This window comes from Photorhabdus sp. RW14-46 (assembly GCF_963887965.1).
Classification (GTDB): domain Bacteria; phylum Pseudomonadota; class Gammaproteobacteria; order Enterobacterales; family Enterobacteriaceae; genus Photorhabdus; species Photorhabdus laumondii.
In genome coordinates this window covers 57,672-100,823 of sequence record NZ_CAWPHH010000015.1, presented here as the reverse complement: position 1 = coordinate 100,823, position 43,152 = coordinate 57,672, and the positions used below count along the sequence as shown (strand labels likewise).

Annotated in this window: 28 protein-coding genes and 1 pseudogene; 5 read left to right on the top strand and 24 right to left on the bottom strand. The window is 46.8% G+C overall.

The genetic code is table 11. From position 1 onward, the window contains the following. Positions 1-312 precede the first annotated feature (312 nt). The 10 genes from AACQ38_RS13840 to prtA form a co-directional block, all read right to left on the bottom strand. A complete protein-coding gene (locus AACQ38_RS13840) occupies positions 313-804 on the bottom strand; it encodes an Hcp family type VI secretion system effector (protein WP_011147458.1) in 492 nt (163 codons plus the stop codon). A 20-nt stretch (positions 805-824) separates the two neighbouring features. Continuing rightward, entirely contained in the window at positions 825-2,552 is a 1,728-nt protein-coding gene (locus AACQ38_RS13835; RefSeq protein WP_165578376.1) for an OmpA family protein, read from the bottom strand. After that, positions 2,549-3,223, bottom strand: a complete 675-nt coding sequence (gene tssL / locus AACQ38_RS13830) for a type VI secretion system protein TssL, short form (RefSeq protein WP_165578375.1) — start codon at positions 3,221-3,223, stop codon at positions 2,549-2,551. The genes AACQ38_RS13835 and tssL overlap by 4 nt, the downstream gene beginning before the upstream one ends. Further along, complete coding sequence (gene tssK, locus AACQ38_RS13825; protein WP_011147460.1) at positions 3,220-4,569, bottom strand: type VI secretion system baseplate subunit TssK; 1,350 nt, start codon at positions 4,567-4,569, stop codon at positions 3,220-3,222. Before tssK ends, tssL begins: the two co-directional genes overlap by 4 nt. 15 nt (positions 4,570-4,584) lie before the next feature. Further along, positions 4,585-6,111: a type VI secretion system contractile sheath large subunit gene (gene tssC, locus AACQ38_RS13820; protein WP_165578374.1), complete on the bottom strand. Its 1,527-nt coding sequence runs from the start codon at positions 6,109-6,111 to the stop codon at positions 4,585-4,587. Positions 6,112-6,142: 31 nt separating this feature from the next. After that, entirely contained in the window at positions 6,143-6,640 is a 498-nt protein-coding gene (tssB, locus tag AACQ38_RS13815; protein ID WP_011147462.1) for a type VI secretion system contractile sheath small subunit, read from the bottom strand. Positions 6,641-7,650: 1,010 nt separating this feature from the next. After that, positions 7,651-23,286, bottom strand: coding sequence for a non-ribosomal peptide synthetase (locus tag AACQ38_RS13810; RefSeq protein ID WP_165578373.1), 15,636 nt, complete (start codon positions 23,284-23,286; stop codon positions 7,651-7,653). A 119-nt stretch (positions 23,287-23,405) separates the two neighbouring features. Next, complete coding sequence (locus AACQ38_RS13805; RefSeq protein ID WP_011147464.1) at positions 23,406-23,552, bottom strand: hypothetical protein; 147 nt, start codon at positions 23,550-23,552, stop codon at positions 23,406-23,408. Between the two features lie 72 nt (positions 23,553-23,624). Continuing rightward, positions 23,625-23,819 (bottom strand): hypothetical protein, encoded by a 195-nt coding sequence (locus AACQ38_RS13800; protein ID WP_165578372.1) that lies wholly within the window; start codon positions 23,817-23,819, stop codon positions 23,625-23,627. A gap of 648 nt (positions 23,820-24,467) precedes the next feature. Further along, positions 24,468-25,910: a serralysin gene (gene prtA / locus AACQ38_RS13795; RefSeq protein ID WP_165578371.1), complete on the bottom strand. Its 1,443-nt coding sequence runs from the start codon at positions 25,908-25,910 to the stop codon at positions 24,468-24,470. Positions 25,911-26,879: 969 nt separating this feature from the next. On the opposite strand from prtA, the gene AACQ38_RS13790 reads away from it, so the two are divergent. From AACQ38_RS13790 to AACQ38_RS13775, 4 genes are all read left to right on the top strand, one after another. After that, positions 26,880-27,089 carry a helix-turn-helix domain-containing transcriptional regulator gene (locus AACQ38_RS13790; RefSeq protein WP_011147465.1) on the top strand — a complete coding sequence of 70 codons (210 nt, stop codon included), beginning with the start codon at positions 26,880-26,882 and terminating at the stop codon, positions 27,087-27,089. An 82-nt stretch (positions 27,090-27,171) separates the two neighbouring features. Beyond that, positions 27,172-28,134 (top strand): ABC-three component system protein, encoded by a 963-nt coding sequence (locus AACQ38_RS13785; protein WP_165578370.1) that lies wholly within the window; start codon positions 27,172-27,174, stop codon positions 28,132-28,134. Positions 28,135-28,205: 71 nt separating this feature from the next. Next, entirely contained in the window at positions 28,206-28,376 is a 171-nt protein-coding gene (locus tag AACQ38_RS13780; protein WP_339367050.1) for an ABC-three component system middle component 8, read from the top strand. Then, the gene (locus tag AACQ38_RS13775) at positions 28,363-30,159 is read left to right on the top strand and encodes a DUF2326 domain-containing protein (protein ID WP_165578369.1); all 1,797 of its coding nucleotides are present in this window, start codon (positions 28,363-28,365) and stop codon (positions 30,157-30,159) included. Before AACQ38_RS13780 ends, AACQ38_RS13775 begins: the two co-directional genes overlap by 14 nt. Positions 30,160-30,250: 91 nt before the next feature. Here AACQ38_RS13775 and AACQ38_RS13770 read toward each other — a convergent pair. The 12 genes and pseudogenes from AACQ38_RS13770 to trmJ all read right to left on the bottom strand — a co-directional run. Beyond that, positions 30,251-30,643 (bottom strand): annotated as a pseudogene (locus tag AACQ38_RS13770) (enhanced serine sensitivity protein SseB C-terminal domain-containing protein); the annotation flags it as partial. Between the two features lie 65 nt (positions 30,644-30,708). Next, the gene (gene pepB / locus AACQ38_RS13765) at positions 30,709-32,004 is read right to left on the bottom strand and encodes an aminopeptidase PepB (protein ID WP_165578367.1); all 1,296 of its coding nucleotides are present in this window, start codon (positions 32,002-32,004) and stop codon (positions 30,709-30,711) included. A 20-nt stretch (positions 32,005-32,024) separates the two neighbouring features. After that, positions 32,025-32,195 (bottom strand): hypothetical protein, encoded by a 171-nt coding sequence (locus AACQ38_RS13760; protein WP_207631863.1) that lies wholly within the window; start codon positions 32,193-32,195, stop codon positions 32,025-32,027. Positions 32,196-32,312: 117 nt separating this feature from the next. Beyond that, positions 32,313-32,513, bottom strand: coding sequence for a Fe-S cluster assembly protein IscX (gene iscX / locus AACQ38_RS13755; protein ID WP_011147472.1), 201 nt, complete (start codon positions 32,511-32,513; stop codon positions 32,313-32,315). Between the two features lie 18 nt (positions 32,514-32,531). Next, a complete protein-coding gene (gene fdx, locus AACQ38_RS13750) occupies positions 32,532-32,867 on the bottom strand; it encodes an ISC system 2Fe-2S type ferredoxin (protein ID WP_011147473.1) in 336 nt (111 codons plus the stop codon). A gap of 2 nt (positions 32,868-32,869) precedes the next feature. Then, entirely contained in the window at positions 32,870-34,720 is a 1,851-nt protein-coding gene (hscA, locus tag AACQ38_RS13745) for a Fe-S protein assembly chaperone HscA (RefSeq protein ID WP_165578365.1), read from the bottom strand. 11 nt (positions 34,721-34,731) lie between these two features. Further along, entirely contained in the window at positions 34,732-35,253 is a 522-nt protein-coding gene (gene hscB / locus AACQ38_RS13740) for a co-chaperone HscB (protein WP_165578364.1), read from the bottom strand. A gap of 37 nt (positions 35,254-35,290) precedes the next feature. Further along, positions 35,291-35,614 carry an iron-sulfur cluster assembly protein IscA gene (gene iscA, locus AACQ38_RS13735; RefSeq protein WP_011147476.1) on the bottom strand — a complete coding sequence of 108 codons (324 nt, stop codon included), beginning with the start codon at positions 35,612-35,614 and terminating at the stop codon, positions 35,291-35,293. Positions 35,615-35,716: 102 nt separating this feature from the next. Beyond that, positions 35,717-36,103, bottom strand: a complete 387-nt coding sequence (gene iscU / locus AACQ38_RS13730; RefSeq protein ID WP_011147477.1) for a Fe-S cluster assembly scaffold IscU — start codon at positions 36,101-36,103, stop codon at positions 35,717-35,719. 24 nt (positions 36,104-36,127) lie between these two features. Beyond that, the gene (locus AACQ38_RS13725; protein ID WP_058589113.1) at positions 36,128-37,342 is read right to left on the bottom strand and encodes an IscS subfamily cysteine desulfurase; all 1,215 of its coding nucleotides are present in this window, start codon (positions 37,340-37,342) and stop codon (positions 36,128-36,130) included. A 49-nt stretch (positions 37,343-37,391) separates the two neighbouring features. Then, on the bottom strand, positions 37,392-37,886 hold the full coding sequence (gene iscR / locus AACQ38_RS13720) for a Fe-S cluster assembly transcriptional regulator IscR (protein ID WP_011147479.1): 495 nt from the start codon (positions 37,884-37,886) through the stop codon (positions 37,392-37,394). A gap of 86 nt (positions 37,887-37,972) precedes the next feature. Beyond that, positions 37,973-38,698, bottom strand: coding sequence for a tRNA (cytosine(32)/uridine(32)-2'-O)-methyltransferase TrmJ (trmJ, locus tag AACQ38_RS13715; protein ID WP_011147480.1), 726 nt, complete (start codon positions 38,696-38,698; stop codon positions 37,973-37,975). Positions 38,699-38,831: 133 nt separating this feature from the next. Here trmJ and suhB point away from each other — a divergent pair, with 133 nt between their 5' ends. Then, positions 38,832-39,635, top strand: a complete 804-nt coding sequence (gene suhB, locus AACQ38_RS13710) for an inositol-1-monophosphatase (protein ID WP_011147481.1) — start codon at positions 38,832-38,834, stop codon at positions 39,633-39,635. Positions 39,636-39,737: 102 nt separating this feature from the next. On the opposite strand, the gene treC is transcribed toward suhB, so the two are convergent. Next, a complete protein-coding gene (gene treC / locus AACQ38_RS13705; protein ID WP_165578363.1) occupies positions 39,738-41,399 on the bottom strand; it encodes an alpha,alpha-phosphotrehalase in 1,662 nt (553 codons plus the stop codon). 224 nt (positions 41,400-41,623) lie between these two features. After that, positions 41,624-43,045, bottom strand: a complete 1,422-nt coding sequence (treB, locus tag AACQ38_RS13700) for a PTS trehalose transporter subunit IIBC (protein WP_165578362.1) — start codon at positions 43,043-43,045, stop codon at positions 41,624-41,626. Between the last annotated feature and the right edge of the window lie 107 nt (positions 43,046-43,152).

The window sequence follows — 43,152 nt, the reverse complement described above, 5'->3', positions numbered from 1 at the left end:
CAATGGCATAGCGAAACGGCTGGCTTAAGGCTTCCTGCCCGGTAAAGGCCAGCACATCCAGCGGTGCTTTATTGCGCCACACTTTTAGTCTGTAACGGCTGTGATCAAAGATGATCATCGGTGTTAGGTTCGTCATATTTTCTCCCGATTATTCCTCAGTCGTGCGGGTACGCTACCGCCCATAGCCGTATACCGAGGCCCATAAGGTCATGATTTATCTGGTTTTCAGTTTTTTATCGCGGGGCCTCCCGCCCCCGCGATTACGCAAAAAATGAAACAACAGCAGACGGATTAATCCGTCTGCCAAGCTTGTTACGCCGTCGTGCGCTCATTCCACGCATCAGCGTGAATGATGTTGCCGTCTTTGTAGGTCCAGGTGATTTTTTCGTAACGCAACTCAATGCGTTCCAGATGGTTGTGCTTCTCTTTGGTAGGGTCTTTGATGTCATGCATCAGCGGTGCCACTTTCACCACCTTCACGTTGTCCAGTTGGGTGATGAAGTACTCTTTCTCCTGACCTGCGTCGTCAATGTTGTACCATTTGATTTCAGCAGATTTCAGGGTCTGGCCGGTGGTGACCGCTTTATACAAATAGGGACTTGATGCATCCACCTCTTTGGTGAATACCAATGGGGCATGCACACGGGTCCCCGTCAGTTTGCCGGTATTGTTGTCCGTCGGGATGTGCAACATATGTTCCAACGCCACAATTTCAATACTACCTTCCCGGCCCCGTACCTCGACAGAGCCCTTGATGTCAGCACCGCCGTCATCTTTCAGCCATAAATAAGCGGGAATCGCCATAATGATTACTCCTATAATTGTTACTTAAGTGATGTCGCCGGTAGCGGCGACGTTGTTGATAAGGTGTCCGGTACTTTCTGCGGTCGCGCACAGGCGGCCACATGCGGTATCAGACGGATTTCAACCCTGCGATTGGCAGCTCGCCCCGCAGCGGTTGTGTTAGTCGCAATTGGATTCGTTGCTCCCTTGCCTTGTACAGTGAAGCAAGCCGGCGATATGTCGCTGGTTTGTAACATCCAATCGCGTACTGCTTCGGCGCGTGCCAGTGACAGCGCCTGATTTTTCGTGGCATCACCAGTGGAATCAGTATGTCCGGCGATGAGGATCATCCAGCCCGGTTTGGCACGGATGTTGATTAGTGCGTTGACTAATACTTTGGTCGAACCCGCTTTCAGTTTCGCCTGTCCCACATCAAACAGCGCCAGACTGTTAAGGCTGATGGTCTGTGGTTCCCCCGGCGTTACCGGCGTTTTCTCCCTCGGTTTAGCGTGGTAGCCGGCAATGGCCGCATGCAATGGCGGAGGTAATCGTGCTCCTTGATATAGCCCCAATCCCAGACGCCACGGCACGCCATCCCGGTGATACTTCTCAAGCCGATCGGCATCATCCCTCAGTACCGCCACCGCCTGTGCCTTGCGGCTCTCATCCGTCGCGGCAATAGACCGGTAATGCAGCAGGTCACTCTCCACCTGACGCAATAACTGTCGGTTATGCCAGGCCGAGCAACCTAGCGCTGTTATGCCCGCCAGCAGAAACAGCCCCAGAGCTATCCCCACGGCCCGCTGTAGCGCTGTTTGTAGCGCACTGGTGGGCAGCAGGCGCACTACACTGTCCGGGAATGGCAATGTAGCGGTAGCCGATGTGGCTATCGGATCGCCCGCCCTGTTCAGCGCCGTTTTGGTTTGTAACCACTGTTGCCAGACATGGCCGGTTACCCAATGCGGTAATGCCGGTACAAACTTCAATACCATCGCCAGCGGCGGACAAGGAGATAAGCCATCTTCCGGGGTCAGGCAGACGGGCAATACATGCGCCTTCATCCAATCAGCCCAGCCAGTCAACTCAACCCCACACTGAAAACGTGCCATCTGTTCTGCCAGCGTGCCCTGTTCCAACCAATCCGCGAGTGGTTGAAAAGAGGCACCTTCGCGCCAAGCCGTTACCGTGGTTCGTCCTGATTGCCACTCAAACCACGGTGAATCGTCAGGTTGTCGGGACGGCCCGGCTACGTAACCCGCTAGCAGTAAAGGCAGCGGGATAGCATGTCGTTGACGCGCTTGAGATAACTGCCAGCGTAGTTCTCGCACCCAACCAGCCAGTACGGCGGCGTCACGGTATTGCTGCGGGTTTATCACCGCCATCACACTTAACTGACCGCCCCAAGAGGGCCGGGCGGCCAGCAAGCTAACTATCGCGTCAGACAGAGAAGTCCCTGTCGGTAAGCACAACCAATAGCCTTGTGGCGTCTGACGCAACAGTTCATTACCAAACAAGCTGTCCTGAATGTCGCTATATACCAACACCACCGGCAGGCGATTACTTTCAGGCGGCAGTACCGCTGACAGGCTGTTAAGGCGCTCTCGCCGTTGAGAACGCCCGCGATAAAACAGCCCCATCAGCGTACAGAGCAGGATAATGACTGCCCCCACCCACCGGCCCACCGGCGATAAGGGCAACCAGACCAGACAGAGCAGCAGCGCCAGCCCAGCCCCCCATCCCCATAACACCCGTCGCAACATGACACTCATCTCGCCAACCCCGGAAATAGCGTTGCCAGATAGTGACCTAACCCCCACCAGACACCGAACAACACGATGACCATCCCAGAGATCGCCACGGCTAGTTGGCCGACGATGGAGCGTAGCCTGAGATGGGACAATGGCACATTGGTTAACACCGGTGATTGCTGAGCCGTGCCGAAAGGTACGACCTGTTGACTCAAGCGAGTCACCAGTTGTTCACGTATCAATGAGGTATCCTCCTGACACTTTCCCTGAAATCCCAACAGCAACACGCGGTGAAAACAGGTCAGTACTGCCCGATCGGGGGCCGGTTCATTCAGTACAGTACGCATCCGTTCATACAACTGGTTACCGGCCTCGGCGGTATCAAAGAAATGCTCCTGTAATGATGTTGCCCGCCAGGCTGCATATCCCTGTTCCGGCGCTCGCTCCAGCACGGTTTCATCCAGCAGGGCGCACTGGGCGTAGCTGATATGATTTATCGCGGATTCGCTAACATCCGCATCTCTCAGCGCTTGCCGTGTCTGTTCTATCTCGCGGGTGCAGTGCTGCCACACCACCTCCGCCTGTTCCACCGATGCGCCCTGACAGAGCTCTGCCACCAACAGGTAGCTGTTCTGTAACAAGGCATCGATATCCGGTGGCGATTTTTTAGTTGATAAAGGTGATTTATTCATGTCCTCAATACCGCAAACAGTTCAAGCTGAATATCGCCCAGTACTCCGGGCACGTAGAAAGCACAGCTCCCTGCCGCCAGCATGGCTTTGCCCGCCGGATGGGTGAGATCAAGGGCAAAGTACTGGTTCTCCAGCCGCAACGGGATCGCGGCCGGGACATGGCTAAGTGCGACTAAGGGGATGCCGGTTAATGACCGGCTAATCATCCGATCAACCTCATCCGGCGCACCGGCTTTACATAACAGCGGGAACCGGGTGTACAACTGGTGTGCCGGTATGGAAGAGCGGACAGAGAGATAAAAATCCGCCGCTTCACATAAACGGGCATCGTGGAGAGTGGCTATCCACTGCTGTTCCGATGGTTTCTTCAACTCAATCGTCACCATCCGCGACGGCAAGCTGATCTCCAGCAATTGTCTCAGCAAGTCAAATAGCGGCGGGAATACCGCCGTCAAATTATCGTGCTGATAACGCGGGATCACGCTGGCGTTATGGTCCAGTGAAAAGGTCAACAGACTGCCCGCCAGCCTTACCGCTTCACGGTAGAACAGTTCTGGATGCACATCTGGATGGGCCTTAAAATCACTCAATATCGGTTCATAACTGTTAAGCGCATTAAGCAGCCAGAACAACGACACATCCGCCACCGCAAAATCCGCCATCCGCTCATTGCTCTCTCGGCGCATTGCCATCAATCGAGCCTGTTTAGCGCGTAACTGCGTCAACAACTGATCGAGCCGAGCTATCGAACCGGCATGTGCGCTAAGACGCAGTAATGGCGGCACAAATTGCTCATCAAAAATCCATTTTCCTTGAGCATCGCGCAACAGACGCGCCACCGGGCAGGTGAGATATTGACCGTTTTCCATGCTGTCAAAACGCAGCGATATCGCATAACGAGCAACCGCCATCGATTCACTGCGATCACTGAATTCATCCTGTACCGGTACCCACTCCTGCTGGTAACGCACCGGACGATCGGCGCGTTCATCGGGTTTAAGACAGTTACCACCATTGGCGTAAGTGTACGGCAATGCCAGTAAGACCGTGACCTGCTGCGCATCTGTCGGCAAAACGGCGGCCAATTCCAGCACCGGCGGTAAGCGATCCGCCTGATCGGTGTCAATCAGCGATCCATCGGCAAAACGCACGCACAGGTGATCCGCTTTCAACTGCCCCAACGCTAAGGTGTGTTGATCAAACACCGCGGTCAGCACGCCCCAAGGATGCGCCAGTCCCAGACGAGCAATCGACTCATTGGCATATGCCTCCCAACGAGCCTGCTGCTGAAACTGTTGGGGAGACAAGATGGTTCCTGTTACCCATAGCGGGCGCTCAATTTTCATGATGCTCCCCTATTGTTAACCTTTGGATTTCGGCATTTGAGAAACCAGCGACAGATTGACGTCGAGCCCCTCTACCTGAAAATGCGGCACCGCATACAACTTGACCCGGAAGAAACCGGGGTTGTCGTCAATATCTTCGACAATGACGTGCGCTTCACGCAGCGGATGAGATGCCTGCAAATCATCGGAAGGATCGGTCATCTCAGTTACCAAGGTGTTGATCCAGTTGTTCAGTTCGATTTCAAGCAGACGTCGATCTTTCGTGGTGCCGATGTTCTCCCGTTGAATCAGTTTCAAATAATGGGAAATACGTGACAGCAGGAAGATATAGGGCAGACGCGCATTGATACGGCTGTTAGCCGTCGCTTCATCGGTGTCATACAATGCCGGTTTTTGCGCCGAGTTAGCGGAAAAGAAGCAGGCATAATCCCGGTTTTTGTAGTAAGAGAGCGGAATGAAGCCCAGATTCGCAAATTCAAATTCGCGGGTTTCTGGAATCATCACTTCTGATGGAATTTTGACCTGATTACCGGTCCCCAAATCGTAGAGGTGGATCGGCAAATCAGTCACCGCTCCCCCCGCTTTTGGACCGCGGATCTGGACACACCAGCCATTACTGACAAAGCTCTTGATCATGTTTGCACCAAAAGCAAAGGCGGCGTTGGCCCATAAATATTTATCGTGATCCGGACCGGTGACCTCTTCAACATAGTTAAAAGTCCGCACCGGTACGGTGTCCGGGCCATAGGGCAAACGCCCTAGCACGCGGGGTAAAGTCAAGCCGATATAGCGTGCATCGTCGCTGTCGCGGAACACTTGCCACTTGATGTATTCGGCGCGGTCAAAGTAGTTACCGATATCTTTAATCGCGGCCACTTCATCCATCGTTTGTTTGCCAAAAAAAGCCGGACCAGCAGCGGCAATGAATGGCATATGCGCCGCCGCCGAAACTTTGGCGATATTACGCAACAGCGCAATATCCTGCGTGCCGGCATCAAATTCATAATTGGCAATCACCGATCCGATAGGTTCACCGCCCGGTGTATCGTATTCTTGAATGTAAGTGTGGTGATAGAAACCGCTCTGAACAATTTCCGGCGCATCGTCAAAATCTTGCCGCAAATCCTCTTTGGTGACGTCCAACACTTCAATCCTGACGTTCTGACGAAAATCAGTACGATCAACCAAGAATTTCAGGCCGCGCCAGGCAGATTCCACCTGCTGAAACTCAGGGTGATGCATGACCACATCCAATTGACGGCTGATTTGCTCGTCCAACTCGCGGATATGGTTATCCAATAATGCCTTATCCAGCCGTTTAACCCTTTGCGCCGAGGTTTTCAGCACAGAGAGAAAAACGCTGACAGCCGCCGTGACCCGCTCGTCTACCGTCACATCAGCCAGCGCATCACTGCTCTGAAAGCGATCAATATCGCTTAACTGCTCCACCGGCTGTAAATTGATTTTCTTAAATAACGATTGATAAACACTGCCTTCGGCGTGAGTCGTTATCGCCGCCGCAGCGGTTTGTTGTTCAGTCATTAATCCTATCTCCTGATATATACCGTAATAATCAAATCGTTTTTGGTGCCAGTGCGGCCAGTTCAGCCCGTAACTCATCGCTTAACGCTTGATCCTGGAGGATATGTTCCAGTTCCCGGCGAAAGGTGGTGTTATCGAGCAGGTTAGATCTCAGATCGCGCAATAGATGGCGCATAGAAAGCAGGGCCCGCAGTTGCGGGATTTGACGAGCAATTTGTTCAGGCTCGAAGTCTTTTATTTGCCGAAAAATAAGGGCGATATTCTCCTCGCTGCCATCTCCAGCCAAGGTATTTTTGACCGTCAAGTTAATCGCGGGACTGAATTCAGCCAGTACGCTATCAAAATTGTTTTTATTGATAGCCACTTTTTTTCTTTCCCCAAGAGGGAGATGTTCCTGCCCGTTGCTATAATCCCCCATGACCAATAATTTCAGCGGCAGCTCAACTTTTTTCTGCGCACCTCCTGTATGTAAATCTAACTTGATATTAATACGCGATTTAGGGATCTCGTTTTGAAAACTATGGGTCATAAGTGACTCCTCAACAATAAAATAGAATGAGTGACATGATGTTCATGCCACAACGCATTTCAGAAACAAAACCGGATTCAGATATTTCAAAGCAGGCACTAACCAAGCGGAAAATAAGAGAAAACCGACAACACCCACTGCAATAGATAAATGGATTTATCAGGCAGGCTATTTTTCTGGGTAAAGGGATTCTCTAAACAGATTTATATAAAATCAAGTCATTTTTTATCTAAAAGCATTTTTTGCTTCATCTCAATCAGAGATAAAACATCTTAATCAAGAGATTGAATAAACAATATATCAACGAAATATAAACGAAATTGAATTTATTTTCATAAAAATTGAACTTGTTTTAAAAATATTAATCGGCCGGTGAATCATATCATCCATATAGGTCAAACAAATGTTTTAAATATTAAATTATCTTTTATTTTCAATTAATTAATAAGATAATCAACAGCCAAAATAATTTTCACCCCCACGGCACAACAGGTAAAATATTTAGTGGAACAAGTAAAATAGGCATGATTATCAGCTTAAGTTAATGCGAATGAGAATAAATTCAGTCATACAGATGAGAATAATCGAGCACGATGAATTAATAAGAACTCCTATTACTCACATTTTCACAGAGCATCTTCTGCTTTAAAGGATAGAAACATAATCATCATTATTTTAAACCTCATAGGATTATAAGTGTGTAAATGACAGCAAATAACTCCCATTATATTCGACATTGAAGCATTAAGAGTGTTTAAATTAATTTAAAAGTGTAAGAATTGTTTAAAAGTGTAAACATTGTTTACAAGCGTAGACAATGCTGAAAAATAGGGTTTCTCCACTAGCATCAGGTGTAGGATTTGATAAAAAAATAAGGCACCGAAGTGATTAACATTCGGTGCCTATATTCAGTAAGATTGTCCGGCTATTATAAAAACTTTTAACCGGACAAATTGATTTTTAACTATCTTTGTTTAAATATAGCTTTTCATCCCACAATATCACTGACATTACAGCGCCTCCGCTTCACAATTCATTGCCAGCGCCATGCTTAAGGTCTTAGCTAAAATAGTTTTATTTTCACTATCTTCCATCAGACTAAAATGATCCCCCGGCACCGAGGTTAACTGTAGCGAAGAGTCAGGAACTATCTGTTCCCAACCTAACGACGGTTCCATTGTGACGGACTGTAGCGCAACATCGGTAACAAACGGGATCTGTGGATAAGATTCCATTGCATAGAATTGATGCAGTGTTATCGCCAGTGCTTTCGGCTGATAATCCTTGACCATCTGGACATAATTTCCCATCTGTAGCCAACGTTTGGCAATTAAGTCAGGACGCAGATTTGATGGGTATAATTCCAGCTCCTGCGCTGCGGCAATAAATTGCACTAAATTCAGTTCATCCATTTTCTGATGCAATGCGGCAATCTCTTGAGGATGTTCATCCACTGACTGCCTTGCCAATTCAGCAAGGAACTGAAGTTTAGGTTGATCGACTCGTGTCTTGAAACAGTGCGGAGCCGGTGTATCAATTAGCCCCAAGAAATTAACTGTCTCTCCGGCATGCAGCAGTTGCTGAGCAATGGCATAAGCCAGTATACCGCCAGAAGAGTAGCCGTATATCCGATACGGGCCTTCTGATTGCACGGCCTTCACAAAGGTGATCATTCTGGTCGCCAGAGCTTCAATGGTCGACGTCTGCTCCTCATTGATAGACGGCCAAGGTAGCGCATAAATCGGGTAATCCGCCTGAATATGCTGAGCCAGCCCAAAAACATAGGAATAGTCATCCATGCCACTCGGCACGAAGAAGAGCGGCGGTTCGGTTCCATCCGGTCGCACCGGTATGGCGCTGCTTTGCGATTGAGACAGCGAATCTGAGGTGATCTCTGCCACCAGTTCCGCTAGCACCGGGAATTGGAACAGATTATTCAATGAGCAAATCAACCCTCGTTCTGCAGCCAGATTGATCATCCGCATAGCGAGCAGCGAATGTCCACCCAAGGTAAAGAAGTTGTCATGCCGGCCAATTCGCTCAACCCCCAGTAATTCACGCCAGACAGCCGCCAAGGCGATCTCTGTTTCTCCTTGTGGCGCTTCATAGATCTGACGAGCAAAGGCGTTCTGATCAGGCACCGGCAATGCCCGGTGATCCAATTTGCCGTTTGGCGTCAACGGAAAGGCGTCCAGACGCACAAAGGCTGACGGTACCATATAGTCAGGCAACAAGGCTCTCAAATGACGATGTAATTGGCTTGCCAGCTCGTTATCCTCTGGCACCGCGACATAAGCCACCAGCCGTTTATCCTGACCATCTCCCAGTGCCAATACAATCGCCTCACGCACATCAGAGTACTCCATCAACCGCGCTTCGATTTCACCCGGCTCAATGCGGAAACCCCGGATTTTAATCTGTTGATCATTACGCCCAACGAACAGCAGATTGCCATCTGGCAGGTAGCGGGCTAAATCCCCGGTTCGGTACATACGAGCATCCGGTTGATCGCTGAACAGATCCGTCAGAAAACGTTCAGTCGTCAAATCAGAGCGGTTGAGATAGCCACGCGCGACACCAGTACCACCAATGTACAGTTCCCCCACGGCTCCAAATGGCACTGGCTGGCCATGATTATCCAAGAGATAAATAGAGGTATTCGCTGTCGGACGCCCGATAGGGATCAGCATGTCAGTATAGTCTGGCGGGCAACACCAACAGGTTGCACAGACGGTGATTTCTGTCGGGCCATAAGCATTAAACAGCGTTGCCCGACCACGTAATGCTTGCAACAACGCCGCACTGGGTGCTTCTCCACCCAGTATCAAGGTGGGCTTTATCGTTATCGCCGGTAAATCGGCCCCATCCCGTAATAGAGCCGGGGTCAAACAGGCGTGTGTTACCCGCCGTTCTTCCAGATAACGCCACAGACGCAGCGGGTCTTGACGAACGCTATCAACCGGAATGTCTAGGGTAGCTCCCCCACACAGTGCCATCATGATTTCCCAGACACTGGCATCGAAACCAAATGAAGCAAATTGCAACATCCGGCTATCCGAGTGAATGTCAAATTGGGTGATTTTCTCCCAAATTAAATTGACCAAGCCATGATGTTCGACCATCACCCCTTTTGGTGTACCGGTGGAACCAGAAGTGTAAATCACATACGCCAGATGTCGTGAGGTCAGCGCCGGGATGTACGGATTGTTATCCGGTTGATCAGGCAGAACATTCGGATCAAGTACCGTTAACGCGGTAAGCGCCTGTTCACCTAGCGCAGTACGACCCACATTATCTGCCAGTACCACTGACGGTGCCGCATCCGTGAGCATATAAGCTAACCGGTCACCCGGGTAGGCTGGATCTAAGGGAACATAAGCCCCACCCGCTTTGAGTACCGCCAGTAGCGCCACTACTCTTGACGGTGAACGCGTGACACAAATCGCCACCCGTTGATCGGGCTCCACTCCGAGTTCAATTAACTGATGAGCCAGCCGGTTAGCACATGCATTCAATTCTGCGTAGCTGAGAGCCTGTTCTTCATAGACCAGTGCCGTAGCCTCAGGATTTTTCGCCACTTGCTGTTCAAACAGATGATGAATACACAACGAGCCGGGATAGGCCGTTTGCGGGCCATTGCCGACTTTCAGTAACAGTTTCCTTTCTACTGCCGGTAAAATTTCCAACCGCTGAACCGGGGTTTCCGGGGCGTGTTCCAGTGCGCCCACCAGACTTTCCAGCGCCTGTTGCATATAACCACACACCCGCTCGGCATCAAACGGCTGGGCGATTTGCGCTGTCAGCCCCAGTGCATCACCAAAATCTTCTACTGACAGCGTAAACGGATAGTTAGTCCGCTCCTGTGCACCGAGAAATTCAACACCACTCATGATTTCATTCGATTCCACCGAAGCTATATTGTGTCGGTAGTTCAGCAAGGTACTAAACAGCGGCGTTCCTCCCTGCACCCCGCTACAACGTTGAGCCAGTGCCAACGAGGCATATTCGTGTTCCAACAATCCCGCCAACCGGTGATGCGCTACCTGTACGCTGTCTCGTACCGGGGTATCATCCATATCCAACCGTAGCGGCAAGGTATTGATAAACAGCCCCATGCCATTTTCAGCCCCTTCACCCGCCGCCATGCGTCCAAACAACACGGTACCAAATACCACTTGCTGCTGTCCGCTGGTACGCGATAACACCTGTGCCCAAGCCAGATGACATAGGGCAGCCAGGCTCACTCCCAATCGCCGCGCCTGACCACGTAAACTGCTATTTAACTCAGGGGTCAACATCCGGTGCGATTCAGTCATCTGCGAGCCATCATGGCGAACTTCCGCCAGCCCAAACGGTAACGTCGGTTCATCAACCTCAGCCAACATTTCAGTAAAGAAACGGGTATGTTCAGCCTGACTCATCCCTAACCGGGACTGCGCTACCAGATTGCGGAAGGGTGCCGGCGCTGGCAGGTTGCCGCCCTGTCCGTCAAGGTATGTCTGAACTTCATTACTCATCACGTCTAGCGCGGTATGGTCACCAATTAAATGGTGCATCAGTTGCAACACAATCCAACGGCTATCACTTTCCTGTGCCACCACAAAGCGCAGCAACGGCGCTTGGCCCAAATCGAGGCGATATTGACGTGGGTTAAAACGTTGCGCTAATTGGTCGCTGATCGGCCCGTCAGCCACATCTAATGTCAATTCCGTCACCGACAACGGTGCCTGACGACAAACGACCTGAGCCGGTACAGACAATCCTTGCCAGATAAAGGCGGTCCGCAGGATGTCATGACGGTTAATTACCTGCTGAACCGCCGCCAGATAACGATCCAGCAAAGGCCGATCAGCAAAGGCCATTTGACCCGCTAGCAGGTAAGGATCACCTTCGTCTGCCAGTAAATGGTGGAACAGAATCCCATCCTGCAACGGCGATAAGGCATAGATATCCTGAATATTGGCTATCCCGCCCGGTACCTGTTCGACGATGCGATCAATCTCAAGCTGAGTGAGATCAATCAGCGGTAACATTTCTGGCGTTAACACCGTGGTGGCCGGTGTAATCACGTTGGCCGGCACTTTTTCGGTCTGATTCAGCCTTAATGTTTGCGCCAGTTCAGACAATATCGGGGATTGGAACAGATCACGTACTGCCAGCGTTAAACCCAAATGACGCAAACGTTCAACCATCCGTACCGCAAGCAACGAATGGCCCCCCAAGGCAAAGAAGCTGTCGTACCGGCTGATCTGCTCAACGCCGAGTAATTCACGCCAGATAGCAGCCAGTGCGGTTTCGGTTTCTCCTTGCGGTGCAGCGTAAATCTGGCGGGCAAAAGCATCCTCCCCCGGTGCGGGTAATGCCCGGCGATCCAGCTTGCCGTTAGGCGTCAACGGAAAAGCATCCAGCCGCACAAAGGCCGCCGGTACCATGTAATCAGGTAACAATCCACTCAGATGTTCACGCAGACGGTTAACCAACCCGTCATCCGCTTCCGCCGCCACATAAGCCACCAGCCGTTTATCCTGTCCGTCGCCCAAGGCCAGTACCAGCGCTTCACGCACCCCGGAGTATTCTGTCAGCCGGGCTTCGATTTCTCCCGGTTCAATGCGGAAACCACGGATTTTAATCTGCTGATCGTTACGACCAACAAACACCAGATTGCCATCCGGCAGATAGCGAACTAAATCCCCAGTTCGATACATCCGGGCGTCAGCAATATGACTAAATGGGTCTGCCAGGAAACGTTCGTCAGTCAGTTCAGGACGATTGAGATAGCCACGCGCCACACCGACGCCACCAATATAGAGTTCACCCACTGCCCCTAGCGGCACGGGCTGACCGAGGGCATCTAGCAGATAGAGACAGGTGTTGGCTGTTGGGTGCCCGATGGGAACTAACACATCGGTATATAACACATCGGTATATAACACATCGGTATAGTTTGGCGGGCAACGCCAACTGGTTGCACAAACGGTGATTTCCGTTGGACCATAAGCATTGAATACCGTGGCCTTGGTGCGCAACGCTTTAAGCAACGCCACACTGGGCGCTTCACCGCCTAATATCAAGGTAGGTTTTACCGTTATCACCGGCAAATCAGCCCCATCCCGCAGCAAAGCCGGGGTCAAACAGGCGTGCGTCACTGACTGCTCTTGCAGATAATGCCAAAGGCGCTGTGGATCCTGACGGACAGATTCATCAGGAATGACCAGAGCACCACCACCGCATAGCGCCATCATCATTTCCCAGACACCCGCATCAAAACCAAATGAAGCAAACTGCAACATCCGACTAGCGGGGCAAATGTCAAATCGGGCGATTTTATCCTGAATAAGGTTGACTAACCCACGATGTTCCACCATCACCCCTTTTGGCGTGCCGGTCGAACCAGAGGTGTAAATCACATACGCCAGATGACGGGAGGTCAATGTAGATAGTTGTGGGTTGTTATCCGGTTGATTAGGCAATGAATGCGGATCAATCACTGTCTGCCCCACAAGCATTTGCTCACCTAAGGCTGAACGACCAACACTATCGGCCAATAAAATAATCGGTTCAGCATCAGTCAAAATATGGGCCAGACGCTCACCCGGATAGGCCGGGTCTAACGGCACGTAAGCGCCTCCCGCTTTTAACACCGCCAACAGCGCCACTATCCGCGCCGGTGAACTTGCTACACAAATCGCTACCCGCTGATCCGGCGCTACACCCAGCGCAATAAGTTGGTGAGCCAATCGGTTAGCATCAGCATTCAATTCCACATAACTAAAGGATTGGTTTTCATGTATCAGCGCCGTGGCATCCGGGGTCTTTTCCACCTGCTGTTCAAACAGTTGATGAATGCACAACCGCTCAGGATAGGCTGTTTCAGTGGCGTTCCAAGTTTTTAACAACAATGTGCGTTCAGTTGCCGGCAGAATGTCTAACTGCTGTACCGGCATATCGGACGCCTGCTCAAGCGCCTGCACCAAACTTGCCAACGCCTGTTGCATATAGCCACATATCCGTTCTGGATCGAATGGTTGCACCACTTGAGCCGTCAGCCCTAGATCAGAGCCACTATCCTCTACCGATAACACAAATGGATAGTTGGTCCGCTCCTGTGCGCCAAGGAATTCGATGCCGCTCACGATTTCATCTGGTGTGACCGGCTGGGTATTATGTCGGTAGTTCAACAGCGCATTAAATAATGGTGTACCACTCTCTACGCCACTGCAACGTTGCGCCAGCGCCAGTGAAGCGTGCTCATGTTCCAACAATCCCGCCAGTCGGCTATGGGCTGCGCGTACACTGTCCCGCACCGGGGTATTATCGATATCCAATCGCAACGGCAAGGTGTTAATAAACAGCCCCATGCCACTATCAGATCCTTCACCCGCCTGCATACGTCCAAACAGCACCGTACCGAACACCACTTGCGTTTGCCCACTGGTACGCGATAACACCTGTGCCCAAGCCAGATGACATAGCGCCGCTACACTGACGCCCAACCGCCGCGCCTGACCACGTAAACGCTCGTTCAGTCCCGCTGTCAGCATCCGGTGAGATTCCGTCACCTGTGAACCGTCATGATGTGCTTCCGCCAACCCAAATAGCAGCGTCGGTTCATCCACCTCAGCCAACATGTCAGTAAAGAAGCGAGTATGTTCTGCCTGACTGACACCCTGCCGAGCCTGTGCCACTAAATGGCGGAACGGGACCGGCGCAGGCAGGCTATCCATTTGCCCCAAGAGGCAAGCCTGTACTTCGCTGTTCATCACCTCCAACGTGGTATGGTCGCCAATCAAGTGATGCAACAATTGCAGCAAAATCCAACGACCATCGCTCTCTTGTGCCACAACGAAACGTAATAACGGTGCCTGATTCAGGTCAATACGATGCCGACGCGGGTCAAAACGTTGAGCCAATTGATTACTGATCGCTCCATCAGCCGGATTGAGCGTCAATTCCGTCACTGACAAAGGTGCTTGACGGCAAATTACCTGAGCCGGCACAGACAACCCTTCCCAGATAAAGGCGGTACGCAAGATATCATGGCGGTCAACCACTTGTTGAACCGCAGCCAGATAGCGGTTAAGTAAAGGTCGATCAGCAAAAGCCTGTTGAGTAATCAGTAGATAGGGATCACCCTCTTTTGCCAATAGATGGTGGAATAAAATGCCATCCTGTAACGGTGACAACGCATAGATATCCTGAATATTGGCAATTCCACCCGGTACTTGCTCAACAATACGATCAATTTCAGCTTGAGTCAGATCAATCAGCGGCAACATTGCTGGCGTCAGCACAGTGGTATCCGCGGTAATACCGTTATCAGGCACGCTAATTTCACGATGCGGCACCAAAGATTGGGCCAATACACTTAATGTCGGATGCTGGAATAGCGTTTGCACCGACAGGCCCAATCCTATACGCCGTAAACGTTCGATCATCCTGACTGCCAACAGCGAGTGACCGCCCAAGGCAAAGAAACTGTCATGTCGGCCAACCTGTTCAACATTCAGCAATTCGCGCCAAATAGTGGCTAATGCTATCTCAATTTCCCCTTGTGGCACTTGGTAAGCTTGGCGAGCAAAGGCATCCTCCCCCGGTGCTGGCAGCGACCGGCGATCCAGCTTACCGTTAGGGGTCAGCGGAAAGGCATCCAAACGCACAAAAGCCGCCGGTATCATATAGTCAGGCAAAATATCACTCAGGTGCTCACGCAATTTGGTCGCCAGTCCGTCATCCGCTAGCGCCACCACATAAGCCACCAGACGTTTATCCTGCCCGTCACCCAACGCCAATACCAGCGCTTCACTTACCTCAGAGTGTTCAACCAGTCGTGCTTCAATTTCTCCCGGCTCAATGCGGAAACCACGGATTTTAACCTGTTGGTCATTACGGCCGACAAACACCAGATTGCCGTCCGGCAAATAGCGAGCCAAATCTCCTGTCCGGTACATTCGGGCATTCGTTTCATCACTAAATGGATCATTCAGGAAACGTTCAGCCGTCAATTCAGGACGATTGAGATAGCCACGCGCTACCCCAACGCCACCAATATACAATTCTCCCACTGTGCCCAATGGAACTGGCTGGCGGTGTTCATCCAGCAGATAGAGACGTTTGTTGGCGGCCGGGCGGCCGATGGGGATGACTCCTCCGGTATAATCGGCTGGGCAATCCCAAGTGGTTGCACACACGGTGGTTTCCGTCGGTCCATAAGCGTTAAACAAATCGGCCCGGCTGCACAGTGCCTGAAATAGTGCGGGACTCGGCGCTTCTCCTGCAAATATTAAGGTTGGTTTTATCGCTATCGCCGGTAAATCGGTGCCGTCATGAAACATAGCCGGTGTCAAACAGGCATGGGTTATCGCCTGCTCTTCCAGGTAACGCCAAAGGCGCTGTGGATCTTGCCGCACGGTTTCTGTAGGAATAACCAGCATAGCCCCACAACTCAGCGCCATCATGATTTCCCAGACACTGGCATCGAACCCAAATGAGGCAAACTGCAACATTCGGCTGGTGGCGCAAAAATCAAACTGGATAATTTGTGTCAGCGTCAAATTAACCACACTACGATGTTCAATCATCACACCTTTTGGTCTACCGGTTGAGCCGGAAGTGTAAATCACATAGGCCAGATGCTGTGGGGTCAGTCCAGAGACTTGCGGATTATGGTCTGGCTGCTCCAGCAAGGTATTCGGATCGAGCACCGTCAGCGTCGCCAGAATGTCTTCACTTAATGCTGCCCGCCCGACATTATCCGCCATCAAAATAACCGGTGTCGCATCAGTGAGCATATAAGCCAGACGTTCACCGGGGTAGGCTGGATCTAACGGCACATAGGCCCCGCCCGCTTTCAGCACCGCCAATAACCCGATGATTCTCGTAAGTGAGCGCGTCACACAAATCGCCACCCGCTGATCTGGCGCTACGCCTAAAGCGATAAGCTGATGGGCTAGCCGATTAGCACGGGCATTCAGTTCTGCATAGCTGAGCGTCTGGTTTTCATAGATTACCGCTATGACGTCCGGAGTCTTCTCTACCTGTTGTTCAAACAACTGATGGACACATACCTGAGTAGGATACGGTTCTTCGGTCGCATTCCAATTTTCCAGTAATAACTCCCGCTCAGAGGATGACAAAATATCGATAGCTGTGACAGGTTGTTGAGGCTGGTTCACTATTGCCCGCAATATAGCCTGCAAATAACCCACCTGTCTTTCAATGGTTTCATGGTCGAACAGGGCAGAAGAGTAGTTCAGCTCTCCAACAATTTCGCCCGCCTTCTCCGTTAATTCCAGTTGCAGATCGAATTTCGCTATATCGTATCCTAGCTCAAATGGCGTTACCGCCAATTCCGGTAATTGCCATTCCTCTGTTTCACTCTCTTGCCAGGCAAACATTACCTGGAACAGTGGTGTATGCTCCGGTCTACGCGGCGGTTGAACAATTTCCACTACCTGCTCGAACGGCAGATCTTGATGCTCCTGCGCTCCCAGTGTCGTCTGCCGTACACGCCGCAGTAGTGTGGCCACATCCGGCATGTCGGATAAATCGATACGCAACGCCAATGTGTTAACAAAGAAGCCAAGCAGTGGTTCAATTTCCCGCAGATTGCGGTTAGCGCTTGGTATACCAATGACCACATCATCCTGCCCAGACAAGCGCGATAGCAATGCAGCCCAAGCGGTTAACAGCGTCATAAACAGTGTGGCACCGTGCTGTTGCCCCAGATGTTTTAGGGCCTGTACCAACGGGGCATCAATGTGCACCGCTACCCGGCCGCCGGTAAATGATTGCTGAGAGGGTCGAGGTCTGTCTATCGGCAATTCAAGTAACACCGGTGCATCTGCCAACGTCCGACGCCAGTAATCACTCTGTGCCTGTACTCCTTCACCTGAAAATACCTGCCGCTGCCAAGCCGCATAATCAGGATATTGAATGGTCAATGGCAACAACGGATCTGGCTGTTGATTTAGACCCGCCGCGTAAAGTGCAACCAGTTCTGATTCAAGTATCTTTAAAGACCAAGCATCAGAGATAATATGATGCTGAGTCAGTAAGAATATATGCTCTTCATCGGCCAGTTGGATCAATGCGCAACGAATTAGGGGGCCACGAGCAAGATCAAACGGCGTTTTGGCTTCCTGTACACACAAACGCTTAAATTGTTTGTCCACGTTAGATGCTTTACGCAAATCATATTTTTTCACCGGTAGACCAAATTCCGCCGGTAACAGTTCAACCTGAGGCTGACCATCAACTGTGATAAAAACAGAACGAAGCGCCTCGTGGCGAGCAAACAGGCGATTCAGAGCCTGCTGCCAGGCAGAAAAGTTTAGCCGTCCACGTAAACGCAAGGCTGTCGGAATATGGTAGGTATCACTAACTCCCTCAAATTGCGCCAGAAACCACAGACGCTGTTGACCAAATGATAACGGCAAGACACTATCACGGGATATGGACCTAATTTCAGGCAATTTATCACTGCCCGTATTACGTTGCGCACAGATCTGTGCGCAGATTTTCTCGGTAAATGTTGCCAATGACGGAGACACAAACAACGCGGCCAACGGCAGGTCAACACTAAAAGCGGCTATCCGGTTCATCATCCGCACGGCCAACAGGGAATGTCCGCCCAAGGCAAAGAAATTATCGTGTCGGCCGATTTGCTCAATGCCCAGTAATTCACACCAGATAGCCGCTACTGCGATTTCCATGTCTCCCTGTGGCGCGACATAAATTTGGCGAGCAAAAGCATCCTCTCCCGGTGCCGGTAATGCCTGATGATCCAATTTACCGTTTGGCGTCAGCGGGAAGGTCGCCAAACGCACAAAGGCCGCTGGCACCATATAATCAGGCAACATCGCGCTCAAATGAGTGTGCAAACTGGCCGCCAGTCCACTATCCGCTTCGGCTACAACATAGGCAACTAAACGTTTATCCTGCCCATCTCCCAAGGCCACGACCCGCGCTTCACGCACCACCGGGTGCTCTGCCAACCGAGCTTCAATTTCTCCCGGCTCAATGCGGAAACCACGGATTTTAATCTGCTGGTCGTTACGGCCAACAAACACCAGATTGCCGTCCGGTAAGTAGCGCACCAAATCCCCGGTCCGGTACATCCTGGCATCGGCAACATCACTAAATGGATCAGCCAGAAAGCGTTCATCGGTCAGATCTGGCCGATTGAGATAGCCACGGGCGACACCATCCCCACCAATATAGAGTTCCCCCACTGCGCCCAATGGGACTGGCTGGCCGTGGTTATCCAGTAGGTAAATACGGGTATTCGCTGTCGGACGCCCAATGGGAACCAACACATCAGTATAGTGTGATGGACAACGCCAACTGGTGGCACAGACGGTAATTTCTGTCGGGCCATAGGCATTAAATAGGATTGCTTGATGACTTAGCGCCCGTAGTAGCACGGGGCTAGGGGCTTCACCGCCCAATATTAATGTCGGTTTTATTGTTATCGTTGGCAAATCGGCCCCTTCTCGCAACAAAGCAGGGGTCAAGCAAGCGTGCGTCACCGATTGTTCTTCCAGGTAATGCCAGAGGCGACTCGGATCTTGACGAACGGTTTCGGCCGGAATAACCAAACAGGCTCCACTGCCTAATGCCATCATGATTTCCCAGACACCGGCATCAAAGCCAAATGAAGCAAACTGTAACATCCGACTAACAGGGCGAATGTCGAATTGGATAATTTTATCCCGGATCAGATTGACTAGCCCACGATGCTCAATCATCACCCCTTTGGGTATCCCGGTCGATCCAGAAGTGTAAATCACGTAGGCTAGGTGGCGAGAAGTTAAGGCAGAAACCTGCGGATTGTTATCCGGCTGATCAGGTAAGATATTCGGGTCTAGTACCGTCAGCCCCGCAAGCATTTGCTCACCCAATGCAGCCCGCCCAGTACTATCCGCCAACACTATTGCCTTCACCCCCTCAGCCGGGACGGCATCGGTCAGGATATGTGACAATCGTTCTCCCGGATAAGCCGGATCCAGCGGTACATAAGTTCCGCCTGCTTTCAGCACCGCTAGCACCGCTATCACCCGCGCCGGTGAACTTGCCATACAAATCGCCACCCGTTGCTCTGGCACAACACCCAAGGCAATCAGTTGATGAGCAAGCCGGTTAGCGCTGATATTCAGTTGTCCATAGCTAAGCGTTTGATTTTCATACACCAACGCCTCGGCCTCTGGAGTTTTCTCCGCTTGTTGTTCAATCAACTGATGAATACAGTGTTGTTCAGGATAGGGGGTTTCTGTCGCGTTCCACGTTTCCAGCAACAACGTGCGTTCCGATGCAGGCAAAACATTTAGCGCCCGTACCGGCGTTTCCGGGGCCTGTTCAAGGGTATCCGCCAGACTTTCCAGCGCCTGTTGCATGTAACCACATACTCGTTCTGAATCAAATGGTTGTACTACCTGAGCAGTCAGCCCCAGGGTATCGCCACCATCCTCCACCGACAGCACAAACGGGTAGTTGGTCCGCTCCTGTTCACCGAGAAATTCAATACCCGGCATTACCTCATGCGGGATCATCGGTTGCTCATTATGCCGGTAATTCAACAGAGCACTAAAAAGCGGCGTGCCGCCCTGTACCCCACTGCAACGTTGAGCCAGCGCCAATGAAGCATGCTCATAATCCAACAATCCAGCTAATCGGGTATGCGCCATCCTGACGCTATTGTGTACCGAGGTATCATCGATATCCAGCCGCAACGGTAAGGTATTGATAAACAGCCCCATGCCACTGTCGGCCCCTTCCCCGGCGGCCATACGCCCAAATAGCACGGTACCAAACACCACTTTCTCTTGTCCGCTGGTACGCGACAGCACCTGTGCCCAAGCTAGATGGCACAGGGTTGCCAGACTGACACCCATGCGTCTCGCCTGAGCACGTAGACGATCATTCAGCAGGGGAGACAACATCCGGTGCGCTTGTGTGACCTGAGAACCATCACGATGTACCTCGGTCAGCCCAAACGGTAATGTCGGTTCATCCACTTCTGCCAACATGTCGGTAAAGAATCGGTGATGTTCTGTCTGGTCAACCCCCTGCCGAGCCTGAGCCACCAGATTGCGGAAAGGTACCGGTGTCGGCAGGTTATCATCCTGTTCGTCAAGATAGGCCCGAACTTCGAGGTTCATGACTTCCAGCGTGGTATGGTCGCCAATCAGGTGATGTTGTAATTGCAATACATACCAGCGGCCATCCTCTTCCTGTGCTATCACAAAGCGTAACAACGGTGCCTGACTGAGATCGAGACGGTATTGCCGCGGATCAAAACGTTGCGCCAGTTGATCACCGGCGGGCCCGTCAGCTGAGTTCAGCGTCAGTTCAGTGACTGACAATGGGGCCTGACGCCAAACCACCTGCGCCGGAACAGATAATCCTTGCCAGATAAAAGCGGTACGCAAAATATCATGACGGTCAACCACCTGTTGTACCGCAAATAAATAGCGGTCTAGCAAACCACGGTCAGCAAAGATCATTGGATAGGCCAGCAAGTAAGGATCACCTTCTTTCGCCAGCAGATGGTGAAACAAGATACCGTCCTGCAACGGTGACAGTGCATAGATATCTTGAATATTAGCCCCCCCACCCGGCACCTGCTCGACGATGTGATCAATCTCAGGCTGAGTCAAATCAATCAGCGGTAACATCTCCGGTGTCAGCGCGGTGGTTGCCGGGGTAATGACATTCGGCGGCACTGTCACAATCTGATGCTGCCCCAATGTTTGGGCCAACTCCGCCAGTATTGGTGATTGAAACAGGTCGCGGGCAGATAACGTCAGCCCTAAATGGCGTAGCTGTTCAATCATGCGTACGCCGAGCAGTGAATGGCCGCCTAGGGCAAAGAAGCTGTCATACCGACTTATCTGCTCAATACCCAATAACTCACGCCAGATAGTAGCCAATGCAATTTCCCGCTCCCCTTGCGGTGCGGCGTAAACCTGACGGGCAAAGGCGTTTTCACCCGGTGCCGGTAACGCCCGACGATCCAGTTTGCCATTAGGCGTTAGCGGGAATTCATCCAACCGTACAAAGGCCACCGGCACCATATAATCAGGCAATCGCGCACTTAGGTGCTCACGCAAGTGGGTAGGCAATTCGTTATCCGACTCTGCCAGCACATAAGCAACTAACTGCTTGTCCTGCCCCTCACCTAACACCAACACCACCGCTTCACGTACTGCCGAATACTCCACCAATCGGGCTTCAATTTCTCCCGGTTCAATCCGGAACCCGCGGATTTTCACCTGCTGATCGTTGCGGCCCAAAAATTCCAGATTGCCATCCGGCAGGTAGCGAGCTAAATCGCCGGTCCGGTACATCCGCGCATCCGGCACATCACTAAATGGATCAACCAAAAAGCGTTCAGCAGTCAATTCAGGGCGATTGAGATAACCACAGGCCACCCCGTCGCCACCAACATAGATCTCGCCCATCCTCCCCAACGGCACGGGCAGGCCCTGCTCATCCAGTAAGTAAACCCGCGTGTTGGCAATTGGTCGACCAATAGGAATGTTGGTCGCTCCCGTGGGCAAGGTTTCAATCCGATATGTGGTGGTAAAGGTGGTACCCTCGGTCGGTCCATAGGCATTCAATAACTGCTGAGGCGGGTTGTTGCGTAAAACCTGGGAAATCACATAGGGATCAAGAATATCGCCGCCGACAATCAGGTTTTTCAACTGCGGCAAAACTGGAGACAACTCCGCCGCCAGCCGGTTAAACAGGCCGACGCTTAACCATAAGATATTAATTTGATAACGGTCTAATGCCTGTACAAATTCCGGCGGCGTCAACAAAGTGGTGTGGTCGATAACCACCAATGCCCCACCATTGAGTAAAGGGGCCCACACTTCAAAAGTACTGGCATCGAAAGCCGGGTTAGCCGCGAAAGCAACCCGATCATTGGGTTCAATTTCAACATAACCATTATTAATAACCAGCCGGACCACAGCGCGGTGAGGCACGATCACCCCTTTGGGGGTGCCAGTCGAGCCGGAGGTGTACATGATATACGCTGGCGCAGTACCGGAATAAAGTAAGTCAGGATTAAAACTCTCTTCCGCCTTGTCCGCGTCTGTCTCATCAGAGAGACGAATTAGCGGGATATCCAGATTAGCCGGGATATTCGCTTGTGCGCCGGTGAGCAACAATTTGGCGAAGCCATCGTTTATCAACCACTTTTTTCTCTCGTCCGGCACGCTGGTATCGATAGGGACATAAACCGCCCCCGCCTTGAGAATAGCCAATTGAGCTACCGCCAATTCGATAGATCGCTCTAACAGGATTGCCACATGATCATTCGGGCCAATCCCCTGCTTAATCAGTTGATGAGTCAGTCGGTTAGCACAAGCATTCAATTCCGCATAACTCAGGGTCTTATCCCCTGCGATTAACGCCGTCGCAGTCGGGGTTTTCTCCACTTGTCGTTCAAACAACTGATGGATACCTAACTGGTCAGGATAGACGGTTTCAGTGGCATTCCAAGTTTCCAATAGCAGTGTACGTTCAGCCTCTGACAACAAATTAAGTTTCTGAACAGATATGTCGTCACCGACCTTGTTTGACAGTACTTGCACTAATCCAGCATCAAAGATAATTTCCTTTTTAGCCATGCTATCTTTCATCTACTTACTACCTCAATGAATCTGTTAGTTATTTGAAAACTGTCATTCTCAACAGTCATCACAAATGTTTTGCCCTTATTCCTTCCCCCCAAGAAATAAAAACGGGCACACATCAGGCATCAATTAAAATCCTCAGACAGCACATTCTCTTGGACGCTGGAGGTAATAGCCCGGTTAATAGCCTCGTAATTAGCAATTCTTCGACAATTATTTTCCTGATAACGGAATAAACGATTCACCAAGTGAACCGGCAAAAGATATTCCATTCTTTTCCTATTTTTTTAATAAGCGCCTTTGATTTTGTGCAATTTTTTATTGGCTGACGCTGAATTCCATAACTAAATAAAAATGGATTTATACCCGTTATCTTTCAAGTTGCCTCTTTGTTGGCTGCACTCACTCACCCCGGTCACATCGTTATCTATGCTCCCGGGGATTCGCTCCCTTGCCGTCGCGATCCATCTTGAAATCCATTGGGTATATTGAATATATTTACTGGCATGAGTATTAAATCCCTGCTGTATTATGTCCATTTTGAATTAATATCATATGTTAATTATTTCACGAAAAATTAAATAATTATCGAGACAAACTAAACCTCCTGCTCCCCAATTAACACCGAATTTACTTTGATAATTCTCTGAAAAATGGACCTATCCGCATTCCAATAGGAAACAGATTCCACCATAAAAAGACATTATTTATCACTTGGTTATATTGATTAATGTATATTTATACACATAAAAATTATCAACTAGTCTGATTACATATTATTTTATAATAATCAAATTATACAACTAATGTAAACGTTAATTACATTTAACACCGGCATGAAACAATTTCAAACTAAAACTAACTTCCACATATATTGTTTTGTCATAATGAAATAATACGAGCAATGTATGCATTAATTACATTTAATATCATCAGTAAATAATTTTAAATTAAAAATAGATGATTTGTTTATTGTTATAAAATAGAAAAATCACACTATTAATTACTTATTCAAATGTATTTGACTTATTATATAATAGAAAAATAATAGATTAGGAACTCCAACCACATGGACAGAAAACAGAAGACAGAAGACAGAATACAGAAGAGAGCAAAATTGCACGCCCAAGCGCTCAAAGTGACTAAACGAATAACCGCATCCAGTCAGATGCGGTTGTGTAGTTGTGTTATGAAAGGATAAAATCAGCCTCTGCCAGCGCTTCCCCAACGATTTTCACCCCAAAACCATTTTGGGATAATTCTCCCCCCATATTAATAATGAAATCATTTACCTTGTTAACGCTGTTATAGCTGATCACAGCTTCCCCAATAGCACCAGTGAATTCCTCGACAAACTTAATAGTGCCTTTTCCTGCTGCACCCAGATCGAACAATGACAAATCAATCTTGTCTTCACCGGAAACAAAGTCATGAATCCAATCACGCTCAAGAAACGATGATTCTTCGGCATTCAAGTAGACAAAGGTATCTTTGCCTTCCCCACCCCAAAGATGATCAGCTCCCAATCCACCGTAAATGATGTCATCACCTGTACCACCCTTCAGAGTATTATTGGCATCATTCCCGATCAGAATGTCATTACCACTGCCGCCAATCGCATTTTCAATCGTGACACCACGGGCGATAGAGATGTTTCCTTTCAAACCACCCACATCCGAGAAAGAAGCTTCATTCAAGTTAATGCGTTGATCCTGAGTAAAACCAGAGAAATCAAAGGTATCATTACCACCCGCATCCCAAGCAGTGAACACGAGTTTGCTCTTTGCATCTTTTGCCGTAAAGAAATCGCGATCAGTGTTGGAATTAAAACCATATACCGTGTCATCGGTACGAGTAGTATTATTTGCACCATACAACGCCTGAATAGCAGAAATATCGTTAAGTAATGGCGCAGAAGAATCAATACCTTTAAAGTCCTGCCCGGTATTTTTTTCACTGAAATAACCCATGATGGTATAAGCACCGCTATCTTCAAAATAAGTCGCCTTATTCTTGTAAGTCGGTACTACCTTATCAGACGCATCATAATCAGCCGGATGATCCAACCCTAATGTATGGCCGATCTCATGAGTAAATGTATGGCGACCATAGCCATTCACTCCAATATCATTTTTTAAGAAAGTACCGCTTTCCGCGTTATACCAAGTTCCGACTTGTTTCAAACCTGGATTCGGCATCTCGGCAAACGCATAATCACCTGTTAAACTAAAATCAAAGAAACCAAAAGTGATATTCGCTTCCTTGACATCATAGGTTTCGGTGAATTTAATATTCGCGACATCAGCCCAAGATTGAATTGACAGCTTTGCAGCAGCTTCTTGTTCTTCATTAAATGCTGAAAATCCAGAAATAATCCACGGCATATTATCCGGTTCATTCTCCAGGAAATTATACGTTAATTGGAAAGTTTCAGATTTGTCATTACTCTGATGCCCCCAACGGTAATCACTTCGGATTAACTCTTTCGCCGCATCTTTACTGGGCTCATGCCCAACGACAATATTAGGATCTTTACCTGGAATATAAGCCTGTAGCCAGGTCAATACCTCATTTGCCTTTGCTGAACCACTAACTTTTTCCAAATATGAAATTTTCCTCTTTAAAGACATATATTTCTCCATAAGTTCAAAGCTTAGATATATACCCGTTATCTTTCAAGTTGCCTCTTTGTTGGCTGCACTCACTCCGATCACATCGTTCTCTATGCTCCCGGGGATTCGCGCCCTTGCCGTCGCGATCCATCTTGAAATCCATTGGGTATAAAACCTGTCTATTTAATTAAACACCTGTCAATAAAACCTAGAAACAATGGGCTATCCCGGCCACGCAATTTAAAATCCCTGTCCATAAAAGTAACACTAAAGTTAATTACGTAAAAAATAATTAACATATTTTTTTAATATAAACGTGATAAAAATAGCATAAAACAAATAAACAATTGTTTTGTATAACATAGCTATTTAAGGCAAAAAAATATTGCTAATTTTTATCAATGTTTTCTTATAAAATTATTATCTATTTAACTATTCATATAGTTAATTTAAAAATTTTTATAAAATCATTTATTAATAATTTTATTAAGTGACTATTAAAACAATCTAAAAAATAATGAAAATTCGTATTAACAGATAACGAACACTTTATCTATTCTGTAAGTTTATTCCTGAAAAAATAAAATTATATTTATTGTAAAAAATATAAATGTCAATTGAAAACTATTTTATTTATTTAAAAGATAAGAGGTTAATATATAATGTAGGAGCCGAGTTATTTACAGGTTGTCAGGATTTGAATTTATTTGTTTCGTTATTATCTTTAGCATTGAATTTTACTATTATTTTCTTGGTTTTTAATTTATTAATTTAAACCTCCGATTTAATATTATCCTATTATATATAAAATAAAATTGGATTATAATTATAACTTTCTGATTTTTAGTTTATTCATTATAGTTAAAGGATAGCCTATTGATGAATAGACTATCCCAGTTTTTTAGCTAAGATTACTATTTATAGTTTATATCTTTTAAGCTACAGTACACTAACTTCTGATAACAAGTTAAAAGGGGGGTAGGAAAATTGGGTAAATCTGTAAAAAACAAGAGTGCTATTGGACACCTTAACCCAGAATTGAATGAGAGCAGGAAAACTCAAGATGTTCGTTTGTTACTGGAAACTGCAAGACAAGTTGCCAAGGCGCATGGTGGATTCTCCTTTATTGCCAAAGAGACTGGTTTATCTAGAGAATCTCTCTACAAAGCACTCTCAGCAACAGGAATCCGACCATAAGAACTCCGTGTTCATCATTAAATGCGATTGGAATGCGGCTTGAAATTATCCCTATTAAACCAACAGGGGAATTTATAGATAAATGAAGTATGCTTATGAAGATTTGGGTGACGACCAATTTGAGCAACTGATCGTTTTTTTATGCCAAGAACTACATGGGATTGCCGTACAAGGCTTCTCGAAAGGCCCCGATGGCGGCAGAGATGCCAAGTTTATAGGTACCAGCGCTCTTTATCCCAGCATATCTGCACCTTGGAGTGGCACCACCATTATCCAAGCAAAACATACTAACGGGTACAACAAGCTCTTTTCGGAGTCTGATTTCTACAACCCTGATGGCAACTCAAGTGTTTTAAGTAAAGAAATTGTCAGGATTAAAAAGCTACGAAATGCGAAACAATTAGATCACTACATGTTGTTTTCTAACAGGCGGCTGGCAGGTAATGCAGAAAGTGAGATAAGATCCTATTTAGCAAAAGAGTGCGATATACCCGAATCCTCTATTTGCCTTTGTGGTATAGAATTATTGGAAACATGGCTTAAATCTTTTCCGAAGGTTGCTGGGAGAGCTGCTCTTGATCCGGTGGACTCCCCTTTAATCGTAAGCCCCGACGATCTTTCTGATGTTGTATACGCTTTAGCGGCTCAGCAAAAAAAAGGTTTATCTACGAAAGACGATCCACCAACCCCCAGAATACCCTATAGTCAGAAAAACCAAATTAACAACATGAGCAACGAATATGCTGAAATATTAAGAAGGAGATATCTGAAAGAGACAGCTCAAATTAAAGCTTTTCTGGCTGCACCGGAAAATGCAGAAATTATGCAGCTCTATGAAAATGTAGTTGAAGAGTTTCAACTTAAAATAATTGCAAAAAGAAAGGAATATCAAAACTTTGATAGCGTAATGAATTACCTTTTCGATCTTCTTTTGGGAAGGGATCCTGTTCTAAAAAAGCATAGACGACTTACTAAAATAATGCTTTTTTACATGTATTGGAATTGCGACATCGGTAGTGAAGAAGAATATGCTGCGACCAACTAAACATTCCCATCCAGACAGAACAGTAATCAATGTTGCTTTGATTATTATTTCACGTCTTAAAGGATTGAGAATTGAGAATTGAGAATTATAGCGACCTGCTGAGCTATACAAAGAAAGCAGTTTCCGGTGGTGATGTATTGTTTCTCCCAGCTCTAAACTTTTTATTTATTATGGGTATCATTGAATATCGTCCTAAAACTGATGCCATTGAATATGTAGCTAATAACAATGAAACTATCTAAGATTTATTCAAACAAGCCATCTCTTTTTGAGCCCATTGCTTTTCACGAAGGGCTTAATGTTATATATGGTGAAATTCGGCTCCCAGAAAACAAAGAAAAAGACACACATAATCTAGGGAAAAGCACATTGGGTCGTGTGATAGACTTCGCACTATTATCTAGGCGAAATACAGACTTTTTCCTATTTAAACACCCTGACATATTTAATCAGTTTGTCTTTTTTCTTGAGATCGAACTAAAAGATTCAAGTTTCTTGACTATCCGTAGGGATGTTGCCCAACCCTCGAAGATATGCTTCAAGAAACATCAAGAAAAAAATCAAGATTACTCTCTTTTGCCTACAGATCAATGGGATCATGAAGATGTCTCTTTTGATAAAGCCAAAGAGCTGCTAGATAGTTTACTTGATCTTAGCGTGATAAAACCCTGGAGTTATCGCAATAGTCTTGGATACCTTATTCGATCTCAGGATGATTATAGCGATGTTTTCCAATTGAGAAAGTTTCGTTCCAAAGATGCATCATGGAAGCCCTATCTCTCTCATATACTCGGATTTAATGCAGAGCTTATAAAAGAACACTATAAAAAAGAAAAAGCTCTGGAAGAGAAACAGACAACTGAAAAAGCGGTAAAGAAAGAGTTGGGGGGGTCACTCGAAGACATCAGTAAAGTTGAAGGTATTTTGCTATTAAAGAAGAAAGATGCGGAGAAGAAACAGGAACTTCTTGATGCGTTTGATTTTCGACAACAAGACAAAGAGAAAACAAAAGTACTTGTTGAAGAGATAGATGAAGAGATCGCAAGTCTTAATCAGGAAAGATATTCGTTAAATCAGAATAGAAAGAAAATCCTAAAATCCTTAGAGGAGGATAAAGTTTTATTCAATACTGAAGAAGCTGAAAAGCTTTTCAATGAGGCAGGCGTGCTTTTTAGCGGTCAGATAAAAAAGGACTTCGAACAACTGTTAGGATTTAATAAAGCGATAACTGAAGAACGATTTGGATATCTGACCGAAGAAAAGTCAGAAATTGAAGCCAAATTGAGAAGCATAAACACTAGGCTAAACGAACTAGGAACACGTCGTTCGAAAAGTTTGTCATTCTTAAGTGACACAGAGGTTTTTTCCAAATATAAAATTCTCTCAAGAGAACTCGTTTCCTTACGTGCGGATATTGAAACTCTAGAGAGACAAAAGGCACATCTACACAAGTTGCAAGAGCTTAGAACTGAAATTCGATCGCTTTCCGAAGAGTGTAGTCATTTACAATCCAAAATTGAGAATAATGTTGAGTCTCAGAACTCCGATCAAGCTAGCATTTTCTCTCAAATTCGGCTCTATTTTAGTGAAATTGTTGATACTGTCATTAGCCGTAAAGCATTGCTCAGTGTATCTCCAAATCGAGAGGGACACTTGCAATTTAAAGCGGAAATTCTTGATGAATCAGGCAACGCAACGAGTGCAGATTTAGGACATACTTATAGAAAGCTGCTATGTATCGCTTTTGATTTAGCTGTACTAAGAGTTCATAAAGGTGAGAAATTTCCTCATTTTGCCTTTCATGATGGAGTATTCGAGTCTTTGGATAATAGAAAGAAAGAGAATTTATTGGCTATTTTACGCGATTACGTTGAATTAGGTATTCAGTCTGTTATCACACTAATAGATTCAGATCTTCCTACTAGATCTCCTAAAGAGCTGCCAGTGTTTGACAGTACAGAAATTGTTCTTCAACTGCATGACGAAGGAGAATCTGGTCGGCTTTTCAAGTTAAAAACCTGGTAAAAGTTATTGAGCTTGACTACCAGATACAGATAAAGCTGCTATACCCGTTATCTTTCAAGATGACGGGTATATATTATCACCCGCTAAATAATCACTTATTCATAACCGGAATGCTTTCACGTAACCAACTGCCTAATTTACGCTGGTAAAATGGCTGCGTATGCTGAATCAAATAATGGCTGATGCCACTCTCTTTTTCATCAACTAAACAGAAGTCAATCGGCTCTTCTTCCGATGTGTATTCACAAGCAATAGTGCCCGCTTCATGGATCAGTTGCTCAATTTCGTCTGCGGTGCCATTGATTTCCAGTCCAATTAATAAATTGGGGTTTTCATCCACATTTTTATCATGAACCTGAATGATAAAAGCACGGCGAACAGGTTTACGTTGGCTAAATAAACTGACTAAAGCTTCAATGAGCGGTGAAGGATATTCTTCCGGTTGGCTAAGCGTTAGCTTACTACTACTTGGAACATCAATTTCAACCGAAATTAATTCACTTAATGAACCCATAAAAATCTCCAATCAGTTTTTTAGATAAAATAAATTTATTTCGCCTTCGCCAACAATAAATTAGCAATTGAACGAACTCCATAACCCGTTGCCCCAGCGGACCAATGTTCTACCGCAGATTTACGATAAGTTGCCGAGCAATCAATGTGAATCCAACCTTTTTGGTATTCTTCCACAAAGTGAGACAGGAAAGCCGCCGCGGTACTGGCACCCGCAGTATGCGGTGACGCAGCAACGTTGTTCAAATCAGCAAAATTCGAGGGCAGTTGGCTACGATGGAATTCAGCTAATGGTAAACGCCAGAACAGTTCATTCTCGGATGCAGCCGCCGTCAACAGATCAGCCGCCAGTTTGTCATCAAAGCTGAGTACAGAGTGGTAGTCATTACCCACAGCCGTTTTCGCTGCACCAGTCAAGGTTGCCGCATCAATGATTAATTTCGCTTTCTCTTTGCTGGCATCAATTAAACCATCAGCCAGCACCAGACGACCTTCCGCATCCGTATTCATCACTTCAACAGATTTGCCATTACGGTAATGAATAACATCACCCAGTTTAAAGGCGTTACCACTGACCATGTTATCCGCTATGCAGAGGAACAGTTTAACTCGCTGTTTCAAGCCACGACTGATTGCCAGCGCCAATGCACCTGTCAGAGTTGCGGCTCCCCCCATATCCGATTTCATGGAATCCATAAAGGAAGATTGTTTCAGGCTGTAGCCGCCAGTATCAAATGTGACGCCTTTACCTACCAGACAGGCAAACACCGGCGCTTGCGGGTTGCCAGTTGGGTTGTAATCCAACGCCAACAAAATAGGATCACGCGAAGAACCACGGCCAACGGTGTGAATACCCGTATAACCCTGCTCACGTAAATCTTCGCCTTTAATAATGCGATAACTTACTGATTCACAAGCCATACCACACATCAGGTCAATCGCACGCTTCGCCAATTGTTCCGGCCCAAGCTCTTCCGCTGACATGTTGATGGTGTCACGTACCCAGTCAATAATTTTAATTCTGCTTTCCAATTCCTGTTTTTCAGCCGCTGGCAATTGAGGCCATTCAATAGAACGATTACCTTTCGGCGCACGGAAGCCTTGCCAGAAAGCCCAACTTTTCTCTAAATCCCAACCTTCGCCCACCAGAGCCACATGACGAATTCCCTGCCCGTCAATTTTACGCCCGGCACGTTGCACTGCCACTAATTTACCTTTACCAACCAGGTGAACTATCACCCCTTGCTCACTGGAACTAATCAGCGCTTTTTCACCCCAGCAAGCTGCTGCTGGTTCATAAGACAGTGTTATTGGCATGATTTGTTTAGTCATTCTTTTCTCACCTCTTATTATTACCGCTTGATGGCAGTGAGGAGCTTATTCAAGCTTCTATACCCGTTATCTTTCAAGTTGCCTCTTTGTTGGCTGCACTCACTCACCCCGGTCACATAGTTACCTATGCTCCCGGGGATTCGTTCCCTTGCCGTCGCGATCCATCTTGAAATCCATTGGGTATTACCCACATAATTCTTCGCCTGCCAGATATTCACCCTACAAAAAAACCGGCCAAAGCCAGTTTTTCATTGAAGAGCAGCCTAACTTAAAACGATGACAGATAAATAACAAATTAATGCTATTTGTTATTCAAACTCATCCAACCAAACGAGCAGAATCGATTCTAAAATCTTTTCATTGGATTTCTCAGCTACATCATCAAAATCGTCCAGCTCGCAAATCCACTGATGCATATCAGTAAAGCGAACGGTTTTTGGATCTACCTCTGGAAATTTGTCATATAGCGCTTCACCGATTTCGCGGCTGTTAGACCATTTCAGGCTCATTTATTTTTCTCCTGCCAATCAGTGCTCACGGGCATGGTTAATGGTGTATTTTGGAATTTCTACCACCAAATCTTCGTCAGAAACTTTAGCCTGACAACTCAGACGACTTTCTGGTTCCAGCCCCCAGGCTTTATCCAGCATGTCATCTTCCAGTTCAGAACTCTCTTCCAGTGAATCGAAACCTTCACGAACGATGCAATGGCAAGTTGTGCAAGCACAGGATTTTTCACAAGCATGCTCAATTTCAATCCCATTACGCAATGCAACATTCAGAATGGATTCCCCCTCTTTGGCTTCCAGAACTGCACCATCAGGGCAAAGATCGTTATGAGGTAAAAATACAATTTTCGGCATAATTAAATCTCGTCCACAGAATGGCCCGCCAACGCTCGACGAATAGATGAATCCATCCGACGTGCAGCGAATTCCTGCGTTTGCTTATCCAGTTGTTTAATCGCGTTTTCAATAATTTCAGGATCATTGCCCTGAACGCTTGTTATAAGTGTTTCTACGGCAGCATCAATTGCCGCCTGTTCTTGTTCATTCAGTAGATCGGCATCTTTTTCTAATGCGCTGGTGACACTTTCCAGTACCCGCGCCGCTTCAACTTTTTGTTCTGCCAGTTGGCGTGCATTGATATCTTCCTGAGCATTTGCCATAGAATCTTTTATCATACGAGCAATTTCTTCATCAGATAAGCCATAGGAAGGCTTCACCTGAATAGAAGCTTCGACACCAGTGGATTTCTCCAGCGCACTGACATTCAACAAGCCATCAGCATCTACCTGGAAAGTGACCCGGATATGGGCCCCACCAGCCGGTAATGGCGGAATACCACGTAGGGTAAAACGGGCCAGCGAACGGCAATCACTTACCAATTCTCTTTCCCCTTGCACCACATGAATACTCATTGCACTCTGGCCGTCTTTGAAGGTGGTGAATTCCTGCGCTTTGGCAACCGGAATGGTCGTGTTACGCGGGATAATTTTTTCAACCAAGCCCCCCATCGTTTCCAGCCCAAGTGAAAGCGGAATCACATCCAACAGCAGCATGTCGCTATCTGGCTTGTTACCCACCAGAATATCCGCCTGAATCGAAGCACCCACAGCCACCACTTTATCTGGATCAATGGAAGTCAGCGGTTCGCGGCCAAAAAATTCGCCAACCCTATGACGAACCAACGGCACACGGGTCGAACCACCCACCATAACCACCTGTAGAACCTCATCCGCAGAGACTTCTGCATCTTTCAATGCCCGGCGACTTGCCAGTAAAGTCCGTTTTATCAACGGGGTTATCAGGGCTTCAAATTCGCAACGGGTGATTTTACCTTGCCAGCCAGCAATGTTTATCTCTGCAATATCAGCATCACTCAAGGCGATTTTTACCTGAGTAGCCATATCCAGTAGCTGGCGTTGCAAACTATGGTCATCTCGACTGCCAATCCCCGCTTGTTCACGGATCCAGTCAGCCAGTATTAAATCGAAATCATCACCGCCAAGGGCTGTATCACCACCCGTTGCCAACACCTCAAAGACACCGCGGCTTAGCCGGAGAATAGAAACGTCAAATGTTCCGCCACCTAAATCATAAACGGCGATCACACCTTCCTGACCAGAATCCAGTCCATAAGCAATCGCAGCCGCAGTCGGTTCATTAAGTAAGCGCAAAACATGTAACCCGGCTAAACGCGCCGCATCTTTTGTTCCCTGACGCTGTGCATCATCAAAGTAGGCCGGAACAGTGATCACAACACCATCAAGCTTACCATCCAGTGTTTCTTCTGCACGCTGCACCAGCGATTTAAGAATATCCGAGGAAACCTGAATGGGATCGACCAAACCCGTTGCGGTGTTAATTAACGGTAACCCGTTTTCACTCGCTTGAAATTGATAAGGAAGATTTGGATAACGTTGCTGAATGTCAGCCAGAGAGCGTCCCATCATACGTTTTACTGAACTGATGGTATTCGCAGGATCATACGCAGCCTGTTGACGGGCCAGCCAACCAATTTCAGGACCCTTTTCATGGTAGCGAACAACCGAAGGAAGCAGGTAACGCTCTTCACTATCCATCAATGCTTCCGCTTGCCCACTGCGAACAGTGGCAACTAATGAATGTGTCGTGCCTAAATCAATACCGACAGCTAAACGACGTTGATGTGGTGCAGCGGATAAACCCGGCTCGCTAATTTGTAATAAAGCCATATACGCCTTCCTTAAAAGTCGTCCAGTAAACGTTCTTCTAGTTGCTCAACCTGCTGTTGCAATTTATCCAAAAAACGTAATTTACGCACCGTATCGGCTGCTTGTTCCCACTGCTGTTCATCCAATTGCTGCACCATTAGCTGACTACGGGTTTTAATCATCCCATTCAGGCACGCAGCGAAATCAGCCAATGCCACTTCTGGATTAGCTTTGTCCGCAATACATTCCAATTCTTCCCGCAACATAAGCTGTTCCATCAGGAAAGCATTGTCATTCATGGCGTGCTGTTCATTGGCTAAATCAAAACCATGCAGAGAGAGCATATATTCAGCGCGTTTCAGTGGATGTTTAAGCGTTTGATAACCGTCATTGATAGTCACTGCCTGCTGCAATGCCAGCGTTTTTTCACGCTCTGGCTGACTCGCAAAACGATCCGGATGAAACTGACGCTGCAATTCTTGATAACAGCTTGCCAGTTGTTCTCGATCAACAGCATAACGAGCCGGCAGCCCAAATAAAGTGAAATAGTCCATAATCTAAACTTACTCTGGATTTGGCCGAAAAACGGAATTAAACGTTAAAACTCTCTCCACAACCACATTCGCTGGAAACATTTGGGTTGTTGAATTTAAAGCCTTCGTTAAGGCCCTCTTTAACAAAATCCAATTCCGTACCATCGAGATAGACCATGCTCTTGCCATCTACGATAACTTTGACACCCTTATCTTCAAATACAGTGTCATCTTCGTTAATCATATCGGCAAATTCAAGCAGATAGGCCATACCTGAGCAGCCTGATGTTCTGACGCCCAGACGCAAACCAACACCTTTTCCACGGTGACTCAGGAATGACGAAACGCGTTGTGCGGCACTTTCTGTAAGGGAAATTGACATACAACAACCTCACTTATTAAAACCAGCAAAGGCGGATACCGGATGGTATGTAACAACCCGTATCCACCAAATTTTTTTCTATTTTGTTATTATCAAGGGCAATTATCTGCCCTGGCGTTTACTTTTGTAATCCGCAATCGCTGCTTTAATCGCATCTTCTGCCAGAATAGAACAGTGGATTTTCACTGGCGGCAATTCTAATTCATCGGCAATTTCAGTATTTTTAATCGCTTCTGCCTGCTCCAGAGATTTGCCCTTCATCCATTCAGTAACTAAAGAGCTGGAAGCAATCGCAGAACCGCAACCGTAAGTTTTGAAACGCGCATCTTCAATAATGCCTTCATTATTGACTTTGATTTGCAGTTTCATCACATCACCACACGCAGGGGCACCGACCATGCCGCTGCCAACCATTGGATCTTCACTATCGAAAGAACCGACGTTACGTGGATTTTCATAGTGATCAATTACTTTTTCGCTGTAAGCCATGTTATTACTCCTGAAACCGTCTGATTAATGATGAGACCATTCGATACTATTTAGATCCACACCTTGTCTAAACATTTCCCACAGTGGAGAAAGTTCACGCAAGCGGCCAATAGATTTGTGAATCAATTCAATGGCGTAGTCGATCTCTTCTTCTGTCGTAAAGCGCCCTAAAGAGAAACGGATAGAGCTGTGAGCCAGTTCGTCATTCATTCCCAACGCACGCAATACGTAGGAAGGCTCCAAGCTGGCAGAAGTACATGCAGAACCCGAAGAAACCGCCAGATCTTTTAATGACATCATCAGTGATTCACCTTCAACATAGTTGAAGCTGACATTCAGAATATGCGGCGCACCGTGCTCTAAATCCCCGTTAAGGAAGACCTCTTCAATATCTTTGATCCCCTGCCACAGACGCAACCGCAGACCACGCAGACGCTGAGATTCACTCTCCATTTCCTGCTTGGCAATACGGTAAGCTTCACCCATACCCACAATCTGATGAACAGGCAAAGTACCAGAACGCATCCCACGTTCATGACCGCCACCATGTTGTTGTGCTTCAATACGAATGCGGGGTTTACGGCGAACGTACAGTGCGCCAATCCCCATCGGCCCGTAAATTTTATGGGCGGAGAAAGACATCAGATCGACTTTCAATTTGGTTAAGTCAATTAGCAGCTTGCCTACGCTCTGAGTAGCATCAACATGGAAAACGATACCGCGACTACGGCACATTTCACCGATAGCAGCAATATCCTGTACCACGCCAATTTCATTGTTAACATGCATGATAGAAATCAGAATGGTGTCATCACGCACCGCAGCTTCCAGATCGTTTAAATCAATCAACCCGTTGCTTTGAGGTGCCAAATAGGTAACTTCAAACCCTTCACGTTCCAATTGACGGCAAGTATCCAGCACCGCTTTATGTTCGGTTTTGCTGGTGATGATGTGTTTGCCCTTTTTCTGGTAAAAATTAGCCGCCCCTTTAATGGCAAGATTGTCAGATTCCGTTGCGCCAGAAGTAAAAACAATTTCTCGCGGATCCGCACCCACTAAATCAGCAATCTGATTACGGGCAATATCAACCGCTTCCTCAGCCTGCCAGCCAAAACGATGTGAACGAGAAGCGGGATTACCAAATATCCCGTCCCTGGTCAGATAGTTCATCATCTTTTCAGCAACACGCGGATCAACCGGTGTCGTTGCTGAGTAATCTAAATAAATTGGTAATTTCATTGGTCACATGCTCCCTACTTCTAATACTTCAATTCATCACAAGTTCTGCTTATGGGCGCAGATTGACATTAATTGTTTCTTGTGCTCTGCCGTTAGGTGCACGGCGTTTATCGTTATCCTGGCGACCAGCAACATCCAATACTTCTTGGTTATTGACCAATTCTTCTAAACTGATACTGCTCAGGAAACCGGTAATACGATCACTTAAATCGCGCCATAAAGCATGAGTCAGACAGCGATCACCGCCCTGACACCCTTCTCTACCCTGACAACGGGTAGCATCTACTGATTCATCAACTGCGAAAATCACTTCGGCAACAACAATTTCACTGGCATCTTTGCCCAATAAGTAACCACCACCCGGACCACGGACACTTGAAACCAGACCATTTTTGCGCAGGCGAGAAAATAACTGTTCAAGATAGGAGAGGGAAATACCCTGACGTTCAGAAATGTCGGCCAATGGTACCGGACCTTCTTGTGAGTGTAACGCCACATCAAGCATGGCAGTTACTGCATAACGCCCTTTAGATGTCAATCTCATAAATGAATTACCCCGTGGTGAAATATGAAGAAATTGTGTCATTCCTGAGTATTTTAGTCAACTATTTAACCTAGTAATTTACTCAACTATTTCTTCGCCCATTTTTCAACGGAGGACAAGATGCCACGCAGAATATTCAGTTCCTGCATTTCAGGCCGGGCACGGGTAAAAAGGCGTCTCAATCTATTCATTATTTGACCTGGGTGTGCTTTTCTAATAAAACCTGAATCATTTAACACACATTCAAGATGATGATAAAAGCGTTCCATATCATCAGCTAATGGATATTCCACTTCATCGGTTTTTTGCTCAGTTTTATCCTGACGCGCCAAATAGGCCATACGGATTTCATAACTGACAAGCTGAACCGCCATTGCCAGATTTAATGAACCGTACTCCGGGTTAGTTGGGATATTCAGGTGATAATGGCACTTCTGCAATTCTTCATTGGTCAACCCTACCCGCTCACGGCCAAAAACAATGGCAACCGACGCATGTTCAGCTTGTTGAACACTACGTTCACCACATTCACGAGGTTCAACCATCGGCCATGATAACGTTCTTGAACGGGCGCTGGTCCCAATCACCAAGCCGCAACCCGCCAGCGCTTTATCCAAACTATCGACAATCGTCGCATGACCAATAACATCACTAGCACCCGCAGAAAGTGCAATCGCATGAGAGTCTGGCTGAACTAAAGGATTAACCAGATAAAGATTGGTTAATCCCATTGTTTTCATTGCCCGGGCGGTTGACCCCATATTTCCGGTGTGGGAAGTTTCAACCAGGATAATGCGGATATTTTCTAACATGACAACTTCTGAATAGTCTGGATAGTTATAAGAATCAAATATCTTAACACAGCATTAGTCATTTTTCCGAATTACTGCTATACTACGCGCCGATTAATTACCCGTTCTTTAACATCCTGGTGGAAGATATCCCATGCATCCGATGCTGACTATCGCCATACGCGCAGCGCGTAAAGCCGGCAACCTAATTGCCAAAAATTATGAAACTCCCGATGCGGTTGAAGCTAGCCAAAAAGGCAGTAACGATTTTGTTACCAATGTTGACAAAGCCGCAGAAGCACTCATTATCGACGTTATTCGCAAATCTTATCCTAAACACTCGATTATTACCGAAGAGAGTGGCGAGCTTTTAGGCGAAGAGGCTGATATTCAATGGGTAATCGATCCACTGGATGGCACGACTAACTTTATCAAACGCCTCCCTCACTTCGCCGTCTCTATTGCGGTACGCATTAAAGGCCGTACTGAAGTTGCAGTTGTTTATGACCCAATGCGTAATGAGCTTTTCACCACAACCCGAGGTCAAGGGGCACAGTTGAATGGCTACCGTCTACGTGGTACCAATGCCCGTGATCTGGATGGCACCATTCTGGCAACAGGTTTCCCATTTAAAGCAAAACATCATTCCACTGTTTTTATTAATACTTTAGGTAAATTATTTGTTCGTTGTGCTGACTTCCGTCGTACAGGCTCCGCCGCACTGGATCTGGCTTATGTTGCGGCTGGTCGGGTGGATGGTTACTTTGAAATTGGCCTAAAACCGTGGGATTTTATGGGTGGCGAACTGTTAGTTCGTGAATCTGGCGGTATCGTAACTGATTTCGTTGGCGGTCATAATTATATTCATTCCGGCAACATTGTTGCAGGTAATCCACGCGTTGTTAAAGATATTTTGGCTGAAATGCGTGATGAATTATCAGAAGCATTGAAACGTTAATTCAAGTAAATCCTAAATAAGAATTGACGGATGGTAATTTAGGTAGACCGCAAAAAACGCGGTCTACCTTACGATTCATTTAACTAACAACAAAGACCGTTGTTACTCCGCTAACCAGTAAACGGCTTCATAAGGCTGTAGCTGCATATCTTTTGCAGGTACATGGTTTTCAGGATAGTTCCCCATCAATTTAACCCATGAGCAATCGGATAAAGAAGCGTCCAGCGACCATTTCTGCACTTCAACACTGAGATTAGCAATAACCAACAACGTCTGATTTTCCCAACGACGCACATAGCACCAAAGAGAAGGATGAGATGGTAATAAGTCTTCATAGCTGCCATAAGTCAATACAGGATATTCCTTACGCAGCTTGATTAAACGTGCATAACAATGGAAAACTGAATCATCATCCTGCATCGCATTTTCAGCATTCACATCCTGATAATCACTATTCAGCGCTATCCACGGCTCTCCTTGAGTAAACCCTGCATTAGCAGTCGTATCCCACTGCATTGGCGTTCGCCCATTATCACGAGATTTCTTCGCTAAGACCGATAAGATTTGCTGTTTATCATTGCCCTGCTCAATCTTCTCTTGATAAATATTTAAACTTTCTATATCCCGGTACTCTTCAATATGAGAAAAGTGAGGATTAGTCATCCCCAGCTCTTCTCCTTGATAGATATAAGGGGTTCCCTGCATACCATGTAGTACCATTGCTAACATTTTAGCGGACGGCACCCGCCAAACACCTTCACCGCCAAAGCGTGAAACAATACGCGGTTGATCGTGATTACACCAGAACAGCGCATTCCATGCCCGTTCGTACATACCTTGCTGCCACTTGGCAAAAATTTTCTTCAATTCAATAAAATCAGGTGGCGCTGCAACCCATTTCTCACCATTGGGGTAATCGACTTTTAAGTGATGAAAAGCAAAAACCATCGACAACTCTTCACCATCCAATGAAGAATAGCGATGACAATGTTCCAGTGAAGTAGAAGACATTTCCCCAACCGTCATCACTCCGGCAGGCTGGAATACCTCTCTGTTCATTTCTTGCAGAAATTCATGAATACGCGGGCCATCGGTGTAGAACTGACGCCCATCCCCCTGAGTTGACTCAGGGAAGTCTTGCTGTTTAGAAACCAAGTTAATGACATCCAGACGGAAGCCATCAACACCAAGGCCAGCCCAGAATTCACAAATCTTTTTCAATTCAGCCCGTACTGGCTCATGTTCCCAATTTAGATCAGCCTGCTCAACAGCAAACAGGTGCAAATAATACTGTTGGCTTGCTTCATGCCACGCCCAAGCATTGCCACCAAATTTCGACAACCAATTATTGGGCGGGGTTCCAGGTACCCCATCCCGCCAAATGTAATATTGCCGATAAGGGCTATCAATATCCTGTGCTTGTTTAAACCACAGATGTTGAGTCGATGTATGGTTGAAAACAATATCCACGATGATACGGATATCACGTTGATGTGCCTCATCAACCAAACGCTTAAAATCATCCATTGAGCCGTAAGCCGGATCAATCGCATAATAATCAGCGACATCATAACCATTATCTACCTGTGGTGAGAGGTAAAAAGGCGTCACCCAAATAGCGTCTACGCCCAGTTTCTTCAAATAATCAAGCCGGTAAGTAATGCCGTTAAGATCGCCCGTTCCGCTACCCGTCGTATCCTGGAAACTCTTAGGATATATCTGATAGATGACACCTTGTAACCACCACGGAATGATTTTGTCCATCAAAAACACCTTATCAATATATTTCCTGAATTACATAACCATGAATTGAATAACCACATGGTTATTTTTATACCCGTCATCCTTCAAGTTGCCTCTTTGTTGGCTGCACTCACTCACCCCGGTCACATAGTTACCTATGCTCCCGGGGATTCACTCCCTTGCCGTCGCGATGCATCTTGAAATCCATAGGGTATATATCTGTTACTTATGAAGATTTAGCTGCATTATTCAACCGCTAACATACCGGCCATATTCTTCCTGCGATAAACAACAGTCGTGAGAATCAACGGAACAATGATGGCGACAAGCATAGCTAATGCGTAAATTAGCCAAAATTGCGGTTTGATCGAAAGAATACCTGGCAGACCACCCACACCAATACCGTTTGCCAATACACCACTCAACCCACAAATCAACCCAGCTAAACCGGAGCCAATCATGGCACAGAGCATAGGGAATCGATATTTAATGTTAATACCGTACATTGCCGGCTCAGTCACACCCAAATAGGCGGAGATAGCCGCAGGTACGGATAATTCACGTTCATTATGCTTCTTACTGACTAAAATAATACCAACAACCGCCGATCCCTGAGCAATATTGGATAATGCAATAATAGGCCAGATCGGTGTTCCACCTATACTTTGAACCATCTGCATATCTATGGCTAATGTGGTCTGATGTATGCCGGTAATCACCAACGGCGCGTAAAAGAATCCAAATAAAGCTGCACCAATAGGAGCAAAACTTCCGGTCATCAACGCCTTCACAACCCAAGCTACCCCATCACCCAGTAACCGACCAAATGGCCCAATAAGACTATGTGCTAAAAAGGTTGCCAATATTAACGAAACGACCGGAACAATCACCAAATAGAGATAACTAGGAACCACCCGCTTTAACTGAACTTCAATCCACCCCAAAGTAATACCCGCCAAAAGTGACGGAATAACCTGCGCCTGATAACCCACTTTCCCAATCGTGAACAAGCCGAAATTCCATATATCAGGGATTTGTTGCCCTATGTGATAAGCGTTCATTAATTGTGGAGAGACCAGTGTTACTCCCAATATAATACCCAATATCGGTGTTCCACCCATCATCCTAACCGCCGACCAACAAATACCCACTGGCAGATAGAAAAATATTGCCTCTCCTAGCAGCCATAAAAAATCATATATCGTTTTCCAAATAGGATATATTTGAGCTAAAGTTTTGCCTTCACTAAAAGGAATATCACCAATAATATTACGGAAACCTAGAATAAGCCCACCGCTAATTAATGCTGGTAAGAGAGGAAAAAATATTTCTGCAAACTTAGAAATGAAACGCTCTTGCCATTTCATGTTTTTCTTCTCAACCTGCTGTTTATCTTTTTTATTCAATTCAGATTGGTCAAGATAACGATTTAAAACCTGATAATAATCACCAACATTCGTGCCTATCACTACCTGGAATTGCCCAGCATTGGTAAAACAGCCTTTAACCATCGATAAATTCTTTATCTCATCCGGCTTGGCTTTAACTGGTTCAACTAATATAAACCTCAATCGGGTAATACAATGAGTTACACTGGCTATATTTTCACAACCACCGATTAATGTAATTAGTTTTTCTATATCTTTAGAATTTATTTTGTTTTTCATAATAGCCAGTCATCATAAGTTAGTATCAATTACTAATTAGCATGCTTAGTAAACTAATTTCATCCTAATATCATTTGGTTATGCTTGTCATGGGAACGTTCCCAAAA

What these genes read in the sequence shown, in the direction of transcription:
- AACQ38_RS13810 (WP_165578373.1), bottom strand. Translation starts at nt 23,286, where the DNA reads ATGAAAGATAGCATGGCTAAAAAGGAAATTATCTTTGATGCTGGATTA.
- tssL (WP_165578375.1), bottom strand. Translation starts at nt 3,223, where the DNA reads ATGAATAAATCACCTTTATCAACTAAAAAATCGCCACCGGATATCGAT.
- iscU (WP_011147477.1), bottom strand. Translation starts at nt 36,103, where the DNA reads ATGGCTTACAGCGAAAAAGTAATTGATCACTATGAAAATCCACGTAAC.
- AACQ38_RS13835 (WP_165578376.1), bottom strand. Translation starts at nt 2,552, where the DNA reads ATGAGTGTCATGTTGCGACGGGTGTTATGGGGATGGGGGGCTGGGCTG.
- AACQ38_RS13785 (WP_165578370.1), top strand. Translation starts at nt 27,172, where the DNA reads ATGAAGTATGCTTATGAAGATTTGGGTGACGACCAATTTGAGCAACTG.
- suhB (WP_011147481.1), top strand. Translation starts at nt 38,832, where the DNA reads ATGCATCCGATGCTGACTATCGCCATACGCGCAGCGCGTAAAGCCGGC.
- tssC (WP_165578374.1), bottom strand. Translation starts at nt 6,111, where the DNA reads ATGACTGAACAACAAACCGCTGCGGCGGCGATAACGACTCACGCCGAA.
- tssB (WP_011147462.1), bottom strand. Translation starts at nt 6,640, where the DNA reads ATGACCCATAGTTTTCAAAACGAGATCCCTAAATCGCGTATTAATATC.
- pepB (WP_165578367.1), bottom strand. Translation starts at nt 32,004, where the DNA reads ATGACTAAACAAATCATGCCAATAACACTGTCTTATGAACCAGCAGCA.
- treC (WP_165578363.1), bottom strand. Translation starts at nt 41,399, where the DNA reads ATGGACAAAATCATTCCGTGGTGGTTACAAGGTGTCATCTATCAGATA.
- AACQ38_RS13800 (WP_165578372.1), bottom strand. Translation starts at nt 23,819, where the DNA reads ATGGACATAATACAGCAGGGATTTAATACTCATGCCAGTAAATATATT.
- iscX (WP_011147472.1), bottom strand. Translation starts at nt 32,513, where the DNA reads ATGAGCCTGAAATGGTCTAACAGCCGCGAAATCGGTGAAGCGCTATAT.
- hscA (WP_165578365.1), bottom strand. Translation starts at nt 34,720, where the DNA reads ATGGCTTTATTACAAATTAGCGAGCCGGGTTTATCCGCTGCACCACAT.
- trmJ (WP_011147480.1), bottom strand. Translation starts at nt 38,698, where the DNA reads ATGTTAGAAAATATCCGCATTATCCTGGTTGAAACTTCCCACACCGGA.
- fdx (WP_011147473.1), bottom strand. Translation starts at nt 32,867, where the DNA reads ATGCCGAAAATTGTATTTTTACCTCATAACGATCTTTGCCCTGATGGT.
- AACQ38_RS13840 (WP_011147458.1), bottom strand. Translation starts at nt 804, where the DNA reads ATGGCGATTCCCGCTTATTTATGGCTGAAAGATGACGGCGGTGCTGAC.
- iscR (WP_011147479.1), bottom strand. Translation starts at nt 37,886, where the DNA reads ATGAGATTGACATCTAAAGGGCGTTATGCAGTAACTGCCATGCTTGAT.
- AACQ38_RS13725 (WP_058589113.1), bottom strand. Translation starts at nt 37,342, where the DNA reads ATGAAATTACCAATTTATTTAGATTACTCAGCAACGACACCGGTTGAT.
- iscA (WP_011147476.1), bottom strand. Translation starts at nt 35,614, where the DNA reads ATGTCAATTTCCCTTACAGAAAGTGCCGCACAACGCGTTTCGTCATTC.
- AACQ38_RS13805 (WP_011147464.1), bottom strand. Translation starts at nt 23,552, where the DNA reads ATGGAATATCTTTTGCCGGTTCACTTGGTGAATCGTTTATTCCGTTAT.
- hscB (WP_165578364.1), bottom strand. Translation starts at nt 35,253, where the DNA reads ATGGACTATTTCACTTTATTTGGGCTGCCGGCTCGTTATGCTGTTGAT.
- treB (WP_165578362.1), bottom strand. Translation starts at nt 43,045, where the DNA reads ATGAAAAACAAAATAAATTCTAAAGATATAGAAAAACTAATTACATTA.
- AACQ38_RS13775 (WP_165578369.1), top strand. Translation starts at nt 28,363, where the DNA reads ATGAAACTATCTAAGATTTATTCAAACAAGCCATCTCTTTTTGAGCCC.
- tssK (WP_011147460.1), bottom strand. Translation starts at nt 4,569, where the DNA reads ATGAAAATTGAGCGCCCGCTATGGGTAACAGGAACCATCTTGTCTCCC.
- prtA (WP_165578371.1), bottom strand. Translation starts at nt 25,910, where the DNA reads ATGTCTTTAAAGAGGAAAATTTCATATTTGGAAAAAGTTAGTGGTTCA.